Here is a 53,964-nt window from a genome sequence, read left to right on the forward strand (position 1 = left end):
ATTATCATCAGTCAATATCATTGCTGCTGCTTCCTTAGTTACATCTGTACCTGATATTCCCATTGCTATACCTATATCTGCTTCCTTTATAGCTGGTGCATCATTAACTCCATCACCAGTCATGGCTACTATATTATTATTCTTTTTAAATGCTTTTACTATCCTTAACTTATGATTTGGTGATACCCTAGCAAAAACCCTTACTTTCTTAACTGCTTCTTCTAAATCATCATCACTGATTTTTTCAAGTTCTTCTCCTGATAAACCTTGATCATCACTATTACATATATTTATACTTTTTGCAATTGCCAGTGCAGTATTTTTGTGATCTCCTGTTATCATAACAGGCTTGATTCCTGCCAGCTTACATTTCATTACTGCCTCTTTTACTTCTGGTCTTGGCGGATCCATACTACCTGCAACACCTATAAATATTAAATTATTTTCCACATCTTCTGATTTCTTTATATCCTCTTTTTTATATGCTGCTGCAATACACCTTAAAGCTTTGTTGGACATGATATCAATATACGAACATATCTGTTTCTTTTTAGCCATGGTCATAGGCTTTACTCTGCCATTTTCTAAAATATAATTACACTTATTTATAACCCTCTCTGGTGCACCCTTCATATAACAAGTCTCACAATTATCTTCCTTCATTATTACAGTCATCATTTTTCTAGTAGAATCAAAAGGAATATCATAAACTCTTTTAGCTTTTTCCACAAAGTTTTTCATTTCTTTAACATCTTTAAAAAATGCACTTATAAGTGCTGTTTCTGTAGGATCTCCCATCAGTGCTTTTTCTACTTTGCTGACGTTATAGTCATAGTTAGTATCATTACAATATACAAATGCTTTTTTCAGCATTTCATAATTACTTGGCAATTCTCTATCTAATTCATATATTCTTCCATTTATAAAAATTTCCTTAACAGTCATTTTATTTTGAGTTAAAGTACCAGTTTTATCAGAGCATATTACTGATGTACACCCTAATGTTTCCACTGCTGGCAGTCTTCTTACAAGTGCATTTCTTTTTAGCATTCTATTTACACCAAGTGCTAATGCTACTGTTACTATAGCTGCTAACCCTTCTGGTATTGCTGCCACTGCTAACGAAACTCCAAGTAAGAACATTTCCGTAATATCATTGCCTCTTATTATTCCTAAGATAGTTACTACAGCACAAATAACTAAACAGGCAATTACAAGAATCTTTCCTAATGAATTTAATCTTTCTTTTAGTGGTGACCTTTCTTCCTCTATATTATCCAAAAGATTAGCTATTTTACCCATTTCTGTATTCATACCAATAGCATCAATAAGTATCATACCTCTTCCTTTTAAAATTATTGTCCCCATATATCCATGATTTTTATCTTTCGTAGTATCTTTAGAAACTCCTACAGACTCTCCTGTAAGCAATGATTCATCCACTACCATATTAGAAGCATCAATAAACTTACCATCTGCTGGTATTCTATCTCCTGCTTCTACCACCACTACATCACCTAAGGTCAATTCCCTAGACGTAATTACTTTTAAACTTCCATCTCTAATAACCTTACATGTGGGAGCAGCTAATTCCTGCAATGCTTCTAATGATTTTTCCGTCTTAAACTCTTGAACAAATCCTAATATAGCATTGACAAACACAATTATTAATATGGTTACTGCATCTGCCTTATCTCCCATTATACCTGATATAACTGTTGCAACTATTAAAACCCAAACTATAAAATCATTAAATTGAGATAAAAAAATTAATATGGCTGATTTATTCTTTTTATGTTTAAGTTCATTATAACCATATGTTTGTATCCTCTTTTCTGCTTCCCTAGTTGTTAGTCCTCTTGTGAATTCTCTTTCCTGAATCACATCTTCTCCTCCCATAAAATAACTCTTCTATAAATATATATTAAATCCAATATAAATTAAGAATTAAAATTTATGAATTTCATTGATTTTTAATTTTACATTTTTAATTATTTACAACCTTTATACTTATGCGATAAAATATTGTCATATGCTTATTTTTAGAAAATACAAAGGAGGCAATTGATTTGAAAGATATAATATATGTAACTGGTCATAAAAATCCAGATTCAGATTCTATATGTGCAGCATATTCTTATGCTGAATTTAAAAATCTAACAGGAGATACAAAAGCTGTTCCTGTAAGACTTGGTAACGTAAGCCAAGAAACACAATTTGTTCTTGATTATTTTGGTGCTAAAGCTCCAGAATTATTAAAAACTGTAAGACTTATGGTTGAAGACTTAAACTTCGATAAAATAAATCCAGTTTTACCTACACTTTCATTAAAATCTGCTTGGAATGTAATGAAAGAAAACAGCATGAAGACATTACCTGTTGCTGATGAAAACAATCACTTATTAGGTGTTCTTTCTGTTTCTAATTTAACTTCTTGCTACATGGACATGTGGGACAACACAATATTATCAAAAAGCAATACTACGTTAGAAAACATATTAGATACACTTTCAGCTACAGCTTGCTATATAAATGAAAACTTAAAAACATTCCCAGGCAAAATAGTAGTTTCTGCTATGGATCCAAAGAGCATGGTTGATCATATAAATGCTGGAGATATTGCTATCGTTGGTGATAGAGAAGAAGCTCAAGTAGCATTAATAGATAAGAAAGTATCATTAATGATTGTAACAGGTTCTCATACACCATGTGAAAACATCATTACTTTAGCTAGAGAAAATGGCGTTACTGTAATAGTTACTCCTCATGACTCATTCACAACTTCAAGACTTATTGTACAAAGCGTACCTGTTGAATATGTAATGGCTAAGGAAAATATCGTATCATTTACTAATGATGACTTAGTGGACGATATAAAAGATGCTATGGCTCAAACTAGATTCAGAAGCTACCCAGTAACTGATGAAAATGGTAAAGTTTTAGGAATGGTTGCTAGATATCACTTAATTTCTAAACACAAGAAAAAAGTTATCCAAGTTGACCACAACGAAAGAGGTCAATCTGTTGATGGATTAGAAGATGCAGAAGTATTAGAAATCATCGATCACCACAGAGTTGCTGATATTCAAACAAGCAATCCTATCTTCTTTAGAAATGAACCAATAGGAAGTACTTCTACAATAGTTGCTAAATGCTTCTTTGAAAGAGGTTTAACTCCATCCAAGACCGCTGCTGGTTTATTATGTAGTGCTATAATCTCTGATACATTATTATTCAGAAGCCCTACTTGCACACCTCAAGATGAAGAAATCTGTAGAAGACTTGCTGAAATAGCTGGTATTTCATCTGTTGAAGATTACGCTAAAGAAATGTTCAAAGCAGGAACTTCATTAAAAGGAAAAACTGTGGAACAAATCTTCAATCAAGATTACAAACCATTCTCAATTGAAGATATCAAAGTTGGTATAGCACAAGTTAATACAATGGATATTGATGGATTTATGCCATTAAAAGAAGAAATGTTAGCTTACATGAATGAAAAAGCAAAAGAATCATCATTAGATATGGTTATGTTATTATTAACTGACATAATCACTGAAGGTTCTCAAGTTCTTGTTGTTGGTGAAAGATCTGACATAGCTGAAAAAGCATTCAATGCAACATTAGTAGACAATACCGCTTTCCTTCCTGGAGTTCTTTCAAGAAAGAAACAAGTTGTACCGCCAGTAACAAACGTAATAACAAATGCTTAAAAAATAAGAGATGCTTTGCATCTCTTATTTTTTTAACTATTAATTATTTAAGTAATTGTATTATTTGCTCTGGTGCAGAATTAGCCTGTGCAATCATAGATTGAGCTGCTTGTAATAATATATCACTCTTTGCATTTTTAGTAACTTCTAAAGCCATATCAGTATCTCTTATTTTTGATTCAGATGACATGGCATTTTCAGATGAATTATTTAAATTGTTAACTACAAATTCTAATCTATTTTGATATGCACCTAAGATTCCTCTTTGTTCAGATACTCTTCCAATAGCATTATCAATTACTCTTATTGACTTTTCAGCATTTTCAGAAGTAGTTATGTCTAATGCACACTCATAATTTCCATTTCCATCATTAACTTTATATTCATTGCTATACCCATCTCCTGGTCCAACTAATCTTAATGCCTTTGCAGTCATTTCATTTATAGTAATCAATACTGATTCATTTTCATTTGCTCCAACTTGAAGGTTTAGTTCAAGTTCATTTCCAGTTGCATTTCCATTAAATACTTCCAGATTACTATTTGCTCCAACTACTTGAGATGTAATGATTAATTTATTACCATCTTTAGCTAAATCAACTCCTTGTAATTTATTTTGAGTTTGAGCTATTATTGCATCAACTAATTTTTCTGGATTAGTTACACCTTTTATATCTATTTTTATAGCTTTACCCATATATGGACCATCATCTGAATTAAAAAACTGTATAGTTTGTCCATTAATACTCATACCTGTCCCTACAAGATCTTTTATATCACCTGGTGTAGCAGCAGCTTTAGAGAAATCTATTGTAGTGGAAGCTCCCTTTGCTGGTATATCTTGCCCTGCTATAGTTCCTCCTGCACCAATTTGTCCACCAGTATTAACATCTGTTACAGTAAATGCTTTATTAACAGAAGATATTCCTGTAATATTCATTGTTGCATTTGTACCTGTACTATTTCCAGAATCTAAAGCTTCAACTATAATTTGACCACCTTTAGCATATGCTCTAAAATCACCATTTAAAGCTGGATTAGTATCAATTTGACTTTGAACTAATTTAGCTGTAGCTTCTGCTACTTTTTCAATATCTTTAGCTTCCAAAGTTCCATTGGGAGTATTAGTAATTTTAATTTGTCCTCCTGTAACTACACCATTGGGAGTAGGTGATTGAGTTATAAATCCATTTGGATCTTTTACTCCATAAGTAATATCTCCTACATTTCCATTAGGTAAATAAACATATGTAACTCCTAAATCTATTCCATTTATCTGAAAACTAAAACGATCAGGTTGAGGATAAGTATTGCTTGATATACCAGCATCTAATGTCATTGCAACCTTCATATTCTTCGTTATAGCATCATTCCCCTTAGTGTGAGTAACTTCTGTACCTGCAAAATCTAACTTTATAGGCTTTACTCCATTTCCATTGCCACCAATTAATATCTTTTTAGTATTATATTCTGTAGTATTAGCAATTCTATTTATTTCTGATGTAAGTTCATTCATTTCTTCTTGAAGAGCTTTTCTATCACTTTCAGTATTAGTGTCATTAGTAGCTTGTACAGAAATCTCTCTCATTCTTTGAATTATAGAATGAGTTTCAGTTAATGCACCATCTGCCGTTTGAATTAAAGAAATACCATCTTCTGCATTTATTGAAGCCTGATCTAATCCTCTAATTTGTGCTCTCATTTTTTCAGAAATAGCAAGACCTGCTGCATCATCTCCAGCACTATTTATTCTTAAACCTGAACTTAATTTTTCTATTGATTTAGAAGAGATTTTACTATTAATTTTCATATTTCTTTTTGAGTTCATGGCACCCATATTATGATTAATTTTCATTATTTCTTCCTCTGTTATCTAAAATTTCTCTCTATATCTATTGTCGAAAAAACTCTTATTAAATTAATAGTTTATTAAAAAATAATGGATAAAATTTAAAATAAATTTTATCCATTATTTTTTATCTAAGATTATTTATCATTTGCCACATTTCATCAGCAGCTGTAATTCCCTTAGAACTTAATTGAAAAGCTCTTTGAGCTACTATCATATCCGTCATTTCTTGTGAAAGATCCACATTAGAAGCTTCTAAATATCCTTGATACATATCGGCATCTAAAATTCTATATACTTGAACTCCATTTAACTCTTTAAATAAATTATCTCCAACAGACGTAAATGCATCATTGCCTACTGCTGTATATACTGCAATTTCTCCAACCTTTTCAAAGTTACCATTGTTTTCTGCAAATATTTCCCCTTTTTTATTTATAGTAAAATTATCAGCTGTAAGACCTGTATTATTTTGTGAATACCCATTTGCATACTGAACCTCTAAAATATTCCCATTGGCAGTTACAAGTCTTCCATAAGAATCTAATTTAAAACTGCCATCTCTAGTATAATACTCTGTTCCATTACTGGAAATCACTTTAAAATATCCTTCACCATCTAATGCCAAATCAGTTTTTTGATTTGTTGTTTGTAAACCACCTTGACTATTATCTTTAGTAAAATTACCAGTTTTAACTCCACTTCCTACTGTAGCTGTTTTATCATTTAATGGATTTCCCCATTCATCTAAAGAAGATGAAATTAAATCCTTAAAACCTACATTAACTTTTTTATATCCTGTAGTATTTACATTTGCTATATTATTTGATATTACATCTAATTTCTCTTGATTAGCATTAAGTCCTGATTTACTTGTCCATAATGTTGTTAACATCTATATATCCTCCTACACTTTACCTATGCTGTTAGCAGCTAAATCTAAAGTACCATCTATCATCTTAAAGATACTTTGACTACTTTGGAAATTACGCATTGTACTCATCATATTAACCATTTCATTTGTTACATTAACATTAGACCCTTCCAAATAACCTTGATATGTGTTTACTACAGAATCCATAATAGGATTTTCTCCTGTATAATAATTATCTCCTACTTTTTTTAATCTACTATAATCTTCAAAATCAGCTGTAACCATTTGATAATTAGCTAATCCCTCAACATTTAAAATATTATTTGCTCCTAATGTATATTGATTATTACCTACAAAAATAGGTTCCATTATCCCTGTATTCATATTTCTTCCCATTACAGAATCTCCTGAAGTAGTCTTTAAAGTTCCATCAGCTCCCACAGTAAAATCTCCATCTCTTGTATACAAATATTCATTACCTTTTTGAACTACAAAGAAACCTCTTCCATTTATAGCAAAATCCGATGAATCTGATGTACTTTTAAGTCCACCTTGAGTAAATGATTTTTGTACTGTGTCAATAGCAGCTCCCAAACTCAAACTACCTATTACGCCATTTTCTCTATTACCTATGTATACTTCATTAAAACTCTTAGTAACTAAAGATTCTGATTTATATCCATTTGTATTAGCATTAGATAAATTATTTGTTATTGATGTTTGCTGATTTTCTAAAGTAATCATTGATGATAATGATGTATATAAACTTCTAATCATTAAATATATCCTCCTCATTAGCTTCTGTGGTGCTATTAGTAGTAGCATCATTACTTGAAGAATTATCATTTTCAAAAAAAACCTTACATTCATCTTCATAATGCATTCCCATAGCTCTTGCTGCTTTTTCTATTTCTGCATTTGACATTTTATTAGTGCCAGATAAAAATAATATTAATGTAGATATAATCATTCCAATTCCAATTCCCATTAAAATCTTTTTATCTGTAAATATATAAATACTTTCTTTTATTGATTGTATAATGCTCTTACTAATAATACTTCACCCTTTCCTATACTAAGTGAACTACATATTTCTTCATCACTTTTTCCTTCATCAATCATCATTTTAATATTTTCAAACTTACTATCATCACCATGATTATCCTTTAAATTTAAATTATTAAAATTAATTTCAGAAATTATATCTTTATCTATACAATCTCTTTTTATATCGTTATCTAATTTCACTTGCTTTATATTCTCTTTTATATTTACATTACTATTTTCTATATTAAAAACTTCAGTTCTTAATTCTTGAATTTCTTTTTGTAAATCAAGAATACTTTCCGCCATATCTTTTCTCATATCTACAAATTTCATATCATAGTCTGTAAATTCTTTTTCTTCATTTTTTAGAATATTAACAAAAGAGCCTCCATCATCGGCTCTTTCATTTTTTATATCTCTATTAACAACTATTAAAACTATTCCTATAACTATAAGTAAAATATGTATCACTTTTTATACCTCTATGTAATTTATTTTTTGAAGCATAACCCTTAAATTCTTAATAGCTCTACTATGTAACTGACAAACTCTCGATTCAGATACCTCTAGTACTTTACCTATTTCTTTTAACGTCAAGCCCTCATAATAATAAAGATTTAATATTGTTCTGTCTTTTTCTTTTAATTTTTCAATACATTCAGCTAATATTTCTACTTTTTCTTTATCTTCATAAGAATCATGAGGACTTGGGCTATTTTTATCTTCAACAACTCCCATAACAGTTAATTCATCATCTTCTGAAAATAGAATTCCTTCTAAAGATACTACTGACATAAAGTTAATATATCTTTCGATATCAGCAACTTCTGACACAGTTATATTTAAATATTCAGCTATTTCATCTATGATTGGTTCTCTAAGTAACCTATTTTGCAATGCATCAATAGCTTCATTATACTTTGCTAATTTATCCATTGCCCCTTTAGAAATAGGCCTTGCTTTTCTTATCTGATCTATCATTTCACCTTTTATTCTTATTGATGCATAAGATGAAAATTTTATTCCCTTATCTGGATCAAATTTACTTATGGCATCCATTAACCCTATCATTCCATAACTAACTAAATCTTCATACTCTATATAAGTACTCCTTCCAATCATTATTCTAGACGCAATATATTTTACTAAAGGAATATATTGTTCCACTATTTTTTCCTTATTATCTATATTAGTCCAGCTCATTGTCACCCCTCCTTAGTTAGCTATAATTTTTGCATACATAATACATCTAATCTTTCATTTATTTTTAATTGAAACTTGGCCATTTCCCTCTCCTCCTAAGAAAAAATATCAAATAACTTATTAAATAATCCTTTTGCACCATTTCCTCTTATAGAACTTTCTCTACCCATAATTTTTTCTGATACATGCACTATGGATTTTGCTGCTTCAGATTTAGGATATTTTATTACTATAGGAATTTGATTTCTCACTGCCATGGTAATATGCTTATCCTCATATATACATCCCAAATAACTTGGATATCCATTTAAAAATTTTCTAGTTGCTAAGTCAAATTTATTAAATGTTGATTTTCCCTCTGTTTCACTTATAACTCTATTAATTACTATGTTAACATGAGTTTCTATTTTAAAATGCTTAAGTGCTTTAAATAGGCTATATCCGTCCGTCAATGATGTAGGTTCTGGTGTTAAAATAAATATAGCTTCATCAGAACTGGCAATAAAAGCAAGAACTGTTCTACTTATTCCAGCACCTGTATCAATTAATATATAATCATATCCATCAATTCTATCTACTTCTGAAATAAATCTTTCTCTTTGTTCTTCTGTCAAATCTTCAATATTATTTATTCCTGTTCCTCCAGGTAGTAAGTGAATTCCATGTGGCCCTTCAATAATTCCATTTTCAATTGAAACTTCACCATTTATAACATCCATAATATTGTACTTATGATATATTCCCATTAATACATCATCATTTCCCATACCAATATCAGCATCAAAAAGCAATATTTTTTTCCCTTCTTTTGCAAGAGCTATTGCTAAGTTTACTACAAAATTACTTTTACCTACTCCACCTTTTCCTGAAGTTATAGTTATAATTTTTGATTTTTCATTTAATCCACTACTTTTACTAGCTAATTGTCTTAAAATTTCTGCCTGGTCCATCATATTGAATCTTCTCCCATTATAAGCTTAATAATTTCATCTTTACTTGGAACCCTTATATCATTTGGTACATTTTGACCTGTAGTTAAAAAAGCTACCGGCTTATTACTTTCCTTTAATATGGTATGTATAATTCCATATGATGAAGTTTCATCTAACTTTGTAATAATAAGCTTTTCGTACTCTATTTGCTCATAACCTTTAAGTATCATCTTTACATCTTTATTTTTAGTTGTACTACTCATAACCATAAGAGTATGATCTGGATTAGCTTTTTGGACAAAAGCTCTTAGTTCTGAAATCTGCATATTATTCTTACTGCTTCTTCCAGTGGTATCTATTAATACCACATCTAAATCTGTCATGGAATTAATTGCTTCTTCCATTTCTTTTATGGTTATAACAACTCTAAATGGTATATTCATTATTTCTGCATAAGTTTTAAGTTGTTCTACAGCTCCAATTCTATAAGTATCTATGGTGATTAACCCAACTTTTTTCTTATCCATAAGAGCTAATTTTCCTGCTAATTTTGCTATTGTGGTGGTTTTTCCTACACCTGTAGGTCCAACCAACACAACTCTACCATTTATATCTTCATTTGATATTTGTACTACCTCTGACAAATAACTTTTCATGGCTTCTTCTTTATCTTCAGCTTCATTCCAAACTCTTCTAAACTCTTCTAAATAAACAGGATTTAAATCAAGACTATTAACATAATTTAACAATAAATCTTCATTATCTTCACCTTTAGTATTATTCAATATTTCATTTAAAATACTCTTCATTTCTTTAACTTCATCTTCAAGAATATTTTTCTCTTCTTCTTTAGGTTTTACAACATCCTTACTCATTATTGCTTTAATACTTTCAACAGATTCCTTTAACACATCACTACTTGCAAAAGTACTTTGTGGTTTTTGTGTTTTCATTGGTTCTGTAGTGTTTTCTAAGGCTGCTGTAACTTCTATAAGCTTAATTATTGCATCTTTTCCTAGTTCATATCTAATTCTCGTCATAGCCTCATTCATATTTTTAACTACATATTTTTTTATTATCATTATAAAGCTACAACTCCTTCTGTTCTTATTTGTACATCATTTGGTATTTCATTTAAAGAAAGCACCATCACATGTGGAAATACCATTTCTATAAGTTTTCTAAATACCGGTCTTATATTAGGAGATACCAAAATAATTGGTTGATTATTATAGAAATAAACACTATCTATTGTTTGACGTATTTTTTCTAAAATTCTTGTAGTTGTTTCTGGATCAACTGATGGGAATGATCCTTGCAGAGATTTTTGTGTATTATTTGCAATTATATTTTCAATTTGTGGATCTAATGTGACCACTGTAACAGTTCTATTTTCATCTACTACCGTATTACATATGGTTCTTGCCATAGCAAATCTTACATATTCAGTTAATAACTCTATATCCTTAGTATTTCTTGAATTATCTGCTAAAGATTCAAAAATTGTTACAGTATCCTTTACTGGTACCTTTTCTCTTAATAAATTTTGTAATACCTTTTGTACTTCACCGATGGTCATTAAATCAGGTATAAGTTCCTCTACAACTGTGCTATACTTCTCCTTCATATTATCAACTATCATCTTAACTTCTTGACGTCCTAATAATTCATGTGCATGAGATTTTATAGTTTCAGTTAAGTGAGTAACCATTACTGTTATTGGATCTACCACTGTAAATCCTCTTATTTCAGCTTCTTCTTTTTGATCTGCATTTATCCATACAGCTGGCAGACCAAATGTTGGTTCAATAGTTTTAATTCCTGGCATAGTTCCACTTTCTCCTGATGGATCCATACAAAGAAGCATGTTTGGCATCAATTCAGAGGAAACTATCACTGTTCCCCTAATTTTTAATATGTACTCATTATTTTTAAGCTGTAAATTATCCCTTATTCTAATAGGCTGTACAATTATACCCATTTCAATGGCACACTGTCTTCTAACTGAAGCTATTCTTTGTAATAAATCTCCACCATTTCTTTCATCAGCTAAAGGTATAAGACCATATCCAATTTCAACTTCCATAGGTTCTACAGAAATTAAATTCATAACATTCTCAGGTTCTTTTCTTATTTGCTCTTCTTGCTCTTCAACTTCTTGAACCATGGCAACTTCTTGTTTCTTTTCCTCTTCCTTTATAAGCATAAATGATAATCCACCCATAGATGCCCCTGCCAATGCAAATGGCACTGTTGGCATTGATGGTATTATTGCAAAAGCAAACATTATTGCTGCTGCAATTCCAAGAGCCACTGGGAAAGCTGATAATTGAGTAGTTAAAGTTTTACCAAAATTATTTTTTGAATTTGATCTAGTTACAAGAATACCAGCAGCAGTAGAAATAAGTAATGCTGGAACCTGACTTACAAGCCCATCACCTATTGTTAAAATAACAAAACGACTAGCTGCCTCTCCAGCTGACATACCCATTTGAGTAATACCAATTATAATTCCACCTAAAACATTTATTACAGTAATTATTATACCTGCCACAGCATCACCTTTAACAAACTTAGATGCCCCGTCCATGGTTCCATAAAAATCTGCTTCAGACTGCAAATCAGCTCTTCTTTTTTTAGCTGTTGCTTCATCTATTAATCCTGAATTTAAATCAGCATCAATACTCATTTGCTTACCAGGCATTGCATCTAATGTAAATCTTGCAGAAACTTCTGCTACTCTAGTAGACCCATTAGTTATAACAAGAAACTGTATTATCATGATTATTAAGAATATAATAACCCCAACAACATAATTTCCACCAACTACGAAATCACCAAAGGCAGTAATTATACTTCCTGCATCACCTTTACTTAATATAAGTCTTGTGGAAGAAATATTAAGTCCCAATCTAAATAAAGTAACTACCAATAGTAATGTTGGGAAAACTGATAATTGTAATACACTTGTGGTAAACATAGTAATCATTATTACAATAATGGATAAAGTTATGTTGAGTGCCAGTAAAATATCTAAAACTATTGATGGTAATGGTATTATTATCATAAGTACAATACCAATTACCCCAAAAGCCACCAACACATCAAGATTTTCTTTTAAATTAAACTTTCTATCGATAGCCAATTTCATCAATCCTTTTAATTATCTTATTTTTTCATCTTATATATAGCCACAAGAATTTCAGCTACAGCTTGATACATTTCCTGTGGTATTTCTCTGTCCAATTCTACTTCTTTATAAATCATTCTTGCTAAAGGTTTATTTTCTATTATTGGCACATCATTTTCCTTTGCCTTTTCCTTAATTCTAATGGCTAAATGATCTATTCCCTTTGCAACTAATTTAGGAGCATTATTCTGTCCATCTTCATACTTTATAGCTACAGCTATATGAGTTGGGTTGGTAATAACTACAGTGGCATCTCCCACGGCATTCATCATACCTTGAGTTATCATGGCTCTTTGTTTTTGCTTTATCTTAGCCTTTACCTGTTGATCCCCTTCCATCTGCTTATATTCATCCTTTATTTCTTGCTTAGACATTCTAAGCGCTTTATTATGAAACCTAAATTGAATAAAATAATCGGTAGCTGCCAGCACTATTAAAAGTATTACTATTTTAGTAAATAAACCAACAACTATCTGTTTTATTTCACTACCTATGCTTGAAACATTTAATGTTGATATATGAAGAATATCATTATACTTATCTTTCATATAAGAATATGTAATGTAAGTAACAATAGTTACCACCAATAGATTCTTCAAAAGATCAAAGGCGCTTTTATTAGAAAACATATTTTTAATACCACTTAAAGGATTAAGCTTTTTTAAAGAAGGTTTTAATGGTTCTCCAGTTAATAAAAATCCTGTTTGCATTAAACTAGCTATTATTCCTGCAACCATTATAGGTATTGCTACCAATATAACTGTTGAAGCAAATTTAGTTAAAGAATTACTTGCAACGGACTTTAATAAACCATCTGTTAACTCCATAGAACCTACATTGCTTAAATAATAAATTATTATTTCTTTAAAGTTATTAATTATCTTATCACTTAAAGTCATAATCACCAATAAAGTTGCTATGGTAGTAAGAGCAATTCCTACATCTTTACTTTTAGCAATTTGACCTTTTTTTCTAGCATCAGATTTCTTTTTAGGAGTAGCTTCTTCTGTTTTATCATCTGACATAAAAATAAGTGCTACAGGAGCTACATTTAATATTCTTCTTATAACTGAAGGTAAATAACTTAAAGCACCTATAAAAACTTTATTTATTATTGCTATAGAAAGTGTAATCATTAATAACCCTACTATCATCTTTACAGGCATACCTAAAATCATTACATTTATTTGTGGAACTACTCTAGATACTAATCCCATACATATATCTGTCATTATAATTATAATAACTATAGGTAATGCAATTTTTATTCCCATAAAGAAATATTCTATTATTATCTGCATACTTTCCATCATAGATTCTGATGAAATTATTGATGAACCTACAGAAACAACTGAAAAACTTTCTATTAACGACTTAATAATCAAATGATGTGCATCTGTTATAAAAAATAATACTAAAGTACAATATTCAAGTAATTTTCCTGTAGCAGTAGTAGTTGATGATGCACTGGCATCTGCCAGTGACAACATACTAAATCCTATATGAAGATCAATCCAACTTCCAGCAAGCTTTAATATTTGAAATAAACTTTTAGTTACAAGTCCTAAAAGTGCTCCAGTAATCCCTTCGTTTAAAAAGTATATCAGTAGCTTATTATTATTATTTATAATTTCCATACTTGCATTGGAAACCGTTGGTTCAATTGCAAAAGCTAAAATCATTGGAATAGCTAATTTCAGTACCTTTGGTGTTCCATTTGGAAAAATAATATTAAAAACTATAAAAAATGCTGATAACCTTACGAAGATAAACATAACAGTAAAAATAATTTCTGAATCTATCATTTATCCTCCTAAGATATCTTAGTAATGATATTATATATATTTTCTGTATATTGAACCATAGTTTTTGATATCCAAGAAGCTAAAAATAATCCTATTGCACATATTCCTAACAATTTTGGAACAAAAGTTAAAGTTTGTTCCTGTATTTGGGTTGTTGCTTGAATTATACTTATTATAAGACCTATAATTAATCCAGCAGCTAAAAAAGGTCCTGCCACCTTTATTACTGTCATTATAGATTCTTTTATTATTCCATTTAATAGTGCTTCACTCAATTTTATTCACCTCACGAAAAACTTGTAATTAATGATTTTATAATTAAATTCCATCCATCTACCATTACAAATAATAACAATTTAAATGCCAAAGATATAACTGTTGGTGGAATCATCATCATACCCATAGACATAAGCACACTGGCTACTATCATATCTATTACCATAAATGGTACAAATAATAAAAACCCTATTTGAAATGCTGTTTTTAATTCACTTATGGCAAAAGCAGGAACAATAGAATATAAAGGAATATTTTCTCTTGTTAACTCTCCACTATTAAGCTTTGCGGCATCAACAAATAATTCCAAATCCTTTTGCCTTGTTTCTTTTAACATAAAATCCTTTAGTGGATTAGATGCATTTTCAAGTGCTTGCTCAAAAGTTATTTCTTCATTTGAATACGGCTTTAATGCAACTTCATTTATTTCTGTATATACTGGTTGCATTATGAAAATAGTTAAAAAAATAGCTAATCCAACTAAAATTTGACTAGGTATTGATTGCTGCGCTCCTATGGCATTCTTTAATAATGAAAAGACCACCGTTATTCTAGTAAATGATGTAAACATTATTATAAATGATGGTAATAATGTTAACATTGTAAAAAATATAAGTATTTTTATACTATCCACATAATCTGCTGGAGTATCTCCACTACTAACAGATAAATTAAAATGTGGCGATGCAAAAGCTTCCTTTGGAATCATGAAAGTAATTGCTATTATAAAAAACACTATTAATTTATAAGCTTTTTTATTTTTCATATTTATTTTTCCTTTTCTTTAGTTTATTTATTACTTCCTCAAAAGGCTTTATAATATTATTAAAAGCTTCTTTATTTTTTTCAATTTCAAATTTCTTTAAAACTTCAATCTCATTTAGCTCTTCTTCAGTTAGCTCTTTTATAAATTCACCTTTAGAAGGTGATACTGACATTACATATGCTTTTTTTCCTATCTTTATTATTTGTAAAGATACATCTTTTGATAACTGAGTTCTTTCAATTATTCTTATAGTTTTTCTTGAATTTACCTCATTTAATTTGCTTTCATTAAATTTTAATAGTAAGAGCATTAAAAGTATAAGAACTATTAATGTTCCTATAATTTTAATACTCATCAATACAAATTCCATATATATGTACTTCCTATTATTGAACTAAAAGTTCATTAAATTTAATATCTATAATAGTTCCAGATTTTAAATTTGAATTTAATCTTTGTACTAAATCTCTCTTTAAATTAACTTCATTATCAGCAGTAAAATCTGAAGTTTTTAAAGATTTTAAATAAAATATTGCTGAATCTCTTAAAGCAACAAGCTTAGTAGTAATTTCTTCTCCTACTTCTGTATTAGAACTGTCATAAGTAACAGTAGCAGTCATTTGCACATATTTTTTGCTACCTTCATCACTTAAATTTACAAGCAATTGCCCTAATTCAGTATAAGCTTCTACTATTGGTGCTTCTTCAGAATTTGCCTTTGACATACCATAATATACTCCAGCAAAAACTCCCCCACCTAGCAGTAATAATGCTACAACTATAATAATAATTAGTTTACCTTTACCTTTTTTCTTTTCTTCTGCCATTTCTTACTCCTTATCATCAGCTATAATTAAAATATTTACTCTTCTATTTTTAGCCATATTTTCTTCAGTATCATTAGGTACCACTGGATGATGTTCACCATATCCTGTAGCACTTAATCTTTTTGGATCTATGCCTGTATTTTCAACAAAATATTTTACTACATTTACAGCTCTATCCACTGACAATTCCCAGTTAGAAGGGAATTCTGCTGTAGAAATAGGTCTATTATCAGTATGCCCTTCTACCACAATAGTATTATCTATCGAAGATAATAATTCTGCAATAGATGATAATACTGCCTTGCTATCTTCCCTTAAAGTTGACTTTGAAGTTTCAAAAAGTATACTTTCTTTAACTTGAATGGCAACACCTTGTTCAGTTTCAATTATTTCCACTGCCGCTTCTAATTCATGCTCCTTAACAAATTTACTTACTTGATAGTACATACTTTCTTCAATATTTTCACCATCTACAGTATCTGTTGGTGTTTCTCCACCAATTAAAGGAACATCACCATTATATAAATTATATTCTAAAATACTATCACCAACTTCACCTGCCATTACACTTCTAAAAGCTTGAGAAAGTGCTCTCATTTTAGCTTCATCAGTAGAAGACATTGCATATAAAAGAACAAAAAAAGTCATCAAAAGAGTAACACAATCAGAGTAGGTAGCTAACCATTCATCACCGCTTGGTTCATCACGCTGTACTTTTTTCCTTGCCATAACTTATGCAACTCCTTCTGTATTTTCTGTATTACTATTTATATATTCTAATCTTTCTTTTGCAGATAAATAAGTTAAAAGTTTTTCTTCTACAATTCTTGGGTTAACACCTGATTGTATTGCTAAGATACCTTCTAACATCATAGTTCTTGTACCAGTTTCTAATGCACATTGTCTTTTTAAATTTGCACCTATTGGATTACAAAAGTAATTAGCTAGGAATGAACCATAGAAAGTTGTAAGAAGTGCAACTCCCATACCAACAGCTATACTTTGAATATCATTTAAGTTTTGCATCATTTGAACTAGCCCTATTAATGTACCTATCATACCAAATCCTGGAGCATATCCACCCCAAGCAGTATACATACCTGCCACATTCATTCCTCTATTTTCAGTTTCATATATATCTAGCTCTAATATTTCCTTAATAGTTTCCGGCTCAATACCATCAACAACCATTTGCATACCCTTTTTTAAGAATGGATCTTCTAAATTACTTATATCTTCTTCTAAAGATAATAAACCGTCTTTTCTTGCTCTTTGTGAAAGATTTGAAAACTGGACTATTATATCTTTTTGAGAAGCACTACTTTCTTTAAATGCATTACCAAGACTTCCAAACATCTCTTTGATTTCATCCATAGTATATGTGATAAATAAAGCACTTAAAGATCCTCCAACACATATGAATATTGATGGAATATCAATAAATATACTAAAAGGACCTCCAGAAACAATTCCATATCCTATTAAGGCAGCTCCAAGTACAAACCCAGCCGGCGTCATAATATCTGTTTTCTTCACATCAATTTCCCCCTAAATTCTATACGTAGCTATTCTATTTTTATATCTTATAACCTTATCTTTTACTTCATGTATAGTTTCTAAAACAATATACTTTTTCCCATTGGTAAGTGTTATTAAAGTTTCAGGAACTTCTTCAATCTTTTCTATATGATCTGCATTTAAAGTAAATTCTTTATTATTCATTGCTGTTAAATCAATCATACTAACATCCCTTCATCTTTATTGAATTACCAATAATGAATCAATTAAAAATAATTAACTCATTTTTGGTAATTCAATTTTTTACTATAATTTATGAGCTGAATGATAAATTAAATTTAATCCATCATTCATTACTCATAATTGATAATTTACAAACTATCTCTTTAAGTTAATTATTTCTGAAAGAATTTCATCACCTGTAGTGATTGTTTTTCCTGCTGCTTGGAAAGCTTTAGTAGCAACTATCATATCAGTAAATTGTTCTGCCATATCTACTCCTGACATTTCTAAATATCCTTGAAGAATATCTCCATATCCTGAGCTATTCCTATTAGTTGGACTATTTTTACCACTTGAAATTATTGCTGCTCCTGAACTTCCTGAAGGTTCATACATATTGTTTCCTATATCTGTTAAACCAACTTCATTTTTAAAGCTTGACATAGCTATTTGACCAAGAGCTGTTATTTCACCAGTTTCTAATACACCTGTTATTAATCCATCAGATGATATATTAAAACTCTTTACTGCAACTTGGGTTTCTTTACCTGCTTTATCAATTTTAGTTACTTTATCTGGAATTTTTAAAGATACTAATTTATCATCTATAGCTTCTGTTTGATTATTTGATTCCACATACAACACTGTTCCATCTGGTCTTATGTTATCTCCATTATTATTATTATTATCATTTGTTTTCATAGCAAATCCTAAAACTCTATAACCTTTTGAAGTTAAAAGATTACCTTCATTATCTAACACAAAAGAACCATCTCTTGTATATGCCAATGAATTGTTAGCTGGCATATTTTCTACTCCATTATCCTTTATTGTTATAGCATCAGTATTTCCTCCTGTAAGTGCTGGCCCTGTAGCTACCATAAAGTATCCACTTCCATCTACTGCCACGTCAAGAGATCTTGATGTTGATTGCATTGAACCTTGAGACATTATTTTATCAATACTTGAAATTTGTGCTCCAAGACCTATTTGCTTACCATTAACACCTCCTAAAGAATCTGATGCTGCACTGGCACTACCTAATGTTTGACTTATTGTAGTACTGAAATTTACTCTTGATCCTTTAAATGCTGTTGTACTTACATTGGCTAAGTTATTACCTATAACGTCTAACTTAGTTTGATTTACTTTCATTCCTGAAATCCCTGAATATAACGATCTTAACATAAATATTTCCTCCTAAAAATTTTTCATTTGTTTCTTGCTTCTATCTTTCCACAAGACAAGGCTTCCATATTTGGTCCAGCCTAATAAATTTTTATAATATAACTACACTATCTATATTGGTAAAAACATTATTTTCTGCTCTTTCTTTCTCTACAGCAGTTATTATTGTTCTATTTTTTATATTAGCTATTAATGCCACATCCTTATATATAAACACTGCATTTTTAGCACCCTTTTCTTTTGCTAAATTGAAACCATTATTTATCACATTCATATCATCTCTTGAAAAGCTTATTTCATTGAATCTTTTACAAGCATGTTTAGATAAAATAAATCCTTCATTTTCTGTCTTTACATTATTTAATACATCATTAAAGCTAACTTCTCCTGTATTGCCATTAGTTAATTTTGATTCACTTTCCAGGTTAAAAAAATTACCTACAGCATATGCTCTTCCATTAACTATTCTATACCCCATAACTCACCTTCTTTTGTTATATTGGAGTATCTTGCACCTTTTCAACTAAACTATAGTCGTAAGTCTTTACCTCTCCATCTAAAAGCTTAACTTTAATATTTATAGCACCATTTTCTCTAGATACAGACATAACTTGTCCTGTTACCTTTTCACTGCTACCATCTTCTTTACCTTCAGTAAGTTCCACATACTTTCCTATATATGAACTTGCTGTCATCATTGCAATATTTGTATTCATATTGTTTAAAGCTGAAAGTGATGAGTCTCCTACATCTAAAACTGTTTGAATACTACTCATTGGAACATCAATATACTTTGTTTGATTATCCTCATAAACCTCTATTGATACTGTATAACTTGTACCATTGTTTCCACTTACTCCTCTAACTATACCAGTGTAAGGAATACCTTTATTATCAAGAACATTAACTGTAACACCTTTACCTACTAAGTTATATGCTGCTGAATTAGACATTGTAGTATTTAAATTAGACATTTGTTCCATAGTTGAAAACTGTGCTAATTGTGATATGTATTGTGTTGAATCTGTATCAGCCGTTGGATCTAAATTAGATAATTCTGCCACTAATATTTGTAAAAATGCATTTTTATCTACACTTCCACCTGCTTCAACAATTGAAGTTCCTCTATCAGTTTTGCCTCCAACAGTATAATTACCACCAGCTCTACTTTGCCCTGAAATTGTACTTATATCTGACATATGTATTCTCTCCTATGCTAATAAGTTAACATTAGAAATTTCTTCTGAAATTTCTTCATTTTCTTCTTTATGTATATTTATAGAATCATTATCTTCTACAGAATAATTTTCTTTATTTCTTTCATCATTAAATTCATTACTAAAACCTTGTCCACTATAATAAGTAGTATCTTCATATAAGCCAATATTTACTTCTTTAATAATTAAACTTTCATTGCTTAAATGCTTTTTAATTTCTTCCATATTAGAATTTAATAATGTATATGTTTCTTTAGATGTTGATTTAATATCTGCCTTCATTATTCCATCTTCAGATATTATCTTTATGGTTATTTCACCTAATTCCTTAGGATATATCTTTACAGTAAGTTGCTCCACTTGATTTTTAACCATATATTTAACATTAGAAACCACATCAGTAGCTACTGTTTCTCTTGAAACTGCCACAGGCTTCACTTCTGATATTATATTTGAAGCAACATCATTTTTACTATTTAAAACTTCTGTAAATATAGGTGTGTCTTCCACTATGTAATCTTTAACTTTATTTGTGTCTTCATCCATTGTCATAAGCTTGGCTAAAATATCTTCTTCACCTTTTTGCTCACCATTAGATTTATCTATATTAAACACCATCTTTAACATTTCAACACCTTGTGAAGTATCTTTTTTACTTTCGCCTTTAGAACTATCCACAACTTCTATAAATTTATCCTTTTTAATTTCATTGCCATCTTTATCACATAAAACAGTTAATAGTTTATCTATATTATCCTTTGTAACAACTTTATCTTCTTCTAAATTTAAAGTTTTAACAATTTCTTCAAGTGGTAAATTTGTTGTATTAGATAATGTTTCTTGATTTAAATCTATATTTATATTTTCAGCACTATTTAAAGATATTTCTTCTATTACATTTGAATTTACATTTTCAAATATATTAATATTTTCTGATTCAAATACAGTATTATTTTTAAGTAAATTTATATTTTCTAACACATTAGAGTTATTGTTATTTATTAGCTCTGATGAAATATTTAAATCAGCAATTTCACTTAAATAATTTATATTTTTTAAAGTATTAATACAATCTAAACTAGAAGTATTACTAAATTCTAAGCTAGAAGTATTGCCAGGTTCTAAATAAATTTTTATAGGTAAATTACTATTATCAATAACTGGAATATTTAATGCTTGAAGTAATACCATTACTTCTTCAATTATTTCCTCCTTAGTTCCATTTTCAATTTTTTCAATAACTTCAGTTTTATCTATAGATTCATTTATATCTTTAGATACATTTTCAACAGTTGTTTTGTTATCTTCTGTAGTTTTAGAAATAGAATCTTCCTTGGAACTCATCACTGATTTAAAATTACCATTACTGCTTTTATTTTCAGTTTTAACTGAATTATCACCATTAACATTACTGTTATTATTAACTTTTCCCATATTGGCTATTACAGCATTTAAATTACCTAAATCCATGTTCTTTCACCTCCTTTCCAATCTTTCTCATATGAGCATATAGTGCAAATTCATCATTGGCTATTTCTTCTTTTCTTTTTTCATCTGCCATAAACTGATTAAATCTCTTTTCTCTTAATATATCTACAGTTTTTCTTTCAATTTGCCTAACCTTTAATTGCTCTCTTCTATAATCTACTTCTTTTTGTTTTTTCTCTATTTCTATTTCAGTTTGTTCAATACCTTTATTTAAAGCTATTAAATAATTTTTCTTTAATTTTTGATATATAACAGTTTCTCCTGCTGCAATTCCATTATATTGTTTATACTTATCATTAAGATCATTTAACTTATTAATGGACTTTTGCAGTTCTTGCTGACTATTATTAAAAAGCTTCTTACCTTCTTCTTCTCTTGTTTTTCTCATTTCTAACAATTTCTCAAGAGAAAATTTAAATCCATTTGCCAAAATTAATCTCTCCTAAAATTATCATCCAAATATAGCAAATAAATTATTTAAATTATCTGCAAAAGTTGTTTTTTCATCAATTCCTTGCTTTAAATAAGCATTAATACTATCATTAAATTGAATAGCCAAATCTATCTTTTTACTGGAGCCCTTAACATACGCTCCTAAATTTATAAGGTCTTCTGATTCCTTATAAGTAGCAAGTAAATCTCTTGCTTGTGATGATACTGCTTTATGCTTATCATCAGCTATTTGAGACATTAATCTACTTACGCTATTTAATACATCAATGGCTGGGTAATGATTCTTGTGAGCCAATGCTCTTGACAGAACTATATGACCATCAAGTATACCTCTTACTGTATCTGCAATAGGCTCATTAAAGTCATCACCATCAACTAGTACCGTATAAAAACCTGTTATGGAACCAACATCTGATGTACCAGCTCTTTCTAAAAGCTTTGGTAACTTAGCAAAAACTGACGGTGTATACCCCTTTTGTGCTGGTGGCTCTCCAATGGCAAGTCCAATTTCTCTTTGCGCCATGGCAAATCTTGTTACAGAATCCATCATAAGAATAACTTTCTTACCTTTATCTCTAAAGTATTCTGCTATGGCAGTGGCTGTTAATGCACCTTTAACTCTTTCTAAGGCTGATTTATCAGAAGTAGCACAAACTACCACTGATTTTTTCATCCCTTCCGGTCCCAAGTCCTTTTCAATAAACTCAAGAACCTCACGGCCTCTTTCCCCAATTAGACATATAACATTAACATCTGCCTCTGCTTCTCTTGCAATCATTCCTAATGTTGTACTCTTACCTACTCCTGAACCTGCAAAAATACCTATTCTTTGTCCATCACCACAAGTTAGAAAACCATCAATGGCTCTTACCCCTGTAGGTAGTATATCCTTTATTCTTTTTCTTTTTAATGGATCTGGTGGTTGATTTTCTAAAGGATATGGTGTTCCAGTTAAAAATTCTCCACCATATATTGGTTTACCTAAACCATCTAATACCATTCCCATTAAATCATCAGAACACTGTACTTCAAGAGGTCTTCTTTCAGGAACAACTATACATCCTGGAGATATACCTACAAGTTCACCTAAAGGCATTAATATGACTTTGTTATTTTTAAACCCTACCACTTCACAACTTACAGGATTATTATAAACATTATATATAGTGCAAACTTCCCCAACAAAAGCTTTTATTCCCTGCACTTCAATGGTAAGACCTATAACTTCACTTACTATGCCTTCACAGTAAGTAGTATCTATTTCATTAACTCTTTTCCTAATTAAATTAAAATCTATATTAAGCATCTTCTTCACCACAAAATTCCTTTATAGATTCTTCTAATTTTTCTAAGCTAACATCTAAACCAACTACAACTTTACCTGTACTTTTTTCCAAAACTGCATTTCCAAGTTCCATTAATGGATCTTCAAGAACTAGTATTTCCCCAGAAATAGCATATGACTTTTTCCACTCATTCACTTTAGACTCAATGGCCACAATATAGTTTCCATTACATTTTATAACTATATTTTCTTCACCTCTAAATTGCTCCAGTACAGGATTAATTAAGCTTATAACACTTTCATCATTTTCAAAATTTTTATTTGTTATAATCTTTGCCATTTCCAATGAAAGTTTCACTATTTCCTTCTCTTTTTTTATTTTATAATCTTCCACTTGCTTTTCAGCACTTAATAAAATTTCTCTAGCTTTTTTTACAGCTTCTTCTATGATACTTTTAGCTTCTTCCTTTGATTCTGCATATCCCTGCTTATTGCCATCTTCATATCCATTATTTACACCTTGAGCATATCCTTTTTCATAAGCTTCTTTTTCAATATTTTTTGAATATTGAAAAGCTTCCATAATAATATGATCTGAATCTTTTCTTGCCTTATCTAATATACTTGCCCCAATGACTTCATAGCTTTTAATTTGACTATTTTCAATTTCTTGAAAATGTTGCTCTTCTTCAGTAACAACACACTCTGTTACTATTTCAATATCACCTTTAACAGATGTATTACTAGATTTTATAAGATTACATGATGAATGCATCTTCTCCACCTCTTGAAATAATTATTTCTTGTGCATCTTCTAATCTTCTAATAACAGCTACAATTTGTTGTTGTGCTTTTTCAACATCAGTTAATCTTACTGGTCCTAAGTATTCAATATCCTCTTTTAATGAAGCTGCTGCTCTCTTAGATTGATTTTTATAAATAACATTTGCCACTTCTTCTGAAGCTCCCTTAAGAGCAAGAGCAAGCTCTTTAGTTTCAACATCTCTAAGAATTCTTTGAATTGCCACATCATCAAGAGTAAGAATATCTTCAAATACAAACATACAGCTTTTGATTTTCTCTGCAAGCTCATAATCTTGTTCTTGTAAGCTTTCAGTTATATTCTTTTCAGTTGTTCTATCAACTTGATTTAATATACCTACTAAAGTATCTATTCCACCTAATACTGTAGTTTCAGTTTTAACAATAGTAGATAACTTATCATCTAATACTTTTTCTATTTCTCTAATAACATCTGGTGATGTAGTATTCATAGTAGCTATTCTTAAAGCTACTTCACTTTGAATTTCCTCAGGTAACTCAGCAATTATCTGAGCTGCCTTTTCCACTTGTAAATAGCAAAGTATTAATGCAATGGTTTGAGGATGTTCATAATTAATGATATTAAGTATTTGCTGAGCATCTGCCTTTCTTGCTATGGCAAAAGGTCTATTAAGTTGTGATGCTTCTGCTACCTTGTTTAATATTTCCCCTGCTCTTTGTGGTCCTAAAGCTTTAGATAGTAATTCTTTAGCATAGTCAAGTCCACCTTCTAGAAGATAATCTTTAGCCTTATTCATTTCTAAAAATTCTTGTAATATGCTATGTCTTTGCTCTGATGTAACAGTTGAAATATTTGCTATTTCATAAGTTATCTTTTGTATTTCAGTTTCAGGTAATCTTTTTAAAATATCTGCTGATGCTTCTGGCCCTAAAGTAATAAATAATAGAGCTGACTTTTGAATACCTGTTAATTGTTTTTTCGCCATTTATCTATCTCTCACTTTCTACTAACCAAGATTTAACTATATCAGCTACCTGTTGTGGCTTTTCTGCTGCATATTTCTTAATTTCATTTTCAATATGTATATTTTGATTTGGAACTTCAAACTCTATAGGTTTTAATTCTTCTTCCTCTACTTTTGAAATCTTATCTTCTATGACTATATCCAGTAGATTTCCTTCTTCTTCTGTAACTACTTCTTTATTAGCCTTTTTCTTTTTACTTCTTAACACAATAAATACTATTAATAAAATAGCACCTACTACTCCTGCAATAATCATATAAATCATATTGTTATTATTTGCTTCTGGCTCTGCAAATGGATCAGTAATATTTCCTGTATCTTTAGTGTTAAATGTAATTCCTGCTACACTAACTGTATCTCCTCTTTCAGCATTTAACCCTACTGCTGCTGACACAGATTGTTCAATGGCAGTTCTTAATGCATCATTGATTTCTCCATCAACTATTACTGATGCACTTAATGATTTAACTTCACCTGGAGCTTTAATTTTTATTGTTTCAGTTTTTCCAACTTCATAATTAGTTGTTTGTTCTTCAGTTGTGCTCTTTGTGTTTTTATCATTGGTAACTATTGTATTTCCCATATTTTCATCAATTACACTTCCGCTACCACTTGCATTATCATTACCTTCTGATGAATTATTCTCACTTTTTGAAGTCTTTTGACTGATTATTACTTTATTAGGATCCACCACTGTTTCTGTAACCTTTGTTGAATCAAAATCTAAATCAGCACTTACCATTACTTTAACTTTTCCATTTCCTAATACCGGTGTTAAAAGTTCTAAAATTGATTTTTGTAATTGAGCTTCATACTTCTTTTCTAACTCTAATTGAGTTGCAATGGAAGTAGAAGTTACATTTTGATCACTATTTTCATCTAATTTAAAGCTTGAATCTTCTGATAAAAGATTCATATTGCTATCCATTACTTGAATATTATCCTTAGATATGGATGTACTTCCTGAAACTAAAGCCACTATTGATTTAACTTGCTCTTGTGATAAAGTTTTTCCTGCTACTAACTTAACATATACTGCTGCACTTCCCGGTTCTTTTTCATCGGCAAATACCGAATTGGTAGGAAGAGTAATATGTACTCTTGCATCACTTATTTGTTCAAAACTTTTTATGGTTTTTTCTAATTCACCTTGTTGCATTCTAAGCTTTTTAATTTGAAATTCTTCTTCAGTCATACCAAAAGAGCTTCCTGAGTCCATTAGTTCATAGCCTGTACTTCCCATAGTTAAATTAGAAGCTAATTGTAATCTAAGCTTATCTACTACAGATTTATCTACTAAAATTGAGTCACCTTCAACTTTAAAATCTACACCTTGCTCCTCCAATGCACTTAAAACTGTTTTTGAATCTGCTGAGTCTAAACCTGAAAACAAAACAGAATATTTATTGGAAGATTGATAAAAAAACAATGATGAAATAGCTATGATAAGTGTTATAGCAGATATAATTGATGCTATCTTTACACCTTTGCTTAAATTTTTAAATTTTTCTAAAAGCTTTTTAAAAACTTCTAAAAACTTGTCCATGCTTAAGCACTCCTAACTATATTTGTAAATTTGTTAATTCTTTAATTGCTTCTGTTAATTTATTTCTAACTTGAACTGCTGTTTGTAATGCCAATGAAGCTTCTTCTGCTGCCAGCATTACTTCATGAATTTCCACATCTTCACCTAAAACAAGTTTATTTGTCATTTCATCAGAATAAACTTGTTTATCATTGACAGCTTGTAATGCACTTTTAAATACTTGTCCAAATCCATCCTTATTTTCATCTTCTATTGCTATTCTTTTTTCAAATATTTTTTCACTTGGTGTAAAATTATCTATCTTCATTTGTTATATCCTCCTATTTTCCTATAGATAATGCTGTAGTAAACATTGATTTAGATGCACTTAATGCATCAGCATTAGCTTCATATGTTCTAGTAGCAACTATCATATCTGCCATTTCATTTAATATGTTCACATTAGGCATAGTTACATATCCGTCTTCATCAGCGTCCACATGAGTAGGATCGTACACCCTTTCCAGCTCTGATTCATCATTTACTATTCCCACTGCTGATATACCTTTGCATCTTCCTGCTTCATCTAATGCTTCCTTAAAAACAGCTACCTTTCTCACATATGGTCCACCATTTTCTGTTCTTGTTGTTTGAGCATTTGCCACATTAGAGCTTATGGTATCCATTCTTAATCTTTCTGCTGATAATCCACTAGCACTAATTCTCATTGAATCAAACATTCCCATTTTAATTTCCTCCAATCACAGTTTTCATTGATGCTAACTTTCCACTGGCACGTGATGTTAATGCTTGATACATTAAAGTATTTGCTGCTTGATTTACCTTTTCTAAATCTAAGTTAACATTGTTTCTATTTTCATTCATGCTTGTCTCTTCGTCTCTAACAGTAGTAATACTTCCTGGTTTTTCCTTTTGAATATGTTTTTCATTGGTTGCCTTCATATTAAAACCAGAATCTTTATATTTTTCTTCAAAAACAACCTTAAAAGCCTTATATCCACTGGTGTTAACATTTGCTATATTATTGGCTATAGTTTCACTTCTTACAGCAGCGGCATTTAATCCTCGCTTTATTAAGTCATATGTATTTAAACTATTAGACAATTAATTTCCCTCCAAACTCTATAAATGTCGAAACTTTAGTTTTAATTATATTACATTTAATGAATGTTTTCTACATGATTTTCAAAATAATTTAATATATTATTAGTATTTATAAAACTTTAAACTATTTTTTCTGATAATATTAAATAACATTGAATTTTCAAACAGAAAAACATTTTCAACTTTTAAATTCAAAAGAAAATTTTCATAGCTTTTTTCTAAATTTATTCCATTATCTACTTCTATTTACTTAACAAAAATAAAAAAAGAACTAAAATGAATTTTAACCACATTTTAGTTCTTTTATTATATGTTTAACTTTATTATTTAATTTTTTGCTTTATATTTTTATTTATTTTACAAATTTCATTATTTTTATTTAAAAACTCGATTACATCTCTAGTATTTACAATTTCATTTTCTATATAAAATAGATTGTATATTATCTCCATTAATTTATAATCTTCTAGTTCGTCTACACAAATTCTAATATTTTCATTTTTAAAAACTTCTTCAACATTTGGTCTTCCAACTTTAAAAAAATCACTTTTATTATACATTATCCATGTTACATGTTCTTTTTCTTCTTTTTTTTCTGCTAAATCATATGCTCTATTTAATGCATTAATAGAAAATACTTCTGTATCTAATCCTCTAATAATTCCTTCGGGGCTACCTGGACTAACATAATCATAATTATTATCCAAAAAATATTTAACTAAGTAATCTATTATTGTTGGTTCTATCATTGGACAATCACTTGTAACCCTTACAATTACATCTGCATTATAATATTTTGCTGCATCATAATATCTCTTTAAAACATTTTCCTTGTCCCCTCTAAAATACTCAATAGAATTTTCAATACAAAATTTTTCTATTTCATCATCTTCAATCTTATTTGTTGTGGCAATAATTATTTTATCTATAAAATGAGTTCTTTTTACTCTCTCAATTACATGATATAGCATTGAATAACCAGCTAAATTTTTAAAAACTTTATTAGGTAATCTAGTAGACGTTGTCCTAGCTTGAATTATACAACATACATTTTTCTTACTTACCATATACATCTTACCAACTTTCAAACACTATTTAACTTAAGCTTCTACAGTAAATATCCACCAAGAATGTTTTTCTTTCAAACAATTTTTATAAAATTCAATTTTCTCATATTTTAATATTTTAAATCCATGCTCTTTTAATAAATTACTAGCTTTATCAAAACTCAAAAATGTATAATATGCATTTTCATATGATCCTGTACTTTCATCAAGTATATATGAATAATCGCCAATTTTTTTGCCTTTTCCATTTAAATAATCATCTTCAGCTCTAAAATTAACAATCATTTTTCCACCTTTTTTCATTATTCTCTTTATCTCACTTAATAATTGTCTCATTTCATTATATTCATTTAAAAATAAAACTCCATAAATTAACACTACATCATAAAAGTCACTTTTTAAATTAACACTTTTTAAATCTCCAAAGTATATTTTTTTTAATCCTTTTCTATCTTCAAAAGTTTTTTTAACCGTTATACAGCACTCTTCATTAAAATCAATCCCATAACAATTAAACCCATAATCTAGTGCTGGAATTAAGTTTCTTCCAGATCCACACCCGATATCTAATACATTTTTTTCATAATTATTTTGCTCCTTAAAATTATTAGCAAAAAATGCTACTACTCTTTCATCCGGATATAACATTTTATTTTTCTCTAATTGCTTTTTCCACACACTTTTATTTAATTCTCTTTCTATATTCATTAATATTTCTCCTATGAATTTAAATAGCTATAAATATCTTTAAAATTTTCATCCATCTCTTTATAACTATCTCCTTTTAATAAAATAAATCCTCTTTTATATACATCTTTACCTGATTTAAAAGTATCAATTTCATCACATTTCATAATATTAACGTTACTATCCAATAGATTAAATCTTTCTTTTAACTCTTCATTACTTGGAATCTTATGCAACCCATGATTCAAATCACTTAAAAAACTAATTCTAACTAATTTATTGCTTTTTACAGTAAAATTATACTCTCTATTTAAAACCATATTTAAACCCTCTTTTAAAAAATTAATTCCTGTTACATATGGAATAACTTTTTTAGAAATATAATATCCTGATGGTCTTCCTGATAATTCAATAATATATACTTTGTTATTTTTATCAATTATTATATCAGCATTAATCAAACAATTATCAATACTTATTCCTCTACATACATTTTCAATAGTTTTTCCTATTTTTATAGTTAATGATTCTTCTATATCAGCAGGACATATATATCCAGTCTCTTGTCTATATGGTATTTCAGTTATTGTTTTCTCTCTTACTAAAATTAATTTGAATATTCCATCATAAATAACTGCATCTATTCCAAATTCACGCCCAACTATTTGAGATTCAATTAAACTATCATCATCGCCTCTTTCATTTAAATGCTCACTGATAATTCTATTTTTATCATACTCATTATATATTATTCTAACTCCTCTATTTCCTGATCCAAATCTAGGTTTAATTATACATGGAATTCCAATTTTATTAATTGCACAAATTATTTCATTTTTACTTTTTGCCACAAGCTGACTAGCACAAAGAACTCCTTTTTTCTTCATCTCTTTATTAAATTCAACTTTGTCAACACATTTTAATGCTGATTCTTTTCCTATTCCCTTTAAATTTAAAGCATCATTCACAGCACCTACAGTTGATAAATATCTCCCTATTGGTGTTGGTAATACAGCTTTAATATTATATTTTTTAGCTATATTTATTATTTCTTCCTCGTTTTTAATATCTATTATATATGATATATCTGCAAATTTTAAACCTACTGCTGATTTATCTCTATCAACAGCTATAACTTTATAACCTAATTCCTTACTCAACAAAATACTTTCCAAATGCTCAATACCAGCACCAATTGAAAGAACATAAAACATTTATATTACTCCTTGTATATATTTATAACTTATCTATCTTGTATTTAATAATTAAACAAATCAAAATATTACATATTATACTTTCTTATTTTAATTTTAGCAGTATTTTATTTAATGATTCATACTTTTAATAATTTTATCTTTTAATAAATTATTATATTGCTTTATTTCAATATCTTCTTTAATTAAAGATGTTTTATTTTTAATATCATATTTTATTCCTTTAATAGTATCATCCATAATCAAAATTCTAGTTGACAACTTTATCGCTTCATCTACATCATGAGTTACAAAAACTATAGTTATTTTATACTTTTCCCATATATCTAATATTAATTTTTGTATTTCATTTCTAGTTATAGCATCTAATGAACCCAAAGGTTCATCCATTAATAATACATCTGGTTTTAAACTTAATGCCCTAGCTAATGCAGCTCTTTGTTTCATCCCACCAGATAGTTGATGAGGATAACTATTAATATATTCCGATAATCCTACCAATCCTAAATACTCTATTGCTATATTATTTGCCTTTTTTTTATCTTCTTCTATTTTAGTTGCTTTTAATGCATATACTAAATTATCTTTTATAGTTTTCCAAGGAAATAACTGATCAAAGCTCTGAAACATCATGAATATTTTAGGAGTAGACTTAGTTATTGTTTTCCCATCTAACAATATCTTACCTTTTTCTATTTCTTCAAAATTAGCTATAATTCTAAGCAATGTTGATTTTCCACAGCCAGAATAACCTAATATACACACAAACTCACCATCATATATAGTTAGATTAACATTATCTAATATAATCCTTTTATTTTCATTATTTAAAAAAAATTTTTCTATTCCAACTAACTTTAATTTTTCTTTCATATATTTATTTTCCCTTTTATCAATGTTTAGTTATTTCCATTTATTGATAGTTTTATTTTCTATAAATTTAAATACAACTTCCTCTATAAATATACCTATAACCATTACTATAATTAATCCTGCGAAAATTCCTGATGGATTTGCAAATGCTCTTTGCCTATATATATATATACCTATCCCACCAACTGATCCTACTGCTCCAAATATCATTTCTGCACTTATTAAAGCCCGCCAAGCTCTAGCCCATCCTATCTTAAATCCTGAAATAATAAACGGCATAGTGCTATAAAGTAATATATCTTTTATAAATTTTAATGAAGATAACCCTAAATTCATAGATACTTCTCTATAAACCTTTGGCATATCATTTAATCCTGTGTTAAGATTTATAATTAGTGGCCAAACAATAGCATGAACTATTATTGCTAATATAGCATTTTCACTGATTCCAAACCAAATCATAATTAATGGTAAAATAGCTACTCCAGGTAAAGGATTTAAGATTAATATTACTGTATCTAAAAAACTTTTAAATATTTTTGATATTTCTGATAAATAAATTATTATTAGAGCCATAATAAATGATATTACCATAGCTTTCAATATAATTGAAATAGAATTAAATGTTTGCCTTAATAATTCTCCTTTTGTAATAGATTTAATAAGTTCTTTACAAACATCTCCAATACTCGGCAACGCTGATTGAGGAATTAATTTCAATAACACTGTTATTTCCCATACTAACAAAAATAACACAATCCATAATAATCTCTGTATAAATATATTTTTTAATACCTTTTTCATATCTTAATACTCTCTTGATTTTCTATTTAGACATTGCTTCTTTTAATGTTAAAGGTTTAGATTCTATATATCCATTTTCATACATAAATTCACCTATTTCATCAAAACCATAAATATTTGTACTAAATAAAACTTTATTATATATATCTTTTAATTCTTCAGCACTCATATTAAATTTTTCTGCTAAAATTTCAATACATTCTTCTTTATTTTCTTTCATATAATGAAAAGTTTCTTCTAATGATTTAACATAAGCTTCACATATATCTGGATTTTCCTTTGAATATTTATCATTTGCCACGGCAACTACCGTTGTTATTTTACCAATATAATCCTCAACATCAGCAATAACATGAGTATTTTCTAAATTTATAGCCTTTTGTATTGTAGGCTGTGATCCTAAATAAAGTGAAACTTCAGCGCCAGACTCCATTGCAGCTACTGAATCAGATTCAGGCATTATTACCATATTATTTTCAAATTTATTTGCATCATTAAAAACTTTTTTTGATATCATTGAAAGCATAATATGATTAATACTTCCATATTGTAAAATTGCAATTTTATCAATATCACCTATATCTTCAACACTTTGAATATTATCTTTATTTGCTACTAACATATATTTATTTACTGCAAATCCATTTAAAAGTTTTAATTCCATGCCCTTATCTATTCCAATAAGAAACGGAGGTATTCCCATACCACCTATATTGACATTGTTAGTTGTTATGGCTTCTCTTACAGCTGCTCCACCACCTGTTATTTCTACCAATTCAACTTTAACATCATCTGGTAAATTCTTTTTTAATATACCTAATTCATTCATTAAAATTGTTCCTGAGTGAGATAATCCAATTTGCGTTGCTATTACCAATTTTCTATCTTTATTTACTTCACTTCTATTACAACCTGTTAATGCAAAAATTACAGGTATTAAAAATAATATAAAAAAATTTCTTATTCTCATAATATTTCCTATATTCCTTCTTTTAAAAATTATCTATCATATTTTTTCCTTTTATATCTTTTATTTTTAATTTTTCCTTAACTATTTTTTCATATTTATATGCTAAATATAAATTTTCTGCTACTATAAATATCCTTCCAGCTATAGACATCATATCTCCAGTATCTTTAACTTCATCTCCAGTATTTTTCATTTTATCTATATGTGATACAAATGATAATTTTTTCACCTCATTTAAATTTTCAATATCCCCTATAACTCCACTCTTTAAAATCACAGGAAAAAATATACAACTTTTTTTTATAATTTTATCATCATGTTCTAATAACTTCATATCCACTTTACCATTTAAAATATAATCAAAAAATAATTTCAATGTATTTATTCCACCAATTTTCTCATTTACTTTATGATCATTAACACCTGAAATTCTTCCTAATACTTCTATTACTTTCAATCCCTCTTTAGATAAAATTGTTTGTATAATACATGGTCCATTTTTAAATTTAAATGAACTTACTATATTATTAAGTAGATTCTCAGCTTCTTTTTCAATATATTTAATATGTTTTGATGGAATAATATTTCTTATTGCTTGACCTGCTCTTCCTTTATCTTTTATATATAATTCTCTATCATTTATAAATTGTATATAAGGTTTTCCATTGCATACCCAAGCACTTATTATTACTTCTTCACCTTCAATAAATTCTTCTAGTAAAATTTTATTTATAATTAATTTTTCATTATTACAAGTACTTAATACCATTTGAATATTTTCTCGTATTTCTTGTATATTGTTAACTATAAATATTCCTTTAGAGCCACTACTAACCAAAGGTTTCATGACTAATGGAAATTTTAAATCCTTAATCTCATTTTCAAAAAAATCTTTTCCTATATATGTAAACTTAGCAGTTGGTATGGAGTCTTGTAAAAATTTATTTTTCATTTTTTCTTTATTAATTAACAACTCCACTAATTCTGGTGTTAAAGTGCAATTTAAATCAAATTTTTTACACATATCTGCATAAACCTTTAAAGTTTTATCTGAAAATGATGTAAAAATAGCATCTATCTTTTCCCTTTTTATTATTCTCTCTATACTATCATAATCATTTATATCAATATCATAATATTTATCAGCATATTTTTTAGCTACTCCTTCTTTAACTCCATCACAAACAATAACATATAATTTTTTTGATTTAGCTATATTAACAACGTCTATAAAATCTTCTCCTGAACCTATTATAAGTATTTTTTTCATTTATAATCTCCTTATTATATTAATATATCTCAAATTTAATTTTACACTTAAAAATTAACATAAAAAAATTTCGTAGAAAGATTAATTAAAATTATATGCTTTAAAAAATTAGGTAATTCCACAAAATAATAAGCTATTTTTTATAAGAATTTAATAAAATATATATCTATTAATCCATTTATTTAATTAACCCTGATAATATATTTAATATTTCTTTAGGGAAATTATTACTTTGATTCATTAGTGATATTGATGATTCCATTAATATTGATGTTCTACTAAACTCTAACATTTCTAATGCTATATCAGCATCAATCATTTCACTATATGAGTTTTCATATGTATTACCATTGCTTAAAACAATATTCATAGATTCTTCCATTCTATTATATATACTACCATATAAAGATCTGCACTCCGTTACTTCAGATAGCGCTTTTTCCAATGAACTTATTGCACCAGAAGGATTATCAATTACATTTATATTTTCTATGTTTAAATTTTTACATGTTAAATTATAATATGGTATATCCATAGTCTCTCCAACTTCTGAACCAATTTGTAACTTTTTTAATATTGGTTTTGTATTATCAACTACCTTATCATCCCCTAATAATTTATTCCCATTTATATTAGTATTTTCAACTGTTTCATCTATAAATTTACTCAAATGATCAATTTCTAATGCTATACTTTCCTTATCTTCCTTAGTATAACTATCATTAGCTGCCTCAACACTTAATTCTCTCATTCTAATTAATGCATTACTTATCTCCCCCATACTTGAATCAACTATTTGTATACATGATATCCCATCCTGAAGATTTTCATTTGCTTTTTGCAAAGCTCTTATTTTAATATTTATATTTTCACTTCTCTCAATTTTAATTGGATTATCCTTAGAAGAGTTTACTTTTTTTCCACTTGATATTCTCTCTAAAGCAGTAGCATTATTTTTTACATTTTTAGTATAATTTTTGAAAATATTTAATGAATATATATTTTTATTTATCCTCATATAATCACATCCTATCTTTATTATTTTACATTTGTTAATTAAATAATTTTAATATGGTACATTCTCCAAATCCTCTACTGTATCTATTTCATAAACACAATTAAAATCTACTTCTTCTACATTTATATTAAAATTTTCAACTTCTTTTCTCACAATATCATCCCAATATAAATTTTTAAAATTTTTATTTTTTATTAATTTATTTAATTTATCTTTTATCACTTTTGTGTCATCAATGTTCCAATATGATATTCCAGACATCACATATGCACCTTTTTCATATCCTATATAAATTTCTTGTAATCTTTTCTTATTATCATACTTCAAAACCCATTCATTTTCATACATTTCTTTTTTTACAGCAAAGTATGTAGAGTGTTTTAAATTTTCTATAAATAAATTTTTAGTTAAGTATACATCTCCTTCTAATATATATGTATTATTTAAATAATCTTGTGCTAAATATAAACTATAAATATTGTTATATTCTTTATATTTATTATTATATATAAGTTTTACATTATATTTCTTTTCTAAAAATTTAAATTTATCACTCATATATCCTATAACTATAATAATTTCACAAATGCCTGCTTCTTTTAATAAATATATCTGTCTTTCAATTAAACTTAACCCATTTACTTTAACTAAAGGTTTAGGAACCTCTTTAGTTAATGGCTTTAACCTACTGCCTAAACCTGCAGCTAAAATTATTGCATTCATATTTTCACCTTTTAAAATTATATTTTTGCTGAAAAATCTTAAAATTTTCTTTCATTCTAATATATCTATTTAAACCATACTCCATTAAATCATCGCCGTTATATGATTTAACAAGTGCCCAAATACTCCATAAAAAATCTTGATAAATTTTATTTATTAAAACTTTAATCATTATTTTTTCTTCTACATTTCCTTCAAAATAATAATTTAAAAATAATTCTTCCTCATATTTTGAAAATTCATTTTCTAAAATACATGATGCTAAATCCCATGTATAATCATTTAATCCTGAATACTCCCAATCAATTAAATACAATTTTTCATTTTTATCAAGTATAAAATTTTCAGCCAATGAATCATTGTGGCATGATGTAATTTCCTTACCTAAATTACACATTACTTCTTCTAGTTTAAATATCTGCTCTCTATAAAAATAATAATCTTCAAAGAACTCACCATTACATTCACTCAATAATGTTTCATACTCCTGAATTTTATTTATTATATTAAATTCATTTTTCATTAGTTTATTACTTTTATGAAGTATTTTAAATATATTAGTTATTTTTTTCATATTTATTTTATAACTACATTTATTTTTATCTAATGCTTTAGCTTCCTTTATAAATTCACTTATTTTTATTCCACTATCTTCATCAAAATATAGTAATTTTGCATCTATATTTAATTCATTTACTAAAACAGTATTTTCTTTTTCTATTTTTCTATTTATCATTTTTTCTGTTCCATTACCAGGAATTCTTAAAATATATTCATTATTTTCTGTACTAACTTTATAATTCTTATTAGTAAGTCCATTTATTTGTATAATTTCTTTCACTTTACTATTATCTATTTTATTTTTAATCATTATTTTTTCAAAAATACTTTGTATATATTCCATATTTTAAACCTCTTAAAATATAATTCTTGATTTTATATGCTCAATAATTATATTAGAATATTTTTCAGCTATATCTATTTCTTTTAAAGTTTCATCTTCATCGTTTTTCTTATTGATTAATTTAATATTATATTTTCTTAATTTAACTCTTCCATCTATAGTTACTTTTTCCTCACTTTCAAAAAAGAATTTATAATACTTATCATTTATTGTAGCTTTATAAGTTTCATTAGGAAAAATACTTTCACTTATAGTATAATCTCTTTCTTTATTTCCAGCAAAATATTTAGGAAGATTTGCATCATTATTAAATTTATCTTCTATTCCAATAGCATTTAAAATTATCCGATACATATCATAAGCTTGAATCATTTCATCATACTGCCCACTACTTATATTTTTTCCTTTTATCATTAATGGCACCTTTACTCGCTCTTCTTCTAACATATCTTTCCCATCTTCTATAAAATATCCTTGTCCATGATCAGAAAATATTGAAACTATTACTTCATCATTTTTATAATTATCATTAATATAATCATATATAATTTTTAAATATCTATCTATTCTTTTTAACTGTATTCTATATCTTTCTATTTTACCAATATCATACTTTTTACGAACACTAGTTCCAATCGTTTTATTTTTAACTCGTACATTTATATCACTTTCTATTTGTGTACTTAATCTTGTTTCATATTCATCTGCAATATCATGTAAATCTGGTATACAAATCCATAAAAAATTATTAGTTTCTTTAAATGCTTCAATATGTTCTATTGCTTCATCTATTACTTCATTAACATGCATTCCTCTAATTGATGCTTGATAAACATATCTATTCATTCCTTTAACATATCCAACTTTAGGACAACATCTCCACTCACCATCTATTTTAGCAGTATTATACCCATTTTCTTTAAATATCTCTGTATATAAATCTAATTTTTTAATATTATCTGTATTTATATTAGGATGGAAAACCATATGATTAACTGTTGATAAACCTGTAAAGTGACTAGCTAAACTTACATATGTCCACTCTCCACTACTATAGCAATTATTATTTATAGCTCCATCTAAAAAATATTTATAAGTATTAGGCATTATTTCTTCTAATTTATTTTTTTCAATAAATTTTTGAGATAATCCATCTATAAATATATTCAAAATTAATTTAGGTTTACTTTCATTTAACTTTAATTTTATTATATCTCCTATAATAAAATTTTTATTTGATTTTATTAATACTTCATCTCCAAATTTTACTTTATAATAATAAAATCTATTATAAAGCAAACTATTAAAATTATATTTTTCTTTATTTATAAAAATTTCAATAGTACTACCTTCCTCTATTTTCATTATTGGAATTACAGTATCTACTTCAGCTTTATATTTAAAATATTTATGTATTTTTCCTGGAATAACCTCTATCTTAAATAAATTAGATAATTCTGGTGCAATATCTTTAAATAATGCATCTCTTTCATAATAATAGTAGTCATAAAGTCCATTAAAATATTTTTTTCCTAATACTTCAATATTCTCTCCAATATTATAGCTATATTTATTATTTAACATATATACATTATTACTATTTGAAATTTCATTAATTATATTTTCCAATATATATTTTTCTTCATTATCACTTATATGCTCAATTAAAATTTCCTTATACATATACTGAAATTCGTACTCTCTACTTGAATCTATAATATTACATAGTAAAAAATGTTTTAATGCATCACAATAGTTTTTTCTCTTATAATATACTTCACCTAATGCTAAATTTACTTCAAAATTATATTCATATTTCATATATATTTTTTTTAATTTAATTTCAGCATCATATAATTTTCCTTTTAATATATCTAATTTAATTTCAAATAAAATTCCTTCTAAATCATAAATATTACTGTTTCTGTACATATTTAATTCATTCTCAACTTCTTCTATTTTACATTCATTAAATTTAGTTAATATATTATTCTTTAATATTTTATAGTTTAATATATTAAAATTTTTGCTAACCATTATTTATTCCTACTCTCTAGTCTATATTTCTACAATTTAATCTATTTTAAAATCATATGAATATATATTTATAAATAATATTAGTAAATTTTACTTATTCGCAAAACATATTCTAATAATTTTTATCACTTTAATAATGTTTTATTTTGCTTTAATCTCTCTTTATCAGAAACTATTTTTAAATTCAATTTCATTTAATATCTCTTCTATAAACCCTAAATTTCTTTTATATATGTTTTTTATTTTTTCATAATACAATTCTTTTCTTTTTATTTGTTTTATCATTTCATTCATATAAGTATCATTATTTTTAATTATATATTCCTTTTCATAATTGACTTCGTATATAACTGGATAAAGTAAGTCTTCAAAAAAATATATTTCTTTTTCAATATTAGTATATTTTTTTTCTAACTTTTCTAATTTAATAAAAATATCTTGTTTATTCTTTAAATCAAATTTAATACTTTGTTCTGCTTTTTTTAATAAATCTAATATTTCTATACTTAATTTATTAATTTTGTTTATATTAACAACAGTATTTTTAACACAGTTTATAATTTTATTTTTTACAATAATATTTTCATCTGATTTCTCTTGTAAAATAGTCAAATCTTCCAAATTACAATTTATATTTTCTAAAGTTTCTTTTAAAGTTTTGTTTTCAGCTCCATTTATTAATGCTCCACCTTCTGTAGCATTAATAAACTTTATATCTTTATGATTATTTATTATATATTCCATATCTTTTCTAAAATTATTTAAAGCTATACTTGTTCTAACTAATCCACCATTTAAATCTTTTACATATATATCTCCATTATCTTTATAATTTTCAAGTTCTACACCTTTACATGGAGTATTAGCAACATCAGCATGTCCTTTATCATTTGTATATGCAAAATCTTGTCCTATAAATACTATAGGATTACATCCCATAAATATAGCTAATTCTGTCATAATATGAGCTACTGATCCACCTATATTTATATTAAATTCTTCACTTGTATATAATTTATTGATATTTTTATCAGTTGTAAATATTATTTTTTCTCCAATATGTTCATTTAATATATCATTATGTATAGTATCTATATATATTAATGGATTATTATATTTATGCATATAATCTTTTACTAATTTATATGAAATTTCACCTGAATCCATAATTGTTACATAATCAGGCATAACACTAATTCCTAAAAGAGATTTTAAAGTTCTTCCACCACTAATTATCAATGCATTTTTATTATCTTTTAAGCATTCTATATTTTTACTTAAAGAAGGTCCGGCAGAAACAATTATTGCTGGTTTATTTTTATATTTACTTTTCAGTTCAGATATATATTTACTTTCACATAAATACTTTAAATTTTTAAATTTATATTTGAACCAAACATCATGAAATTTCATTTTTGTATTAATATTAATAATAATTTTTTCAAAATACTCTTTTATATACTTACATTCATAAGCAATATCTTTTTCATATATTTTATTATAGTTAGCATAAGGAATTATTTTTAGATAATGTATATTAAATTCATTTACATAGTTATATAAAAAATTTTGAATATCCTCTATACTTTTTGCCACAATTACATCTTTATCTTTAAAATTTAATTTATTACTCCATTCTTTTTCACATTCAATAACAAGTATTTTTGCTTTATTATGTTTAGCTTTAATTAGTTCTTTTATATGATTTCCTGTTCCTAAACCTAAAACAACATAATTATCTTTTTCAGTCATTTCACCAGCTAAATTTATAAATTTATCTATTTCTCTTTTTTCATTATATTTACTTCCTATGTATATACTTCTCTTGTCATTTACTATTTTCAATATATCATAATTATCTTTACTTTTTTCTACAATATATTTATCCATGCTATTTACCTCTTAATAATTATTATCATATATTATTTATTATATCTAATATTCTATATGAACCTTTTTTATCAATAATATTCTTACTATTTTTATTTAATTTTTTTCTTATTTCAAAATTATTAATTAAATAATATATTTTTTTAATTAATACATCTAAATCAAGATTATTACAATCTCCTCCATATATAATTGATTTTTTCTTTAAAAATGATTTTGCTGCTAAATCTGACCCATTACTCAATAATATACATGGTACACCAATGGAACATATTTCATACATTGTAAATCCTGCTGCACTAATTACTATATCTGATTCTTTTATTATTTTAGACATATCATTAATATTTTCTATTAAATTTATGTTAGAATATCTATTATAAAAATTTTTTTCTCCCTCTATAATATTGAAATATTTTCCTATTACAATATTAAAATTTATATCTTTAAAATTATCATCTTCTATAATTCTATTTAATATTAATCTATTTATATTATTTATATCTGTTCCACCTGTAGTAATTAGTATATTTTTAACTTTTCTTTTTAATACATACGATATATTTTCATATACTTTATTTAAAGGAACATATTTAGTACCTTTAAATATTTGATTATTTTTATAATATTTTGAATACTCAATATAATCAGAAAATATATTATAATTTATAATTGCATCAACATCATATCTAAATTCTAAAAAATCATTAATATATATAATCTTACAAACTTCTTTTAAAGCTTTTAAATAATAATCTGTAACAAAATAACTATCTATTAATAATTTAGATATTTTATATTTATATATTATTTTTTTAATTTCATAAACTTCATTATTTAAATCATCATATTTGTTTAAAAGTTTAATACAGTTAAAATTTCTATTTTTGATAATTTTTTCACATTCATTATCACACACAATAAATAATATATTATCTCTGTTTTTACTAGCCTCTGCAATAGATAGGCATCTCATTACATGCCCTAAACCTATATTTTTATTTGAATCAACTCTTATTCCTATCATTATAAATCACCATTTTATTTATTACTTAAAATATTCTAATTTTATTGGTTCTCCATAATTTATATTAACTTTAGATTTTTTACTTATTTTCATAAAATGTTGATCTAAAACCAATGCTAATGTTATTGTCTGTTATGCTAAATCCATTACGGTGAGAAGCAGGATATATAGTTCCGCTACCATTGTAACCGCCTCCTCTGCCAGCGCAATTATAATTTTCTTCTTCACTTAAATAATAAGATACTTTTCCTTTAATTTTTAAAGACAAATTTACTGCCTCTACCATTTCTTTAAATTCTTTAGGTTCCATTGAAAATTCACTATCTGGATTTTTAATTTCTCTACTTAAACAAAAATGTTTTTCTATTACTCTTGCTCCTAAAGTTGTAGCTACAACTGGTGCAACACTTCCCATTGAATGATCTGATAACCCTACTGGTAATTGAAATCTTTCTATCATATCAGTTATAGTTAAAACATTCATATTGTCATAATTTGCTGGATATTGACTACAACATTTTAATAAAATTATATCATCATTGCCTTCAGATTTTATTGCATTTATTGCTGTTTCTATTTCTTCTATACTTCCCATACCACATGACATTATTATAGGTTTTCCTTTTGATGCAACATATTTAATTAATGGTATATCAACTAATTCAAATGATGCTATCTTATAAAATTCAACACCAAGTTCTTCTAAAAAATCTACAGATGTTTTATCAAAAGGTGTAGATAAAAAATCTAATCCATATTTTTCTGCTTCATCTTTTATTGCTTTATGCCATTCCCATGGTGTATGCGCTTCATTATATAAATCATACAAATTATATCCCTTCCAAAGTCCACCTTTTAATTTAAAGTACTCATTATTACAATTTATAGTTATTGTATCTGCTGTATATGTTTGAATCTTTATACAATCTGCTCCACAATCTTTAGCTACTTTTACTAATTCTAAAGCATTTTCTAAACTTCCTGCATGATTTGCCGACATTTCTGCAATAATATATACGCCATTTTTAATTTTATCTTGTAACTTCATACTATCTCCTTTTCCTTTTTAAGAAAATATAAATATAAATATTTATCATTTTCTTCAATTTCAAAAAAGCCATTATTAATAAATATTTTTCTAGATAACATATTGTCTTTTTTTACACTAGCCTCTAATATATCTATATTATTAATAATAGCTTCTTTTTTTATTAATTTAATTGTTTCATTACCATATCCATGTCCTCTGTATTTATTATCTATTAAATATGATATTATCGCTTTTGAATCTTTTTTTTCTAATCTAATTGTACCTATCTCTTTATTATCATTTAAAATAATATATATATATATATTATTTAAATTTATTTTTTCATTAAACCATCTTATATGTGATTCATAACTAATATAACTACTATTAAAAGAATTTTTTCTAACTTCAGCATCATTTATCCATTTAAATATTTTATCTAAATCATTATAATTACACTTTCTTAATGTTATCATATATACCTCATTAATATTGTTAATATAGCTTTTTCTGCTCAATATTCTTATTTATATTTACAACATCTAAATTGTTATCCAAATAATTCACAACATCTTTTAATTTAAAATACTTATTTTTAAAATATAAATTTTCAAATATATTTTTTATTACAATATAATCTTCAATAGTATCTAAAGTAACTCTATACTTAGAATAGTTTTCTTCAAATTCAAATCCTTCTTTTAAAAAACCATTTTTATCATCATAAATATATGGAGTTACATGCTCTCTTTCATATGCTTTATTTGAATTAATATACGCTTTCTCTAAACTCTTAAAGGTAAATACTTCTACATCATATCCTCTTGGATAAGTTCTTCTCAATGTATTTGATACATAGTCAATATTCCTATCCTTATTAGCTTCTTTAAAATACTTCACAACATCATCTAATATTTCAAAATCTATACATGGACAATCACTCGTTACTCTAACAACAATATCTGCATTTTCTTCTTTAGCAGCATGATAAAACCTAGATAAAACATCATTTTCTGAACCTCTAAAATATTTAACAGATAAATTTTTTACATGATTTACAACTTCATCATCATTTGTATTATTAGTTGTTGCTACTACTATTTCATCTATTTCTTTACATTTTTTTAATCTGTCAATTTCATGATTCAAAATAGTTTTCCCACATACATTTTTTAAAATTTTCCCTGGTAATCTAGTAGATCCGACTCTTGCCTGAATCAAACATACAACTTTCATGTTACTTCCTACTTTCTATAATAATTAATAACCTTTTTCACTGCTTTTATAACATCTTCAATATCCTTATTACTCATTGAAGGAAATAATGGTATAGTTATCATTTTATTATAAATATCTTCTGCTATAGGACAACTTCCTTTTTTATATCCTAATTCTCTATAATATGGATGTAAATATACAGGTAAATAATGGACATTAACACCTATATTTTCAGCTTGCAATGCTTCAAATATAGTTTTTCTATCACACTTCAATTTATTTAAATTTAACAATAAAACATATATATGATATCCTGATTTTGAATATTCATATTCAAAAGGTATAACTATTTCATCAATGTCTTTAAAATTTTCATTATATATTTTAACAATTTCTCTTCTTTTTTTTATAAATTTATCTATTTTCTTTATTTGAGATAATCCTAAAGCACTTTGAATATCAGTTAATCTATAATTATATCCTAAATCAATCTGTTCATAATACCAAGGCCCTTGATTTTCAGTCATAAATTCACAATTTCTTGTGATACCATGACTTCTAAATAATAACATTTTTTCATATAACTCCTTGCTATTCGTTACAACAGCACCACCTTCACCTGTTGTAATTGGCTTTACAGGATGAAAACTAAATGTTGTCATATGAGCTTTTATTCCAACTTTTTTATTTTTGTACTCGCTTCCAAAAGCATGAGCTGCATCTTCAATTACAATTAAATTATATTCTTCCGCAATTTGTAAAATAGAATCCATATCTACAGATTGTCCTGCAAAATCTACAACTATAATTGCCTTTGTTTTATCAGTTATTTTTTTCTTTATTTCATTAACATTAATATTATAACTATAAGGATCCACATCTACAAATACTGGTGTTCCACCACAATACAAAACACAATTAGAGGAAGCTGCAAAAGTAATAGCTGGTACTAACACTTCATCTCCTTTTGAAATTCCTGCTACATGGCACGCCATATGCAGTGCTGCAGTACCATTGGATACTGCTACTGCATATTTACTACCTACATAATTCAAAATACTATTTTCAAATTTATTTACTATAGGCCCTGTAGTTAAGTACTCACCTTTTAAAACACTTACCACATTATCTATATCATCATCATCAATAGTTTGTTTTCCATAAGCAAGATATGTATTCCTAATTGGTTTTCCTCCATTTATTGCTAACTCACGCATTCTAATCTCCTTAAATTTAAAATTATTTTTTATGTGTAAATATACCTAAATCATTCATAGCTCTTCTTAACTCCTGAACTGAAAGCCATTGTGAATTCGTTCCTGAATCATATTCAAATCCCAATTCTATTAATTTTCCCCCTTTAGTAAAATGCTTTTTCTCATCCCACCAATCAAAATTAGGATATATTATATAATTATTTTCATATTCATATGTTCTTCTTGAATCATCTTTTGTTATCATTACTTCATGAAGTTTTTCCCCTTCTCTAATACCTACTTCTTTCATGTCAACATCATCCAACATAGCCTTTGCTAAATCTGTTATTCTAAAAGAAGGAATTTTTGAAATATATGTTTCGCCACCTTTTGATTCTTTTAATGCTTTAAAAACTAAATCAACACCTTCATCTAATGTTATCCAAAATCTAGTCATTCTAAAATCAGTAATAGGAAGCACCTTTTTTCCATCTTCAATTAAACTTTTAAAAAACGGTATTACAGAACCTCTGCTCCCTGCCACATTTCCATATCTAACAACTGAAAATATCGTACCAAACTCTCCAGAATATGCATTAGCTGAGATAAATAATTTGTCTGATACAAGCTTTGTTCCTCCATATAAGTTAATTGGATTAACAGCTTTATCTGTTGATAGTGCAACACATTTCTTTACTCCTCTATCAATACATGCATCAATTAAATTTTGTGCTCCATTTATATTTGTTTTTATTGCTTCAAATGGATTGTATTCACATGCTGGAACTTGCTTCATAGCAGCTGCATGAATAACATAATCTACACCAACTAACGCTCTATACAATCTGTCTTTATCTTTTACATCACCAATGAAAAATCTAAGTTTATGATATTTATTTTTCGCCTTTTTCATAAATTCTTTTTTCATTAAATCTTGCTTAAACTCATCTCTTGAATAAATTATTATCTTTTTAGGATTATATTCATGTAGTATTCTCTCTACAAACTTTTTACCAAATGATCCTGTTCCACCAGTTATTAAAATTACCTTATCATTTAACATCTATTTACCACCTTTGATAAAATTTTCATTACTATAGTTATTTAACTCCTAGTTGCTATTCCTTTATTTGACAAATACATTTTAGCTTCTTTAGGAGTCATTTCTGTAAAATGAAATATACTAGCTGCAGCAACAGCTGATGCTTTACTATAATTTATAGCTTGAAACATATCCTCATACTTACCAGCACCGCCTGATGCTATAACAGGAATACTTACAATATCAACTACTTTTTTTATTATTTCTAAATCATAACCACTCATGGTTCCATCCTTATCTACGGAAGTCAAAATAATTTCTCCTGCTCCTGCTTCTTCAACAATTTTAACCCATTCCTCTACTAAAATTCCAGTGTTAAAATTTCCTGATTGTGAAAAACAATAATATTTTTCATCAATACATTTAAAATCTACACTTATTACTATACATTGAGAGCCAAATAATTTAGCACCTTCTCTTATTAAATTTAAATTATTATATGCCTCTGAATTTATACATACTTTATCTGCTCCAGCTCTTAAAAGACCTCTTATATGATCAATAGATTTTATACCTCCACCTACACAAAAGGGTACAAAACATTCTTTAGAGAACTCCTTTATAGACTCATAATCTGGTTCTTTACTTTTAATAGTTGCTTCTATATCTAATAAAATTAATTCGTCTACCTCTCTCATATTATAAACTTTAATAGCAGGTAATACTGTATCTATCCTTCGCCATGAATTAAAACCAATCCCTTTTACCAATCCAACTTCTTTATACAATAATGTAGGTATAACTCTAACTTTTAACATGTAAGTATTCCTCCACCAATCTTATAAATTTAGAAAGTTATTAATTAATTTAAATCCTGATTTTTGACTTTTTTCTGGATGAAATTGAACTCCCCAAATATTATCTTTATTTATTACAGATGTAAACTCTCCACAATAATTTGTTTTGCATACAATATCTTCTTCATTCTTTGTTACATATTTATAACTATGAACAAAATAAAAATCAGTATTATCCTCAATACCTTCTAATAATTCATTATTGTTTATCTTTCTTATATCATTCCAACCAACATGAGGTACTCTTTCAAAGATTTCTTTTGCTTCTAGCTTTACAACTTCACCTTCTATATAATTTAATCCTTCTACTTCTCCAGATTCATATCCATATGTAGCAAACAATTGCATACCCAAACAAATTCCTAAAATAGGTATCTTTTTTTCTTTAACTATTTCATCTAAAACCTTATCCCATTTTCCTACTTTTAAATTATTAATACCATCAGCAAAAGCTCCTACTCCTGGAAGTATAATATGTGTTGCTAAATATAGTTCCTCTGGTTTTTTTGCTATTTTCACATCAGCTCCACATTTTTCAAAAGCTCTTTTAACTGATAGTAAATTTCCCATTCCATAGTCAATTATACATACACTCATTGCTTTACCTTTCTTAAATATAACTAATTTTAATTATTGTCATAATTAATTTTCACTAAATTTCCTTTTTTATCTTTTATTAGCTCTCCATTTCTATCTACTTTAAATAACTTTTTATTTGTAAATTGGTCACAAATCTTTATAAATTCATCTACTGTTATATCCAATGGTTCTAAAATTTCTTCTAGTGGTTTATCTAAATATGTCCATGGGAATTTACCATCACAATTTTTAACAATATTCATTCCTTGTTCTCTTGTTAATCTACCTCTTCTTATATGCATAGATACTAAATCAGATGCTCTTCCAAAACCAAATTTTAAAAATTTGAAATAATCATGAATTCCTACTTGATAATTATCTATATTTTCATAATCCACTGCTGAACCTTCTATAGTTTTTCCCCAACTTTTAAACCCATGTGCTTTTGCTAAAAGTACATTTGATAATCCATCCCATGGTATATAATGCCCTAAAAATAACCCTGTAACTCCAACTTCTTTTAGTTCTTCATCTGTGGGATATGTATATGGAATTAATTGATTTTTCTTTATTCCTTCATATCCTATAAGATCACTTACTCTTAATCCTAATAGTCCACCAAATTCCTCTAACCATTTTCTATCTAAAATATTATTTTCTGTTGATGCCGCTGGTCCTCCATACTCATTTTGCGAATTCTCACCCCATATTAATAAAGGAATATTCATATTCACAGCTATTCTTACAGGTATTGTAAAAATCCCAACATGCTCTGGCCAAGATATATCTCCTACTTCAAATAATCCTATTCTATTTAAGTGTTTTCTTACCTTCTTATTAGGAGTAATTTCAATATAATCAACACCTAAATTTTTAATATTCTCTATATTTTCTCTACCTATTTCAGTTAAATGACAAGTAGTTGAAGTAACACATAATGGATTCATACCTAATTCTAACATTGTAACAACTTGATATGTACTGTCTTTTCCTCCACTAACAGGAATAATACAATCCCAATTTAAACCATCCTTACTTCTATATTTATCTAAAATAGACATAAGTTCTTCTTTTCTTTTATTCCAATCTACTGCATCTCTTTTTTCATAATTTCTACATGCATTACAAATTCCTTCTTCATCAAATGATAAATTAGGTTTTGTATCAGGCATCACACATCTTTTGCAATATTTAATCATTTATTTCATCACCTTCAAACAATTTCTTCATAGTAGTAAATTTTGCACCTTTTATTTCTGCTCCTAAACTACAATTATAAAATTTAATTTTATTATTATCTTTAATTAATTTTTCAATATTTTCTTTAAATAATATGTAACCTCTATTAGTAAGAATTTCATATCCAAAAACATCTTTAATTTTTATAGCTTTATCTTTAGCTAAAATTTCATCTTTTTCCTCATACATTTCTTCATATGCTTTAGAATGTGTTTTATTATTCACATAAGCTAAGTCTTGACCAACTAATATTATTTTTTCCCCTTCTGATTTTATAGCTATATCAATTGTTGCAATAGCTACTGTCTTACCTGTTTCAATAATTATATTTTCTTTATTATTTTCATTATAAAATATATATTTAGGTCCACTATAATTATCTACTGCCCATCTTGATGCTGTGGCTAAAAATAATAATGGAATATCTAAATCATTATATCCATAAAGTTGATTTGCTACAAATTTTTGCGAGTCTATAATGACTATTGCATCTGGGTATATATCATTTTTAATAAGTGTTGATACTGCTGAACCAACTGCGTAAATATCATAATTTGACCTATATTTTTTTATATCATTAACTACCATATCTAAAGATGGTCCTGCACTTGCTACTAATTTAATTTTTTTTCCCTTATTACTTAAAAATTTACTAATACTTTTATAGTTTTTACTCTCATTATATAGTTTATTCTCTTCCATAAATATTGAAAATTTTTTTATTCCTGATTTTGCAATTATATAATTTTCAATTTTATTTTTTATTTCAACATTTTCTGCAAATTTTAATAATGGTCTATATATTATAATATCATTAGATTTTTTTATAGTTTTAAAATATTCATCTATTTCATTTTCAAAATAAATTTCAATATTTTTATTGTTTATTATATCTTTTACTTCAATTTCATTTTTCAAGGTATTATAAACTTCTGTGTTCAAAATATAAATTTTTATTTTTTTATTATTTGTTATTTTTAATAACTCTTTAATGTGATATCCTAACCCTAAACCTAATACATGAATAATTTCATCATTAAGTACATGTTTATATCCATCAATAAATTTTTTAGCTTCTATACTTGTATTATACTTACTATTTAAATATACATCATCTATTTTAATTACTTTTTGATTTTTTTTAGAGTATACTATTTCTATTTTCATTATATAGTTTCTTTTATACTTTTAATTAACTCTTCAAGTAATGGTTTTACTTCATAATTTAACATATCTGCTACAAGTATGTAATCCTCATTCTCCATAGCGCTTACAATTTCTGTGAATTGCTCCAATATATTTGTTGCTATATCATTACTATCAAAAATATCTGATGTAATATCTAATCCTTTAAATATCCATTGTAATTCTTCTGATATAAAAGCTAATCCTTCACAAGCAATTTTTTCATCACCTTCATATAATTTATTAACTATTGCTTCCATATATAAATTTATATTTTCGATACTTTCTACCATTGTTTTTAATAAATTTATTTTTTTATCTTTATTATTCACTAATATTACACTCCTTATCTATAAAATTAAATGCATATTCAGCCTTTTTTTTCATAGTTTCATATAAGAATCTAGTTTTATCATAAAATTTTTTGAACTTTTCTTCTTTACTATCACCATCTTTGTCCATCCATAATGGATTTATTTCAACATTCATAACAATAGGATAAATTAAACTCTTTATATAAGGTACTTTTAAGTATAGTTCTTTCAATTCTTCTTCTAAAATATCCATTTTTTTTGCAATTTTATCATAATCAAAAAGTTTATTTTTATTATATAAACTTTTTAATTTCTTATTAAATTCAAGAAGTTTATTACATTTAATTTTTATATCTTTTAAATATCCTATTGTTTTTTCAAATTCATTAATAACTAAATCTTTCTGTTTTTTTGTTAAAGTAGGCTTTAACTCTAAATTTTTATTTATTTTTTCTGAGTTTTCATATAAATCAATAACTTCTCTTAAAGTTTTCACTTCACTTCCGTTTATATGTGCCCCACCTTCTGTAGCATTTATAAATTTAGTATCCTTATTATATTTAATTATTGCTTCAATATTTTCTCTAAACATATTAAGAGATCTACTTGTTCTCACTTTATTTCCATAAATATCATCTACAAAGATATCATGTTTGCTTTGTACATTACTAACAACTTCCTCATGTTTATATTTATCTTCTTTTGCCTCACAAAACTCTGCATGAACTTTGTCATTAGTATATGCAAGGTCTTGTCCCATAAATATTACTGGATTACATCCAAAGTCAATAGCTGAATTTATGCAAACATGTGCAACAGATCCACTTCCAACCCTTGGTCTAAAATTCCTTTTTATTACTGTTCCTGTAAAGTCTATACCTGAAAAATCACTTATTTTACTACCTAAATGATTTTCAAGTATTTTTTCATTTGTGGCACTGGAAAAAATCAAAGGAATATCCCAATTTAAATTTTCTTTAACTAAATCGTATGCTATTTCATCACCATCAATCATAACAAAGAAATCTGGTTTCACATCTATTTCTTTTAATTTTGAAAGTGTTCTTCCTCCACTTATAATTATAAACTTTTCATGACATTCTTTAAGAAGTGCTATATTCTTTTCTAAAGATGGTCCAGCTGATAACACTATAGCAGGTTTATTTTTAAATTTATCTGTTAAATCTTCTAAAAATACACTATTTAAATTATATTTAAAATTTTTAATGAAACTTTCAAACCAACGTTCTGAAAAATGATTTATTGTATTATGTTCAATAATATTATGAACAATAAACTTTTTTAAGCATTTTGATATATAGATACACTCTTCATAGTTATATTCATTTAATACTTTGTTATTTACAACCCTAACATTATAAATATTAACTAAATCAAATTCTAAACTAAATATTAATTCTATATTTTTTTCATCATAATTAAAAATTTTAATTCTTTCATCTTTTGTAAAATCATTATAATATTCATCTTCATAAATATTACTAATTAAATCAATATCTTTTTCAAATACTATAACTTTAAAAGTTTTATCTTTTATTCTACTTAATTCTAATAAATATTCACCATCACAAATTCCATATGTTACAATTATAGTCCCATTATTTATCTCGCCTATATCATTAATAAAATCATCTATATCTTTTTTATGATTATAATAACTACCTAAATATTTTTCCTTATTATTTGTTTTTACTTTTAATATCCTTAAATTATCTTTACTTTTTTCCATAGTATACACGATAATTCATCTCCTGTTTTTTCATTTATATTTATATTGTCGTTATTTTTTTTTTTATCTTTAATAAAACTTAAAATACTTTTTAAAATAAAAAAAGTCACCATAAAGCAATATTATTTACTCTTATGGTAACTTATTTTTAAATTATCTTAATAAATTTAATACATTTTGTGGCTGTTGATTAGCTTGTGCAAGCATTGATTGCGCTGCTTGATTTAATATATTATTTTTTGAATAATTCATCATTTCTTTCGCCATATCAACATCTCTTACTCTTGATTCTGCTGCTTGTAAGTTTTCTGATGTATTATCTACATTTTTAATAGTATGCTCTAATCTATTTTGTATAGCCAGTGCAGTATCTATAGCAGTTGTTAACTTATTAGCATCTGTTGCACTTCCTGACCCAACATTAGATACTAATGCAGTTGTTACACCAACTGCTGTAGCTCTCATATTTTCTAGTTGTATTGTTATCATTTCTCCAGAATTAGCTCCAACTTGAATATTTAAAGAAGCTTTTGAAGCAGATGCATTAATAAGATTTTTACCATTAAATTTAGTTGTATCTGCTATTCTTGAAATTTCGTCTTGTAATGCTACTAATTCTGTTTTTATAGCTTGTCTATCAGTTGTTGCATTTGTATCATTTGCTGCTTGTACTGACAATTCTCTCATTCTTTGCAGAATATTTGTTGTTTCATTTAATGCACCTTCTGCTGTTTGGATTAATGATATTCCATCTTGTGC

Annotated in this window: 56 protein-coding genes (1 of these 56 cut by a window edge); 1 reads left to right on the forward strand and 55 read right to left on the reverse strand. The window is 27.1% G+C overall.

Annotation, left to right across the window (positions count from 1 at the left end; translation table 11 throughout):
• A protein-coding gene (locus BHW04_RS09870) for a calcium-translocating P-type ATPase, PMCA-type (RefSeq protein WP_302699473.1) crosses the window boundary here: on the reverse strand, positions 1-1,884 show its 5' portion. The gene continues 681 nt to the left of window position 1, outside the view; 1,884 of the gene's 2,565 nt are visible here — the first part of the coding sequence; the start codon lies at positions 1,882-1,884; the stop codon falls past the left edge of the window.
• Between the two features lie 185 nt (positions 1,885-2,069).
• Here BHW04_RS09870 and BHW04_RS09875 point away from each other — a divergent pair, with 185 nt between their 5' ends.
• Positions 2,070-3,713: a putative manganese-dependent inorganic diphosphatase gene (locus BHW04_RS09875; protein WP_302699474.1), complete on the forward strand. Its 1,644-nt coding sequence runs from the start codon at positions 2,070-2,072 to the stop codon at positions 3,711-3,713.
• A 43-nt stretch (positions 3,714-3,756) separates the two neighbouring features.
• Here BHW04_RS09875 and BHW04_RS09880 read toward each other — a convergent pair whose 3' ends face one another.
• From BHW04_RS09880 to BHW04_RS10145, 54 genes are all read right to left on the reverse strand, one after another.
• Positions 3,757-5,568 (reverse strand): flagellin N-terminal helical domain-containing protein, encoded by a 1,812-nt coding sequence (locus tag BHW04_RS09880; RefSeq protein WP_302630908.1) that lies wholly within the window; start codon positions 5,566-5,568, stop codon positions 3,757-3,759.
• Between the two features lie 121 nt (positions 5,569-5,689).
• On the reverse strand, positions 5,690-6,457 hold the full coding sequence (locus BHW04_RS09885; RefSeq protein WP_302699475.1) for a flagellar hook-basal body complex protein: 768 nt from the start codon (positions 6,455-6,457) through the stop codon (positions 5,690-5,692).
• A gap of 12 nt (positions 6,458-6,469) precedes the next feature.
• On the reverse strand, positions 6,470-7,213 hold the full coding sequence (locus BHW04_RS09890) for a flagellar hook-basal body complex protein (RefSeq protein WP_302699476.1): 744 nt from the start codon (positions 7,211-7,213) through the stop codon (positions 6,470-6,472).
• Complete coding sequence (locus tag BHW04_RS09895; protein WP_022169189.1) at positions 7,206-7,424, reverse strand: hypothetical protein; 219 nt, start codon at positions 7,422-7,424, stop codon at positions 7,206-7,208. The genes BHW04_RS09890 and BHW04_RS09895 overlap by 8 nt, the downstream gene beginning before the upstream one ends.
• A gap of 38 nt (positions 7,425-7,462) precedes the next feature.
• Positions 7,463-7,954: a hypothetical protein gene (locus BHW04_RS09900; protein WP_302699477.1), complete on the reverse strand. Its 492-nt coding sequence runs from the start codon at positions 7,952-7,954 to the stop codon at positions 7,463-7,465.
• A gap of 3 nt (positions 7,955-7,957) precedes the next feature.
• A complete protein-coding gene (locus BHW04_RS09905) occupies positions 7,958-8,686 on the reverse strand; it encodes a FliA/WhiG family RNA polymerase sigma factor (protein ID WP_022212702.1) in 729 nt (242 codons plus the stop codon).
• Between the two features lie 95 nt (positions 8,687-8,781).
• Entirely contained in the window at positions 8,782-9,639 is an 858-nt protein-coding gene (locus BHW04_RS09910) for a MinD/ParA family protein (protein WP_302699478.1), read from the reverse strand.
• Positions 9,636-10,700: a flagellar biosynthesis protein FlhF gene (flhF, locus tag BHW04_RS09915; protein WP_302699479.1), complete on the reverse strand. Its 1,065-nt coding sequence runs from the start codon at positions 10,698-10,700 to the stop codon at positions 9,636-9,638. The genes BHW04_RS09910 and flhF overlap by 4 nt, the downstream gene beginning before the upstream one ends.
• Complete coding sequence (gene flhA / locus BHW04_RS09920; RefSeq protein ID WP_441294425.1) at positions 10,700-12,763, reverse strand: flagellar biosynthesis protein FlhA; 2,064 nt, start codon at positions 12,761-12,763, stop codon at positions 10,700-10,702. The genes flhF and flhA overlap by 1 nt, the downstream gene beginning before the upstream one ends.
• 23 nt (positions 12,764-12,786) lie before the next feature.
• The gene (locus BHW04_RS09925; RefSeq protein ID WP_302699481.1) at positions 12,787-14,613 is read right to left on the reverse strand and encodes a fused FliR family export protein/FlhB family type III secretion system protein; all 1,827 of its coding nucleotides are present in this window, start codon (positions 14,611-14,613) and stop codon (positions 12,787-12,789) included.
• 8 nt (positions 14,614-14,621) lie between these two features.
• A complete protein-coding gene (locus BHW04_RS09930; RefSeq protein WP_022212706.1) occupies positions 14,622-14,888 on the reverse strand; it encodes a flagellar biosynthetic protein FliQ in 267 nt (88 codons plus the stop codon).
• A gap of 11 nt (positions 14,889-14,899) precedes the next feature.
• Positions 14,900-15,655 carry a flagellar type III secretion system pore protein FliP gene (gene fliP / locus BHW04_RS09935; protein WP_441294426.1) on the reverse strand — a complete coding sequence of 252 codons (756 nt, stop codon included), beginning with the start codon at positions 15,653-15,655 and terminating at the stop codon, positions 14,900-14,902.
• Complete coding sequence (locus BHW04_RS09940; protein WP_302699482.1) at positions 15,645-16,025, reverse strand: flagellar biosynthetic protein FliO; 381 nt, start codon at positions 16,023-16,025, stop codon at positions 15,645-15,647. The genes fliP and BHW04_RS09940 overlap by 11 nt, the downstream gene beginning before the upstream one ends.
• Before the next feature lie 16 nt (positions 16,026-16,041).
• Positions 16,042-16,482: a flagellar basal body-associated FliL family protein gene (locus BHW04_RS09945; protein ID WP_302699483.1), complete on the reverse strand. Its 441-nt coding sequence runs from the start codon at positions 16,480-16,482 to the stop codon at positions 16,042-16,044.
• Between the two features lie 3 nt (positions 16,483-16,485).
• Entirely contained in the window at positions 16,486-17,211 is a 726-nt protein-coding gene (locus tag BHW04_RS09950) for an OmpA/MotB family protein (RefSeq protein ID WP_302699484.1), read from the reverse strand.
• Positions 17,212-17,214: 3 nt separating this feature from the next.
• Positions 17,215-18,018, reverse strand: coding sequence for a motility protein A (locus tag BHW04_RS09955; RefSeq protein ID WP_022169201.1), 804 nt, complete (start codon positions 18,016-18,018; stop codon positions 17,215-17,217).
• Positions 18,019-18,030: 12 nt separating this feature from the next.
• The gene (locus tag BHW04_RS09960) at positions 18,031-18,222 is read right to left on the reverse strand and encodes a flagellar FlbD family protein (RefSeq protein WP_022169202.1); all 192 of its coding nucleotides are present in this window, start codon (positions 18,220-18,222) and stop codon (positions 18,031-18,033) included.
• Positions 18,223-18,378: 156 nt separating this feature from the next.
• Positions 18,379-19,410 carry a flagellar hook-basal body complex protein gene (locus BHW04_RS09965; protein ID WP_302699485.1) on the reverse strand — a complete coding sequence of 344 codons (1,032 nt, stop codon included), beginning with the start codon at positions 19,408-19,410 and terminating at the stop codon, positions 18,379-18,381.
• Positions 19,411-19,501: 91 nt separating this feature from the next.
• Entirely contained in the window at positions 19,502-19,888 is a 387-nt protein-coding gene (locus BHW04_RS09970; RefSeq protein ID WP_302699486.1) for a TIGR02530 family flagellar biosynthesis protein, read from the reverse strand.
• A 16-nt stretch (positions 19,889-19,904) separates the two neighbouring features.
• Positions 19,905-20,609, reverse strand: a complete 705-nt coding sequence (locus BHW04_RS09975) for a flagellar hook assembly protein FlgD (RefSeq protein WP_302699487.1) — start codon at positions 20,607-20,609, stop codon at positions 19,905-19,907.
• A gap of 12 nt (positions 20,610-20,621) precedes the next feature.
• Positions 20,622-22,097 carry a flagellar hook-length control protein FliK gene (locus BHW04_RS09980; RefSeq protein ID WP_302699488.1) on the reverse strand — a complete coding sequence of 492 codons (1,476 nt, stop codon included), beginning with the start codon at positions 22,095-22,097 and terminating at the stop codon, positions 20,622-20,624.
• The gene (fliJ, locus tag BHW04_RS09985) at positions 22,084-22,545 is read right to left on the reverse strand and encodes a flagellar export protein FliJ (protein WP_022169207.1); all 462 of its coding nucleotides are present in this window, start codon (positions 22,543-22,545) and stop codon (positions 22,084-22,086) included. The genes BHW04_RS09980 and fliJ overlap by 14 nt, the downstream gene beginning before the upstream one ends.
• A gap of 21 nt (positions 22,546-22,566) precedes the next feature.
• Positions 22,567-23,874, reverse strand: a complete 1,308-nt coding sequence (gene fliI, locus BHW04_RS09990) for a flagellar protein export ATPase FliI (RefSeq protein ID WP_302622928.1) — start codon at positions 23,872-23,874, stop codon at positions 22,567-22,569.
• Complete coding sequence (locus BHW04_RS09995; protein ID WP_302699489.1) at positions 23,867-24,628, reverse strand: FliH/SctL family protein; 762 nt, start codon at positions 24,626-24,628, stop codon at positions 23,867-23,869. Before BHW04_RS09995 ends, fliI begins: the two co-directional genes overlap by 8 nt.
• Complete coding sequence (fliG, locus tag BHW04_RS10000; protein WP_302699490.1) at positions 24,612-25,622, reverse strand: flagellar motor switch protein FliG; 1,011 nt, start codon at positions 25,620-25,622, stop codon at positions 24,612-24,614. The genes BHW04_RS09995 and fliG overlap by 17 nt, the downstream gene beginning before the upstream one ends.
• A gap of 4 nt (positions 25,623-25,626) precedes the next feature.
• On the reverse strand, positions 25,627-27,207 hold the full coding sequence (fliF, locus tag BHW04_RS10005; RefSeq protein ID WP_302699491.1) for a flagellar basal-body MS-ring/collar protein FliF: 1,581 nt from the start codon (positions 27,205-27,207) through the stop codon (positions 25,627-25,629).
• 16 nt (positions 27,208-27,223) lie between these two features.
• Complete coding sequence (gene fliE / locus BHW04_RS10010; RefSeq protein ID WP_022169212.1) at positions 27,224-27,514, reverse strand: flagellar hook-basal body complex protein FliE; 291 nt, start codon at positions 27,512-27,514, stop codon at positions 27,224-27,226.
• A gap of 13 nt (positions 27,515-27,527) precedes the next feature.
• Positions 27,528-27,932 (reverse strand): flagellar basal body rod protein FlgC, encoded by a 405-nt coding sequence (gene flgC / locus BHW04_RS10015; RefSeq protein WP_022169213.1) that lies wholly within the window; start codon positions 27,930-27,932, stop codon positions 27,528-27,530.
• Between the two features lies 1 nt (position 27,933).
• Positions 27,934-28,311 (reverse strand): flagellar basal body rod protein FlgB, encoded by a 378-nt coding sequence (gene flgB / locus BHW04_RS10020; protein ID WP_302699492.1) that lies wholly within the window; start codon positions 28,309-28,311, stop codon positions 27,934-27,936.
• 323 nt (positions 28,312-28,634) lie between these two features.
• Entirely contained in the window at positions 28,635-29,378 is a 744-nt protein-coding gene (locus tag BHW04_RS10025; protein ID WP_022212720.1) for a cytidylyltransferase domain-containing protein, read from the reverse strand.
• A 33-nt stretch (positions 29,379-29,411) separates the two neighbouring features.
• Positions 29,412-30,086, reverse strand: a complete 675-nt coding sequence (locus BHW04_RS10030; RefSeq protein WP_302630900.1) for a class I SAM-dependent methyltransferase — start codon at positions 30,084-30,086, stop codon at positions 29,412-29,414.
• Positions 30,087-30,097: 11 nt separating this feature from the next.
• Complete coding sequence (locus BHW04_RS10035) at positions 30,098-31,279, reverse strand: ATP-grasp domain-containing protein (protein ID WP_302699494.1); 1,182 nt, start codon at positions 31,277-31,279, stop codon at positions 30,098-30,100.
• Positions 31,280-31,390: 111 nt separating this feature from the next.
• Complete coding sequence (locus BHW04_RS10040) at positions 31,391-32,152, reverse strand: ABC transporter ATP-binding protein (protein WP_302631915.1); 762 nt, start codon at positions 32,150-32,152, stop codon at positions 31,391-31,393.
• Between the two features lie 30 nt (positions 32,153-32,182).
• Positions 32,183-32,956 (reverse strand): ABC transporter permease, encoded by a 774-nt coding sequence (locus BHW04_RS10045; RefSeq protein ID WP_302699496.1) that lies wholly within the window; start codon positions 32,954-32,956, stop codon positions 32,183-32,185.
• A gap of 22 nt (positions 32,957-32,978) precedes the next feature.
• On the reverse strand, positions 32,979-33,926 hold the full coding sequence (locus BHW04_RS10050; RefSeq protein ID WP_302699498.1) for an ABC transporter substrate-binding protein: 948 nt from the start codon (positions 33,924-33,926) through the stop codon (positions 32,979-32,981).
• A 22-nt stretch (positions 33,927-33,948) separates the two neighbouring features.
• On the reverse strand, positions 33,949-35,196 hold the full coding sequence (locus BHW04_RS10055) for an ATP-grasp domain-containing protein (protein ID WP_302699500.1): 1,248 nt from the start codon (positions 35,194-35,196) through the stop codon (positions 33,949-33,951).
• 178 nt (positions 35,197-35,374) lie between these two features.
• Entirely contained in the window at positions 35,375-36,214 is an 840-nt protein-coding gene (locus BHW04_RS10060) for a flagellin (RefSeq protein WP_302631912.1), read from the reverse strand.
• A gap of 48 nt (positions 36,215-36,262) precedes the next feature.
• Positions 36,263-36,937: a sugar phosphate nucleotidyltransferase gene (locus BHW04_RS10065; RefSeq protein ID WP_022212728.1), complete on the reverse strand. Its 675-nt coding sequence runs from the start codon at positions 36,935-36,937 to the stop codon at positions 36,263-36,265.
• A 4-nt stretch (positions 36,938-36,941) separates the two neighbouring features.
• Positions 36,942-37,841 (reverse strand): choline kinase family protein, encoded by a 900-nt coding sequence (locus BHW04_RS10070; RefSeq protein ID WP_302699502.1) that lies wholly within the window; start codon positions 37,839-37,841, stop codon positions 36,942-36,944.
• 12 nt (positions 37,842-37,853) lie between these two features.
• The gene (locus BHW04_RS10075) at positions 37,854-39,878 is read right to left on the reverse strand and encodes a sulfatase-like hydrolase/transferase (RefSeq protein ID WP_302699504.1); all 2,025 of its coding nucleotides are present in this window, start codon (positions 39,876-39,878) and stop codon (positions 37,854-37,856) included.
• Between the two features lie 165 nt (positions 39,879-40,043).
• Positions 40,044-41,768, reverse strand: coding sequence for a motility associated factor glycosyltransferase family protein (locus BHW04_RS10080; protein WP_302699506.1), 1,725 nt, complete (start codon positions 41,766-41,768; stop codon positions 40,044-40,046).
• A 25-nt stretch (positions 41,769-41,793) separates the two neighbouring features.
• On the reverse strand, positions 41,794-42,795 hold the full coding sequence (gene pseG, locus BHW04_RS10085; protein ID WP_302699508.1) for a UDP-2,4-diacetamido-2,4,6-trideoxy-beta-L-altropyranose hydrolase: 1,002 nt from the start codon (positions 42,793-42,795) through the stop codon (positions 41,794-41,796).
• A gap of 79 nt (positions 42,796-42,874) precedes the next feature.
• Positions 42,875-43,843: a pseudaminic acid synthase gene (gene pseI, locus BHW04_RS10090; protein ID WP_302699510.1), complete on the reverse strand. Its 969-nt coding sequence runs from the start codon at positions 43,841-43,843 to the stop codon at positions 42,875-42,877.
• Complete coding sequence (locus BHW04_RS10095; RefSeq protein ID WP_022212734.1) at positions 43,840-44,301, reverse strand: GNAT family N-acetyltransferase; 462 nt, start codon at positions 44,299-44,301, stop codon at positions 43,840-43,842. Before BHW04_RS10095 ends, pseI begins: the two co-directional genes overlap by 4 nt.
• A 19-nt stretch (positions 44,302-44,320) precedes the next feature.
• A complete protein-coding gene (locus tag BHW04_RS10100; RefSeq protein WP_022212735.1) occupies positions 44,321-45,061 on the reverse strand; it encodes a cytidylyltransferase domain-containing protein in 741 nt (246 codons plus the stop codon).
• Positions 45,062-45,069: 8 nt separating this feature from the next.
• Entirely contained in the window at positions 45,070-46,260 is a 1,191-nt protein-coding gene (pseC, locus tag BHW04_RS10105; protein ID WP_302631331.1) for a UDP-4-amino-4,6-dideoxy-N-acetyl-beta-L-altrosamine transaminase, read from the reverse strand.
• A gap of 22 nt (positions 46,261-46,282) precedes the next feature.
• Positions 46,283-47,302 (reverse strand): UDP-N-acetylglucosamine 4,6-dehydratase (inverting), encoded by a 1,020-nt coding sequence (gene pseB, locus BHW04_RS10110; RefSeq protein ID WP_302699513.1) that lies wholly within the window; start codon positions 47,300-47,302, stop codon positions 46,283-46,285.
• A 41-nt stretch (positions 47,303-47,343) separates the two neighbouring features.
• Positions 47,344-48,099: an imidazole glycerol phosphate synthase subunit HisF gene (gene hisF, locus BHW04_RS10115; RefSeq protein WP_302632047.1), complete on the reverse strand. Its 756-nt coding sequence runs from the start codon at positions 48,097-48,099 to the stop codon at positions 47,344-47,346.
• Positions 48,100-48,120: 21 nt separating this feature from the next.
• On the reverse strand, positions 48,121-48,735 hold the full coding sequence (hisH, locus tag BHW04_RS10120; protein WP_302632049.1) for an imidazole glycerol phosphate synthase subunit HisH: 615 nt from the start codon (positions 48,733-48,735) through the stop codon (positions 48,121-48,123).
• Between the two features lie 29 nt (positions 48,736-48,764).
• A complete protein-coding gene (locus BHW04_RS10125) occupies positions 48,765-49,916 on the reverse strand; it encodes an N-acetyl sugar amidotransferase (protein WP_302632050.1) in 1,152 nt (383 codons plus the stop codon).
• Positions 49,909-51,123 (reverse strand): motility associated factor glycosyltransferase family protein, encoded by a 1,215-nt coding sequence (locus BHW04_RS10130; protein WP_302699516.1) that lies wholly within the window; start codon positions 51,121-51,123, stop codon positions 49,909-49,911. Before BHW04_RS10130 ends, BHW04_RS10125 begins: the two co-directional genes overlap by 8 nt.
• Positions 51,123-51,473: a hypothetical protein gene (locus BHW04_RS10135; RefSeq protein WP_302699518.1), complete on the reverse strand. Its 351-nt coding sequence runs from the start codon at positions 51,471-51,473 to the stop codon at positions 51,123-51,125. Before BHW04_RS10135 ends, BHW04_RS10130 begins: the two co-directional genes overlap by 1 nt.
• A complete protein-coding gene (locus BHW04_RS10140) occupies positions 51,466-53,205 on the reverse strand; it encodes a motility associated factor glycosyltransferase family protein (protein ID WP_302699524.1) in 1,740 nt (579 codons plus the stop codon). Before BHW04_RS10140 ends, BHW04_RS10135 begins: the two co-directional genes overlap by 8 nt.
• Positions 53,206-53,358: 153 nt before the next feature.
• Positions 53,359-53,964, reverse strand: a 606-nt coding sequence (locus BHW04_RS10145) for a flagellin (RefSeq protein ID WP_302699520.1), incomplete at its 5' end; no start/stop codon positions are given.

Source organism: Clostridium sp. 29_15 (assembly GCF_001916075.1).
In the GTDB taxonomy this organism is placed as follows: Bacteria; Bacillota; Clostridia; order Clostridiales; family Clostridiaceae; genus Clostridium; species Clostridium lentum.

What these genes read in the sequence shown, in the direction of transcription:
- BHW04_RS09880 (WP_302630908.1), bottom strand. Translation starts at nt 5,568, where the DNA reads ATGAAAATTAATCATAATATGGGTGCCATGAACTCAAAAAGAAATATG.
- BHW04_RS09885 (WP_302699475.1), bottom strand. Translation starts at nt 6,457, where the DNA reads ATGTTAACAACATTATGGACAAGTAAATCAGGACTTAATGCTAATCAA.
- BHW04_RS09890 (WP_302699476.1), bottom strand. Translation starts at nt 7,213, where the DNA reads ATGATTAGAAGTTTATATACATCATTATCATCAATGATTACTTTAGAA.
- BHW04_RS09895 (WP_022169189.1), bottom strand. Translation starts at nt 7,424, where the DNA reads ATGGGAATTGGAATTGGAATGATTATATCTACATTAATATTATTTTTA.
- BHW04_RS09905 (WP_022212702.1), bottom strand. Translation starts at nt 8,686, where the DNA reads ATGAGCTGGACTAATATAGATAATAAGGAAAAAATAGTGGAACAATAT.
- BHW04_RS09910 (WP_302699478.1), bottom strand. Translation starts at nt 9,639, where the DNA reads ATGATGGACCAGGCAGAAATTTTAAGACAATTAGCTAGTAAAAGTAGT.
- flhF (WP_302699479.1), bottom strand. Translation starts at nt 10,700, where the DNA reads ATGATAATAAAAAAATATGTAGTTAAAAATATGAATGAGGCTATGACG.
- BHW04_RS09925 (WP_302699481.1), bottom strand. Translation starts at nt 14,613, where the DNA reads ATGATAGATTCAGAAATTATTTTTACTGTTATGTTTATCTTCGTAAGG.
- fliP (WP_441294426.1), bottom strand. Translation starts at nt 15,655, where the DNA reads ATGAAAAATAAAAAAGCTTATAAATTAATAGTGTTTTTTATAATAGCA.
- BHW04_RS09940 (WP_302699482.1), bottom strand. Translation starts at nt 16,025, where the DNA reads ATGGAATTTGTATTGATGAGTATTAAAATTATAGGAACATTAATAGTT.
- BHW04_RS09945 (WP_302699483.1), bottom strand. Translation starts at nt 16,482, where the DNA reads ATGGCAGAAGAAAAGAAAAAAGGTAAAGGTAAACTAATTATTATTATA.
- BHW04_RS09950 (WP_302699484.1), bottom strand. Translation starts at nt 17,211, where the DNA reads ATGGCAAGGAAAAAAGTACAGCGTGATGAACCAAGCGGTGATGAATGG.
- BHW04_RS09960 (WP_022169202.1), bottom strand. Translation starts at nt 18,222, where the DNA reads ATGATTGATTTAACAGCAATGAATAATAAAGAATTTACTTTAAATGCA.
- BHW04_RS09965 (WP_302699485.1), bottom strand. Translation starts at nt 19,410, where the DNA reads ATGTTAAGATCGTTATATTCAGGGATTTCAGGAATGAAAGTAAATCAA.
- BHW04_RS09970 (WP_302699486.1), bottom strand. Translation starts at nt 19,888, where the DNA reads ATGGGGTATAGAATAGTTAATGGAAGAGCATATGCTGTAGGTAATTTT.
- BHW04_RS09975 (WP_302699487.1), bottom strand. Translation starts at nt 20,609, where the DNA reads ATGTCAGATATAAGTACAATTTCAGGGCAAAGTAGAGCTGGTGGTAAT.
- BHW04_RS09980 (WP_302699488.1), bottom strand. Translation starts at nt 22,097, where the DNA reads ATGGATTTAGGTAATTTAAATGCTGTAATAGCCAATATGGGAAAAGTT.
- fliI (WP_302622928.1), bottom strand. Translation starts at nt 23,874, where the DNA reads ATGCTTAATATAGATTTTAATTTAATTAGGAAAAGAGTTAATGAAATA.
- BHW04_RS09995 (WP_302699489.1), bottom strand. Translation starts at nt 24,628, where the DNA reads ATGCATTCATCATGTAATCTTATAAAATCTAGTAATACATCTGTTAAA.
- fliG (WP_302699490.1), bottom strand. Translation starts at nt 25,622, where the DNA reads ATGGCGAAAAAACAATTAACAGGTATTCAAAAGTCAGCTCTATTATTT.
- fliF (WP_302699491.1), bottom strand. Translation starts at nt 27,207, where the DNA reads ATGGACAAGTTTTTAGAAGTTTTTAAAAAGCTTTTAGAAAAATTTAAA.
- fliE (WP_022169212.1), bottom strand. Translation starts at nt 27,514, where the DNA reads ATGAAGATAGATAATTTTACACCAAGTGAAAAAATATTTGAAAAAAGA.
- flgC (WP_022169213.1), bottom strand. Translation starts at nt 27,932, where the DNA reads ATGGGAATGTTTGATTCAATGAGAATTAGTGCTAGTGGATTATCAGCA.
- BHW04_RS10025 (WP_022212720.1), bottom strand. Translation starts at nt 29,378, where the DNA reads ATGGTAAGTAAGAAAAATGTATGTTGTATAATTCAAGCTAGGACAACG.
- BHW04_RS10030 (WP_302630900.1), bottom strand. Translation starts at nt 30,086, where the DNA reads ATGAATATAGAAAGAGAATTAAATAAAAGTGTGTGGAAAAAGCAATTA.
- BHW04_RS10035 (WP_302699494.1), bottom strand. Translation starts at nt 31,279, where the DNA reads ATGTTTTATGTTCTTTCAATTGGTGCTGGTATTGAGCATTTGGAAAGT.
- BHW04_RS10040 (WP_302631915.1), bottom strand. Translation starts at nt 32,152, where the DNA reads ATGAAAGAAAAATTAAAGTTAGTTGGAATAGAAAAATTTTTTTTAAAT.
- BHW04_RS10045 (WP_302699496.1), bottom strand. Translation starts at nt 32,956, where the DNA reads ATGAAAAAGGTATTAAAAAATATATTTATACAGAGATTATTATGGATT.
- BHW04_RS10050 (WP_302699498.1), bottom strand. Translation starts at nt 33,926, where the DNA reads ATGAGAATAAGAAATTTTTTTATATTATTTTTAATACCTGTAATTTTT.
- BHW04_RS10055 (WP_302699500.1), bottom strand. Translation starts at nt 35,196, where the DNA reads ATGAAAAAAATACTTATAATAGGTTCAGGAGAAGATTTTATAGACGTT.
- BHW04_RS10060 (WP_302631912.1), bottom strand. Translation starts at nt 36,214, where the DNA reads ATGAGGATAAATAAAAATATATATTCATTAAATATTTTCAAAAATTAT.
- BHW04_RS10065 (WP_022212728.1), bottom strand. Translation starts at nt 36,937, where the DNA reads ATGAATGCAATAATTTTAGCTGCAGGTTTAGGCAGTAGGTTAAAGCCA.
- BHW04_RS10070 (WP_302699502.1), bottom strand. Translation starts at nt 37,841, where the DNA reads ATGGAATATATACAAAGTATTTTTGAAAAAATAATGATTAAAAATAAA.
- BHW04_RS10075 (WP_302699504.1), bottom strand. Translation starts at nt 39,878, where the DNA reads ATGGTTAGCAAAAATTTTAATATATTAAACTATAAAATATTAAAGAAT.
- BHW04_RS10080 (WP_302699506.1), bottom strand. Translation starts at nt 41,768, where the DNA reads ATGGATAAATATATTGTAGAAAAAAGTAAAGATAATTATGATATATTG.
- pseG (WP_302699508.1), bottom strand. Translation starts at nt 42,795, where the DNA reads ATGATAGGAATAAGAGTTGATTCAAATAAAAATATAGGTTTAGGGCAT.
- pseI (WP_302699510.1), bottom strand. Translation starts at nt 43,843, where the DNA reads ATGAAGTTACAAGATAAAATTAAAAATGGCGTATATATTATTGCAGAA.
- BHW04_RS10095 (WP_022212734.1), bottom strand. Translation starts at nt 44,301, where the DNA reads ATGATAACATTAAGAAAGTGTAATTATAATGATTTAGATAAAATATTT.
- BHW04_RS10100 (WP_022212735.1), bottom strand. Translation starts at nt 45,061, where the DNA reads ATGAAAGTTGTATGTTTGATTCAGGCAAGAGTCGGATCTACTAGATTA.
- pseC (WP_302631331.1), bottom strand. Translation starts at nt 46,260, where the DNA reads ATGCGTGAGTTAGCAATAAATGGAGGAAAACCAATTAGGAATACATAT.
- pseB (WP_302699513.1), bottom strand. Translation starts at nt 47,302, where the DNA reads ATGTTAAATGATAAGGTAATTTTAATAACTGGTGGAACAGGATCATTT.
- hisF (WP_302632047.1), bottom strand. Translation starts at nt 48,099, where the DNA reads ATGTTAAAAGTTAGAGTTATACCTACATTATTGTATAAAGAAGTTGGA.
- hisH (WP_302632049.1), bottom strand. Translation starts at nt 48,735, where the DNA reads ATGAGTGTATGTATAATTGACTATGGAATGGGAAATTTACTATCAGTT.
- BHW04_RS10125 (WP_302632050.1), bottom strand. Translation starts at nt 49,916, where the DNA reads ATGATTAAATATTGCAAAAGATGTGTGATGCCTGATACAAAACCTAAT.
- BHW04_RS10130 (WP_302699516.1), bottom strand. Translation starts at nt 51,123, where the DNA reads ATGAAAATAGAAATAGTATACTCTAAAAAAAATCAAAAAGTAATTAAA.
- BHW04_RS10140 (WP_302699524.1), bottom strand. Translation starts at nt 53,205, where the DNA reads ATGGAAAAAAGTAAAGATAATTTAAGGATATTAAAAGTAAAAACAAAT.